The organism is Flavobacterium sp. YJ01 (genome assembly GCF_029320955.1).
Lineage (GTDB): Bacteria > Bacteroidota > Bacteroidia > Flavobacteriales > Flavobacteriaceae > Flavobacterium.
This window is the reverse complement of sequence record NZ_CP119757.1, coordinates 403,701-461,371: the sequence shown is the minus strand read 5'-3', so window position 1 is coordinate 461,371 and position 57,671 is coordinate 403,701. Positions and strand designations below refer to the sequence as shown.

Sequence of the window (57,671 nt, the reverse complement as noted above, 5' to 3'; positions counted from 1 at the left end):
CAATTCATGATTTAAACCTAAAAGTTTTTCAAGCGGACCTTTAATCAAAGTCAAAGGTGTTCTAATTTCGTGCGCTACATTCGTAAAAAAGTCAATTTTTGCCTGATAGATTTCTTTTTCTTTTTCATCATTTAAATGCTTGATTTTTCGGTTATTTTTAATCTGAGTTAGATTTTGAGAATAACGAATGATGTAGTAAAAACCAGCGCAGATTAATAAGAAATACAGCAAATACGCATAAGTACTGGCATAAAATGGCGGAAGAATTCGAATTTTCAGTTTCACTTCTTTACTCCATACGCCAAAACTATTCAGCGATTTTACTTTAAAAACATAATCTCCAGGCGCAAGTTCGGTAAAGAAAACTTTATTGTTTCTGCCCAAATAAACCCAGTCATTATTAACATTTTCTAATTGATACCAATATTCGGTCAATTCTGGAGCGGTAAAATTTAAAGATGCAAATTCGAGATTAAACGACGACTGGCTATTGTTTAATTCCAGTTCGTCAAGAAAAGAAATAGATTGTTCAATAGGCGAGTCGGTACTATTTACTTCAATATCCTTATTATTAATCTGAAGATTAGTAATATAAATAAAAGGCGTGTATTTGTTTTTGCTGAAATGTTTCGGATTAAAACTGATCATTCCGTTCAGATTTCCAAAATACATATCGCCGTTCTTGTCTTCAAAAGCCGAATTGTAATTAAACTGATCGCTTAATAACCCATTTGCTGTTGTAAAAATTTTAATCGTTTTATGATCTGGACCAAATTTTACTAAACCTTTAGAAGTTGTTAGCCAAAGATTTTTAGCATCGTCTTCTAAAATAGAATAGAAAACATTACTTGGCATTCCGTCGTTGGTTGTGATTTTTTTGAAAGCGTGTGTTTTGCGATCTACGAGATTTAAACCATTTTCTGTCGCAATCCACAAATTATTAGAACTATCTTCAAAAATGGTATTAATTGTATTGTTGCTAATACTTTTCGGATTTTTATAATCATAAATAAAAACTTCTTTTTTCTTTGTTTTCGGATTGTAAAATAAAAGTCCGTCGCGATAACTTCCTGCCCAGAGATTTCCGTCGCTATCTTCTTTAAAATTAGTGTAATGATACGTTTCTGGAAAGAATTTTAGAATCTCAAAATTATCAGCTTGTTCGTTATAACGATACAATCCTCTTGTGGTAACAACAATCAGATCTTTATTTTTCATTTCATAAAAAGAAAAAATAAAATTACTCTGAAGTCCGCTTCTTTGGTCATTTGCGCTGTAATGTTTCACAACCGCGCCCGAATTTCTGTCTAAAACATCCAAGCCATGCTCAAAAGTTCCAACCCAGATTTTGTCTTTTCTAGGAAGCAGAGCGTGAATATTATAGTAAGAAACGCCGCTTTTGCTTCCGTTTGGCAAATAAGAAGTAAATTTTTTCGTTTTCGGATTAAAACGATTTACGCCAGCATCTTCAGTTCCAATCCATAAATCACCTTGTTCGTCTTTATGAATTTCTCTGACAGCGCTTCCGCTAATGGAGTTTTGACCTTTCTGCGGAAAATATTTCTTAAACTGAGTATATTGTTTTTGATGATAATTGATTCCACCAAAATAAGTTCCAATCCAAATTCCGTCTTCTTTATCAATTGTAATAGAATAAGAGGCATTATCTGAAATGGCGTACGGATCATTGTAATTTTTGGTGAGATTAACAGCAGTTTTGGTTTTCAGGTTATAAACATAAACACCAGATTCGCTTGCAATCCAGAGTTCGTCATTTCCTCTTTTCTTAAACTGACGTACAAAAACAGGTTCTCTAACATCAAATTTCAATTCGCTAGTCAATTTTGTTTTTCGATTATAAACCAGAATTCCGTGATCTTGGGTTCCAATTGCAATATTTTCATTATCGATAACAAAAATGATGGTAATTCTAAAATTAGCTTTATTAGCTGGCGGATTTAAAGGAAAATTCTCGAAAGAAAGGTTTTCTTCAGAATAATGATAGATTTTATTGTATGAAGATGCCCAAATTTCGCCTTTTGGATCGCGCGCAATAGAAGTTGTAGGGAAATATTTATTGGTATTAAAAGTGGTTGTTTCTTTCTTTTTTGGTGCATACTTATACAAAATGTTGCCAGAAAGAAACCAAATGTTGCCTTTTTGGTCGTGATTGATGTCATTTATACGATCATTGATGGCTTCATTTAAAACAGTAAAACGATCTTGTTTTTTATCATAATGGTACAAACCTTTATCAGTTCCTACCCAAATAGTATCATCATATTCATGCATAGACTGAATATAATTGCTTCCTAAACTATGAATCGGATCACCATTGCTTCGGTAAGTTTTAAAACGATAGCCATCAAAACGGTTCAAACCATCTTTGGTGCCGAACCACATAAAGCCGTCATTATCTTGTATTGAGGTTAAAACTGTATTGTTAGAAAGTCCTTCTTCAACCTGAAAATGTTTGAAATAATAATCTTGAGCATTCGAAAAATTTATTGAAAAAATGCTAAGAATTAAAAAAAGAAAGAATTTACGCATAGTTGTCTTTTTTATGATAAAATTATGATTTCTCTAAATCGTGTCAATATTCTACAAAATGTTGCAAGTGTCGCATTTATTGATTGTTTTTATGCAATTTGAATCATTTGAAAGAGATATTGACACAAATGAAGCATTTTATTTTGAATAAAAAGCGTCTACTTTGAATTTTCAAATAAATGATATTGATAAAATTTTAAGGTTAAAAATATACTATCAATAAAATAAAGTTTGAAAAACCAAACCATTAATAATTTTGAAACAAAATGAACAATTTATTATTAGAAGAGAATATTAATTCTTTTTTTGTTCGCATTCCGGACGACTAAAAAATGAATATTCGTAAACCAAACCACAAAAGAAATAAAACTATCTAAAATGCAAATTTCAATGAAAACAAAGCTCACTCACTTTTTAACGAAGAGATATTACCTCTTAGTTTTCTTTAGTTTATTACTGCAGCCGGCTTTTGCCCAACAAATAGCCATAACGGGGAAAGTTACAGCCGCATCAGGAGAATCGATTCCTTTTGCCAACGTTTTAATAAAAGGAACACAAAATGGTACCGCTACCGATTTTGACGGAAGTTTTAAAATCGCCGCAGCAGGAAATCAGACATTAGTTTTTAGTTCGCAAGGCTACAAAACGACAGAAATTGCGATCAATAACCAAACTTCTATCAATGTTACTTTGCAAGAAGATGCAATGAAACTAGATGAGATAGTTGTTGTAGGTTATGGTACACAACAGAAAAAAGACCTTACGGGAGCTGTTTCTTTAGTAAAAGCAGAAGAAATCCAGAAACGTCAGGTTACTACGGTTGCCGACGGATTGCAAGGTTTAGTTACGGGTGTTAAAGTTCGCGGTGGCGGACGTCCTGGGCAAGAAGCAAGCGTGGAAATTCGTGGTCTTAAGAATCTGCAAAACACTAATCCATTGTATGTAATTGATGGTTTAGTAACTTCTGGAAACAGAGATTTTAACCCGAACGATATCGAATCTATTCAGGTTTTAAAAGATGCATCTGCAGCGGCAATCTACGGATCTAGAGCTGCAAATGGTGTAATTATCATTACAACTAAAAAAGGTAAAAAAGGACCGCTTCAGGTTGAAGTTTCTGCGAAAAGCAGTTTCCAAATTATGCCTCGCTACAATTTAATGGGAACTGAAGAGTTTGCCAAATTGAATAATATGGCGTATGATAACGCTGGATTTCAAAGACAAAATCTTAACATGGCTGTAGATACAGACTGGCAAGATGCTGTTTTTAAAACAGGTATGATGCAGGATTACAACGCAAGTTTTTCTGGCGGAAATGAAAATTCTACATTCTTTATGTCTGGTAATTATTTCGGAAATGAAGGTACTGTAATTGGAACTGATTTTGACAGAATTTCATTCCGTGTAAATTCAAGCGGAACAAAAGGAATTTTCAGTATCGGAGAAAACTTAGCGATAAGTAATTCGAAAACAGACGAAATGGCTGGAAACCCAATTATTGATGTTTATAGAATGACACCAACAATTCCGCTTTACGATCCTGCAAATCCAGGGGGATATGGATATGGAAAACAAGGTGTTGCTGATACTTTTGGTACAAACCCGCTAGCAATTTCAGATTTTGCAAATACGACAAATCAAAATTTTAGAATTAGAGGAAATATCTGGTCAGAATTAAAATTTGCACCATGGTTGAAATACCGTTTCAATTTTGGATACGAAACTAGTTTTGATTCTTATAAATTCTTAAGAAAAGTTGGAAACTGGACTTTGAATCAGCCAATTGATCCTTCTTTCACAGATCAAAACAAAGGAAGATCGGAAACGACATTGTTTGAAAACACATTGACTTTCAAAAAGGAATTTGGAAAACATGATGTAACAGTTTTAGTTGGTCAGACTTTTCAAAAAGACAGATACGACCAAATTTACGGACAAAAGAGAAATCTTCCTATTAATTCTGGAACAGGACAGTATTATGATGTTTTAAACCAAGGTAATTCGCCAGTAGTTGGAGGTTTTATTAATGAAGCTGCACTTGCGTCTTATTTAGGAAGAATTGAATACAATTATGATAACCGTTATTTATTGAATGCAGTTTTAAGACGTGACGGATCTTCAAGATTTAGCGATGCAAACAAATGGGGGAATTTCCCTTCTGTTTCTGCAGGATGGAGAGTAAGTAACGAGCCTTTCTTTAAATCTGAATTTATTAAAGACTTGAAATTGAGAGCAAGTTACGGTGAATTAGGTTCTGGAAACATTGGAAACTACGAATACAAAAGCTTCGTAAATAATTTTGGACAGATTGTTTTAGGTAAAGATCAAACGCTATATCCTTCTGCAACTCAAGTAAAATTATCAAATGAGCAATTACGTTGGGAAAAATTGAAACAAACCAACTTCGGAGTAGACTTTGGTGTTTTAAATAATGATTTACGTCTTACAGCAGATTATTTCATTGCTCGTACAGAAGATGTATTATTCGGTTTCCCAATTTTATTAACTACTGGAAATGACGGAGGAAATCCGATTTCTAATGCTGCAACTGTAGAAAATAAAGGTTTTGAATTAGAATTGGCTTACAGCAAAAAAATCAACGATTTCTCATTTAATGCTTCTGTGAATTTTACAAAAATCAACAACAAATTGGTTTCGCTAGGTAACGGTCAGAATGAAAATATTTCTGGAAATACGATAACAAGAGCTGGTATGCCAGTTGGTATGTGGTTTGTGTTGCAAACTGACGGATTATTCCAAAACCAGCAAGAAATTGACAATTACAAAAGCGCTGACGGAAAAGTGATTATGCCAAATGCTGTTCCTGGAGATATTCGTTTTAAAGACATTAATGGTGACGGACAAATTTCTAGTACAGATAAAACTATCACTGGAAGCCCATGGCCAGAATTTGAAATGGGTTTAAATGCTGGAGCAGAATACAAAGGTTTTGATTTTTCTATGAACTGGATTGCTTCTCACGGTGCTACAGTGTACAACGGATTTAGAAGTGTTGTAGATCGTTTTGATGACAATAGTAACTATAGAGCAGGTATTCAGCCTTGGACACCAGAAAATCCAAATACAGATTTTCCTAGAATTACAAAAGGATCAACTTTAAATTCAAGAGGAGACAGCGACCGTTTCTTAGAGAATGGAGATTTTATCAGACTTAAATATGTTGGGTTTGGTTACAATATTCCTCAAAGTGTGTTAGCAAAATCTGGTATTACAAGAGCTAGATTAACATTATCGGCACAAAACATTATCACAATTACTAAATATAAAGGCTTAGATCCTGAATTTACAAACGGTAATATTTTTGAGAGAGGTGTTGATAATGGTGCTTTCCCGAATCTTAAAACATATTCTTTTGGTGTTGAATTTGGCTTTTAATTTTAAAAAAATAGCGTAATGAAAAAAATAATAATAATAACCGCAGCTTTTTTAGGTCTTGTATTTACAGCTTGTGAAAACGAATTAGACTTAAATAGCCCAAATGATATAACGACCGACCAGTATTGGAAAACGGAAAGTGATGCGCAAGCAGGTGTTAACTCTATTTATGCCATGTTTTACAAAGATGGTCTTTGGGCAAGATGGATGTATTTCCGTTTAGATTTGACTTCTGATGAAGGTTATAGTGTGAGTCCGTGGACAGAATTAGCAGATTGGACAAGATTCAACTATATCAATTATAACTTTTGGGAAGGAAATTCAGTTACATGGAGAGATACTTACAAAGCCATTTTTAGATGTAACCAGGTTTTAGCAAATGTTCCGAATATCACATTCCAAAACGAAGATGATAAAAAGAAAATTATAGCTCAAGCTAAGTTTTTTAGAGCGTTAAATTACTATTATGCTGCTGTAATCTGGGAAGATATTCCGTTGGTTTTAGATCCATCTACACCAGCAGATTTACCAAAACAAGTAAAAGTAGCAGAAATCTGGGCTCAAGTTGAAAAAGATTTGAATGAGGCTTACGCCGATTTGCCAGCTAGCTGGTCACAGGATCAATTGGGAAGACCAGACAAAGGAGCAGCACAAGCTTTTCTAGCCAAAACATATATGCAGCAGCACAAATGGGCTGAAGCAAAAACGGCTTTAGAATATTTAATTTCTGGAGCAGGAGCAAAATATAGCTTGGTTTCTAACTACAGAGATAATTTTACAGATGTTAATGAAAATAACAGCGAATCTGTTTTTGAAATTCAATTTGGAGATCAAAGAAAAGGAGGAACTGGAGAAGATCAAAACGCGGCAGTTTCTAGTAACCGTTGTCAGTTTTTTGCACCAAGAGGAATTGGATGGTCAGATGGACAAGCGCGTTTTTGGTTGGTTAATGCTTTCAAGCAAGAAAAAAACAAAGACGGAAATCTTGATATTCGTTTAAGATGGACTTTATACTATCCTCAATTATTAGCCGATTTCGGTGATAAAACATACAACAGAAATTGGGAATGGAATAATGATGAGGCTTGGTTTAGAAAAGGAAGCCGTGATTATTACAGAGACAACGAAGATTATTACAGCCAAGTAAACTACAGATTAGTTCGTTACGGTGATATTTTATTGCGTTATGCTGAAGTTTTAAACGAGTTAGGAAATACTGCTCAGGCTTATCAATATGTTGATATGGTAAGAGCTCGTGTAAACATGAACACGTTGGCGGTTGCACATCCAGAAATTGGAAACAATCATGATTTATTCTTAGAGCGATTAAAAACAGAAAGAGTTTTAGAATTGTGCGGCGAAAGTGTTCGTTGGGAAGATTTAAAACGTTGGGGAGACTTAGATTCTCAGGCTTCTGTTGATAAAATTTCGCTTCGTGATCCTGATTTCAAAAACTTTAAAGTTGGTAAGAATCATAGAATGCCAATTCCGCAAGTGGATGTTGACAATAATCCAAATCTAGAACAAAACGCTGGATATTAAAACTGAATTTTTTGAGGGAATCAGATGTACTAGTCTGATTCCCTTATCATAAAGAACGATTGTTCATAATAACAAAATTGAAATGAAGAAAGTAAAATTGTGTCTGACATTTATGTTGGCAGGACTAGTATTGCTTAGCTGCAACAACAAAAAAAGTAATCCTGAAGAAAAGAAAGCAGAAACAGCTTCAGTTGAAAAAAGAGAAATCTGGACTAAAGAGCAGGCTAATGATTGGTATGCAAAACAGCCATGGTTAGTTGGAGCAAATTATTCTCCTAGCACAGCTATAAATCAATTAGAGATGTGGCAGGAAGATACTTTTGATCCGAAAAGAATTGATCAGGAATTGGGTTGGGCAGAAGGTCTTGGTATGAATGTAATGCGTGTATATCTGCACGATTTATTGCATGAGCAAGATCCAGAGGGATTTTACAAACGCATGGATACTTTTTTAGGAATTGCAGATAAACACCATATTAAAACGCTTTTTGTTTTGTTTGATTCTTGTTGGGATCCGTTTCCTGCTTTAGGAAAACAACGTGCTCCAAAACCACATACACACAATTCTGGATGGGTTCAAAGTCCAGGTCAAAAAGTGCTTCAGGATAAAAAACAATATCCTCGTTTAGAGAAATATGTAAAAGAAACGGTAGCAAAATTTAAAGACGATAACCGTATTTTAGGTTGGGATGTTTGGAATGAACCAGATAATATGACTGGACCATCTTATGAAAAAGTAGAAATCAAAAATAAAGTAGATTTGATTTTACCGCTTTTAAAAGACGTTTTTGTATGGGCAAGAGAAAGCAATCCTTCACAACCGTTAACTTCTGGAGTTTGGGTTGGAGATTGGAGCGATGAGGCTAAAATGAAGCCAATGCATAAAATGCAAATCGAACAATCTGATATTGTTACTTTCCACAATTATGACAAACCGCAAGATTTTGAAAGAGTTGTAAAACAATTACAACGTTATGGAAAACCATTAATCTGTACAGAATATATGGCAAGACCAAACGGAAGTACTTTTGAAGGATTTTTACCTCTTGCAAGAAAATATAATGTTGGTATGATCAACTGGGGATTTGTTGATGGAAAAACACAAACAAAATATGCTTGGGATAGTTGGACTAAAACCTATACTGCAGAACCAAAATTATGGTTTCACGATGTATTGCATACCGACGGAACTCCGTACATAAAAGCCGAAACAGATTTAATCAAAAAGATGACTTCTGAGGCGAATAAGAAAAATTAGATAATGTGTCAATTTGATAATTAGATAATTTTTTTGCCACAGATTAAAAGGATTGAAAAGGATTTTTTTCTAGTTGCAACATTAAAACATAGCCCAAGGTTTCAATCTTGGGAACACGGCGTGCGGAAATTCATTGCGTACCCAAGATTGAAACCTTGGGCTATGTTTGAAAAAAAATCATTTTAATCTGTGCAATCAGTGGCAAAGAAAAATTAGCGAAAATTAGTGGAATTTGTGGCGAAAAAACTTTTAGCAATATGAAAAAAAACACAATAAAAAAACTTCTTTTAGTAACGGCAATTCTGTTATGTTTTTCAGCAAAAGCGCAACAGCCAGATCCGCCTGGGCAAGTTACAGGAAATGAAAAACCTAAAAACGAAGCCTATCTTTTTGCGCATATGACGCATAATGATTACGGAAGATTGTATTATTCGGTAAGTTTAGATGGACTTCATTGGGAAAATTTAAACGGTGGAAAACGAGTTTTTGAAGAATATAAAGGACATCCTGATATCTGCAAAGGCCCAGACGGTAAATATTACATCGCAGGAAATACGGGCGATGATGCAAAAGCGATCAATATTTGGGTTTCGGATGATTTAATTACTTGGAAAAAACATTCTGATTATACGCCAGATTTAAAAAGTACACCAGATTATTCAAATGCTTTACAGCGAATTGGCGCTCCAAAATTGTATTACGATAAGGATTCTCAAAAGTTCATTATGACTTGGCACACGCCACATTTAGAAGGAATTAAAGGAGACGGAGAACGTTATTGGAGAAGTCAGAGAACGCTTTATGTTTTGTCTAAAGATTTAAAAACTTTCGAAGGACCACCAAATCGTTTATTCGATTGGGATATGGGAACAATCGATGTTTTCATTCGTAAAGTTGGCGATTCTTATTACGCCATTATTAAAGATGAAACCTATCCAACATTGTATTGGACAACTGGAAAAACAATCCGAATTGCCAAGTCAAAATCCCTTTTAGGACCTTATTCTTTGCCCCAGCAATCTATCAGTCCAAACTTTAGAGAAGCTCCAATGCTGATTCCTTCTCCAGATGATAAAATATGGTATATGTATTACGAACAATATCCAGGCGTTTCATACGGATTATCAATTGCAGATAACCTAAACGGACCTTGGTTTCAAGCCTCAGGCTACACTTTTTTCTCGGATTGGGACAAATACAGTCTTCCAGAAAAAGTGCGTCACGGCTGTATGATTACAATCTCTAAAAAAGAATACGACAGTTTAGTGAAGAAATTTGGTAAATAATGGTGAATTGTAAATTGTTAATTATTAATGATGGTTTTTGAGGAGAAGCTTGTCATAATTAACAATTTACCATTAACAATTCACAATTAAAAATATGGTTAGTTAAGTTAGTTTAGTTTAAGTAATTACCAGGCTTATGTGGATATGAGCCTGGTAATTCAATTTTGATTTAGAAAAACATCATGGCATTGATTTTAAAGAAGAAATGCCTAATAAATATAAAATATGAAAAGAAAAAGTATCCTTTTTTTAGCCTTGTTCTCAATGTTGGCAGTAAATGCACAATGGAAACCGCAAGGAGATAAAATCAAGACAAAATGGGCAGAACAAGTAGATTCTAAGAAACCGCTTCCAGAATATCCTCGTCCGATTATGGAACGCGGACAATGGAAAAACCTGAATGGTTTATGGAATTATAAAATTCAGGAATTCGGAAAAGCGGCGCCTTCAAAGTACGATGGGCAGATTTTAGTTCCGTTTGCTGTAGAATCAAGCCTTTCTGGAGTTATGAAAGAAGTTGGTTCAAAAAATGAACTTTGGTACGAAACCAATTTTTCAATTGAATCCGGCTGGAACGGGAAAAATATTTTGCTTCATTTTGGAGCGGTTGATTGGAAAACGGAAATTTTTATTAATGATATAAAAGTAGGTTCGCATACTGGCGGATATACACCTTTTTCATTTGATATTACGCCTTTCATTAAAAAAGGAAACACTCAAAAATTGGTTGTAAAAGTTTGGGATCCTTCAAACGACGGGCCTCAACCAAGAGGAAAACAAGTTAAAAATCCAGAAGGAATTTGGTATACGCCCGTTACTGGAATTTGGCAAACGGTTTGGATTGAGCCTGTAAATGCCAAAAATATTGCAGGTTTAAGAACAACACCAAACATCGATCAAAACACAATTAGTATTAAAGCCGATGTAAAAGGAGCAGATAGTGGAGATTTAGTTGAAGTTGCGGTTTTAGAAAACGGAAATGAAATTGCAAAAGAAAAAGCAGTTGCAGGAGAAAGCGCTGATATTGTTTTGAATGCGCCAAAATTATGGTCGCCAGAAAGTCCATTTTTGTATCAAACTAAAATTCGTTTAATCAGCAAAAACAAAGTGGTTGACGAAGTGAAAAGTTATTTTGCAATGCGTAAAATTTCATCAAAAAGAGATGAGAATGGCGTTATGAGAATGCAATTAAATAACAAAGATTATTTCCAATTTGGACCTTTGGATCAAGGTTGGTGGCCAGAAGGACTTTACACAGCGCCAACTGACGAAGCTTTAAAATATGATATTGTTAAAACTAAAGAATTAGGTTTTAATATGATTCGTAAACACGTAAAAGTAGAACCAGAACGTTGGTACACACATTGCGATCAATTAGGGATTTTAGTTTGGCAAGATATGCCAAGCGGTGACGATCAGCCAATTTGGCAAGACAAAAAGTATTTTGAAGGAACAGAATTACAACGTACTCCAAAATCTCAAGAAATCTACAAAAAAGAGTGGAAAGAAATTATGGATCACTTGTATTCTTATCCAAGTATCGTAGTTTGGGTTCCGTTCAATGAAGCTTGGGGACAGTTTAAAACTGTTGAAATTACAGAATGGACTAAAAATCACGATCCGAGTCGTTTGATTAATTCTTCAAGTGGAGGAAATCATTTTCAAACGGGTGATATTTTAGATTTACACAAATATCCAGCGCCAGAATTGTATTTGTATGATGCCAGAAGAGTTACTGTTTTAGGCGAATACGGCGGAATCGGTCTTCCTCTTGAAGGTCATTTATGGAGAGCAAACGACAATTGGGGCTACGTGAAATTTAAAAACGAAGCAGAAGTTACCGCTGAATATGTAAAATATGCTCAAATCCTTAAAAACTTAGTAAAAACGGGATTCTCAGCGGCTGTTTACACACAAACAACCGATGTTGAAGGAGAAGTAAACGGTTTCATGACGTATGACAGAAAAGTAGATAAAATGGATTTCAAAGCGGTGAATAAAATCAATACAGAAGTTATTAATGCTTTGAATCAGAAATAAGATTTTTTAAACACATAGAATCATAGTTTTTTGCTTGAAAAGGAAGTAAAAGAAACTAGTTTCTATACATAGTTGCTACAATCTTGTCATTCCGAGGAACGAGGAATCTTCACGAGTAACTCTAAAAAGATTGGCGATTCTCTATGCGGAGCTACTTACGAAGATTCCTCGTTCCTCGGAATGACAAAAAAAGGTGATTTACTTTGCGCTCTTCGGCTGATTGAATTGACAAAGCTGAGAAAAGACCTTAGCGAACTTTGCGAAAAACCTTAGTGTCTTTGCGTTAAAAAACCACGCCCAACAACAAAAAAAACAAAAATGAAAAAATACATCATCCTTTTGCTGCTCACGACAATAGGTTTTGCACAGCAAAAAACCTTCAAAAATCCAATTCTGCCTTCGGGTGCAGATCCATACAGCACGTATTACAAAGGGTATTATTATTACACCAATACACTCGGAAACAAATTGGTTTTATGGAAAACAAAAGACTTGTCTGATATTAAAAATGCCGAAAGCAAAGTCATTTGGACTCCACCTAAAAACACCAATTATTCAGCAGAAATCTGGGCGCCTGAATTTCATATCATAAACGGAAAATGGTATTGTTATTTTGCTGCAGATAATGGCGATAACAATAACCACAGAATGTATGTTTTAGAAAATAAATCATCAGATCCGTTTAAAGGGAATTTTGAATTTAAAGGAAAAATCGCTGCCAAAACCGATAAATGGGCAATTGACGGAAATGTATTTGAACACAAAAAACAGCTTTATATGATTTGGGCAGGTTGGGAAGGTGATACCAACGGTCAGCAAAATATTTACATTGCTAAAATGAAAAATCCATTAGAAATTGATGGTGATCGCGTTTTGCTTTCTTCGCCAACAAACGATTGGGAAACACACGGAGCTTTGCACGATGATGTAAATCCGCCGCAGGTAAATGTAAACGAAGGGCCTCAGTTTTTAGAAAATAACGGTAAAATTTTCATTGTGTTTTCAGCAAGTGGTTGTTGGACAGATTTCTATTCTTTAGGGCTATTGTCGTTTAATGGCGATGATAATTTATTAGATGCAAAAGCATGGAAAAAATCTCCTGAACCAATTTTTAAACAATCAGATAAAAACAAAGTTTACGCACCTGGCCATAATTCGTTTTTTAAATCGCCAGACGGAAAAGAAGATTGGATTTTATATCACGCCAATTCTAATCCGGGAGAAGGTTGCGGAAATAAAAGATCACCAAGAATGCAGAAAATTAATTGGGATGCTAATGGATTTCCAGTTTTAGGAGAACCAGTAAGTGAAGACGCGATATTAGCAATTCCATCAAAATAATATAAACATTTTAAAATTTATTAAATGAAAAATATTCAGATCGCTGCCGTTGTGATGCTTGCACTTTTTCAGTTTAGTTGCAAAGACAGTAAAAAGGAAGAAACTGTTTCTAAAGAAAATACGGAAATCAAAACAGATTCTGTAAAAACAGTTTTAGAAACTAAAAATTTTGACACGATTATCGATGGCAAAAAAGTGGCTTTATATTGGATCGAAAATAAAGGAATAAAAGCTGCTTTTACCAATTATGGAGGTCGATTAGTTGGACTTTGGGTTGCTGATAAAAATGGAAAACAAACCGATGTTGTAGTTGGAATGAACAGCGCAAAAGGTTTTAAAAATTCGACAGAACCTTATTTTGGAGCTACCATTGGAAGAGTTGGAAACAGAATAGGAAAAGGGAAATTTACTTTAGAAGGAAAGCAATATCAAGTTCCGTTAAACAATGGTAAAAATGCTTTGCATGGAGGCGTAAAAGGTTTTCAGGATGTGGTTTGGAATGCTGAAAAAACAGACGGAAAAACATTGGTTTTAACGTATGTTTCTCCAGATGGCGAACAAGGTTTTCCTGGCAATTTATCTGTAAAAGTAACCTATACACTTACAGATGATAATTCGATAAAAATGGAATATGAAGCAACAACAGATAAAACAACTGTGGTTAACTTAACAAATCATGCGTTTTTTAATTTGAATGGAGAAGGAAGCGGCACTATTTTAAACCATGAATTACAGATTTATGCAAACGAATTTACACCAGTTGATGAAGGTTTGATTCCGAGTGGAGAATTAAAAGCCGTAAAAAACACCCCTTTCGATTTTACTTCAAAACATACTATTGGAGAAAGAATTGAAACAAAAGACGAACAATTGAAATTTGGTAAAGGTTATGATCATAATTATGTCTTAAATGGTACCAAAAAAGATGGTTTTGTTCATGCTACAACAATAAAAGGCGATTCTTCAGGAATTACTTTAGATGTTTATACAGAAGAACCTGGTCTTCAGTTTTATAGTGGTAATTTTATGCAGAGTAAAAATACCTTTAAATCAGGTGCAAAAGACGGTTTTAGAACAGCATTTGCTTTAGAGACTCAGCATTTTCCAGATGCTCCAAATCAGCCAAAGTTCGCTCCGATTACTTTGAAGAAAGGAGAGAAGTATCATACGGTTTCTTTGTATAAATTTTCAGTTCAGAAGTAAATCATTTTTAAAGTATTTCAGTCTAAAATTTTAATAGGAAAGGAAAATTATAATTCAATTTCTAAAAGAAGAAAAGCACCGATTTAATACCTTTTTTTGGTGTTTTTCTTCTATAGGTTTTATCTATACTAAATATTTAAGTTGTTGATTTTTAGTTTTAAATAATTCATTAATTAAATTAAAAGATTAATATATAAATGAAAAACTATTTCAACCTTTTTCTGATCGTTTGGCTTCTTAATTTTTGTGAATCTAAAGCTCAAAATGTAAAAGAAACGACTTTTCAGAATCCAGTTTACAAAAGTGATTTTGCAGATCCAACTGTAATAAAAGCTGCCGATGGATTTTTTTATGCTTACGGAACAAATACAACAGTTTCAGGCAAGACAATTCATATTCAAATATTAAAATCTAAGGATCTTGTCGATTGGATTTTTGTTGGAGACGCACTTCCAACAGAACCAAAATGGGCAGATAAAGATTTTTGGGCACCGCATGTTTTGTATGATTCAAAATTGAAAACTTATTTTTTATATTATTCAGGAGAATCAGATTCAAAAGAAGGAAAATGTTTGGGCGTGGCAGTTTCTAAATCTCCGACCGGACCTTTTGTTGATAAAGGCGAACCTTTGCTTTGCGGAAGCGGTTTTATAAATATAGATCCAATGGCGTTTGATGATCCGAAAACGGGAAAGAAATTGCTGTATTGGGGTTCGGGTTTTGAAGGTTTAAAAGTGCAAGAACTTTCAGAAGATTGTTTGAGTTTTAAAACAGGAACTTCAATGAAAATATTGGTTAATCCAATCACGAATAATGATCCAGCCAATTACCAAAATTTAGTTGAAGGAAGTTGGGTTACTTATCACGATGGATTTTATTATTTGTATTATTCTGGAGATAATTGCTGCGGAGATAAAGCGCATTATGCCGTGATGATTGCGAGATCTAAAAATGCCGAAGGTCCTTTCGAGACTTTAGCGGAAGCAGAAAAAAAAGAAAATAGTGTCATTCTAAGTAAAAATAAAAAATGGATTGCGCCGGGACACAACTCTGTCGTAACCGATAATAAAGGCCAAGAATGGATTGTTTATCATGCAATTGATGCAGATAACCCAAAGGGAGGCAGAATTGTTTTAATTGATAAAATAATGTATAAAAATGGATGGCCAATTATAAACTCAGGTTCGCCTTCTTTAATAAAAATTTCAAAACCCATTGTAAAATGAAAAAAATAGTAAGCATAGCGGCTTTGTTTTGCGTTTTTGCAGCATGTTCGCAAGAAAAGAGTACAGATAAACCAAAAGAGTCAAAATCGAAAGCTATTTTACTGGCAGATCCGACGATTTTTTACAACAACGGACAATATTATTTGTACGGAACAACTACTGGAGATTTTCCAAACGGAGAAGGTTTTCAGGTTTATACTTCTTCAGATTTAAAAGCATGGAAAGGTCCTTCTGGTGCTCAAAACGGCTTGGCTCTAAAAAAAGGAGATACTTTTGGAGATAAAGGTTTTTGGGCGCCTCAGGTTCTTTCGTATAATAATAAATTTTATATGATTTATACTGCAAATGAAAATATTGCAGTTGCTGTTAGTGATAGTCCAATCGGGCCGTTTAAAAGCGAATCTAAAGAGCCGATTATCAAAACAGGAAATCAGATTGATCCCTTTATTTTTATCGATGAAGATGGCAAAAAATACCTTTATCACGTTCGTCTAACAAATGGAAACCGCATTTTTGTTGCCGAAATAAATGATGATCTAAAAAGTATTAAACCAGAAACTTTAACAGAATGTATTTCGGGAGTTTTGCCTTGGGAAAACACGCAAAATGTAAGCTGGCCAGTTACGGAAGGACCAACGGTTTTAAAACAAAATGGTTTGTATTACATGATTTATTCTGCAAACGATTTTAGAAATCCAGATTATGCGGTAGGTTATGCAACGGCTAAAAGTCCGCTTGGGCCTTGGGAAAAAGCTGCTGATAGTCCAATAATTAGTCGTAAAGATGTGGGAATTAATGGAGTTGGGCATGGCGACGTTTTTTATGATAAAAATGGAAAAATGAAATACGTATTGCATACACATTACAGTAATAATGGGGTTTCACCAAGAAAAGCGGCAATTATTGATATTGATTTTGAAGGAAATAAAATCAAAGCAAATGCGAAAAGTTTTAACTTGTTGCAGGAGTAAAAATGATTTTAGAGTTAATAACGGGAAAAGAGATGTTTGGACATCTCTTTTTTTTTTGTTTTAAAAAAGCAAATTAACACAGACATAATTTAAAATATTGTCTATGTGAAATCAGATTCGTAAATTGTTGCAAAATAAATGCAATGAATCAAAAAATAGAAGATTTAATTCCGCACAGAGCTCCGTTTTTATTTGTTGACGAAATTATATCTTACACCACAGAAACAATTATCGGATTGAAAACTTTTACTCAAGAAGACGCTTGGCTTCAAGGAAGTTTTCCTGATTTTAATTTCGTGCCTGGAACAATTTTAATAGAAGCAATGGCGCAATGCGGCGGAGCAGGAGTAAAGTTGTTGGGACTTGCCGATGGTGTTTTTGGTTTGGTAAGTCTAGATAATATTGAGTTTTTTGCTGGTGTTGAATTTGGAAAACTGATTAAATTTGTTGTGAAAAATATTCGTGTGAGCGAAAAATTAATCAAACAATCTGGAGAAGCTTTTTCTGATGATAAATTGATTGTAAAAGGAGAATGGTTGTGTGTTAAACTTCAGTAATTTTAAAACATAATAACTTGAGTACGATAGAATTCTTAACGCGTTTAGTTGTGGCTGCAATTGCTGGATTAATAATTGGTTTTGAGAGACAATGGCATCATAAAGAAACGGGATTAAAAACCAATACGCTCGTTGCAATTGGCGCGGCTGCTTTTGTTTTGCTTTCTATAAAAGTAGGAGAAACTGAGCCGAATATTGATGTTACGCGTATTACCGCTCAAGTGGTTATGGGAGTTGGTTTTCTAGGCGCGGGCGTTATTTTTAGAGAAGGAGATAATGTACACGGATTAAATTCTGCTGCCACAATATGGTGCAGCGCAGCGATCGGAAGTATCGCTACTTCGGGCTATTTTGCAGAAGCCATGATTTGCACATTTTTAGTTATTGGAATCAATACAGCTATTGAACCTATAGAAAATTGGCTTAAGAACAGAAAAGGCTAGTTATTTTGTTCGATTAAAGATAGCAACTAGTTTCTCCAAAGCGTCTTTAGAATGTAATTGTTCGCCATTTGCCAAAGTATCTTTTGTAGCTTCCGCAGCTCGTTCTAGCATTCGTTTTTCAAAGTGAGCAATTGCTGATTTTGTATCTTCAAATTGATTTTTAGTTAAAGATTCAGAAAGTTCCAAAGCGTCCCACATGGCAAGATTGGCGCCTTTTCCCGCAAACGGAGGCATTCTATGTGCTGCATCGCCAATCATCGTGAGATTATCTTGTGTTTCCCAAGTTTGATTTAATGGAAAATAATATTGTGGGCGTGGAATAAAATACAATTCCTTGCTCAATAGAAGTTCGTCCCATTTTGGACTCCATTCTTGGTAAACTTCTTTAAACCATTCGAAAACTTCTTGGTTGTTTTTAAAATCTAATTTGCTTTCTGAAATCCAGTTTTCTGGAATTTTACTGCTTAAAAGAAACATCAGCGAACCGTCTCCTTTTGTGCCGTACATAATTGTTTGTTCGTTTCCAAAAGCGAGAACTTTTCCGCCTTTAGAAAAATCAAAAAGATTAGGAACGTTTTCTTTTGCATTATAAATCGTTCCTTCCAACATTGTAATTCCAGAATAAATTGGCTTTTCGGCATTTAAATAGGATCGAACTTTGGAATTTGCTCCGTCTGCAGCAATTACTAAATCGGCATAAAAACTTTTTTGGTTTTTAAAATGCAATCTCCAGCCTTTATTTTCTTTTTCCATAGAAAGAAATTGGCTATTCCAAACAATAGTTTCGGGTAAAAGAGATTGAAGAAGAATATTCCGAAGTTCTGAACGATCAATTTCTGGACGTGGTTTTGAGATATCTTGAAGTGAATCTTTGCTTTCTTTAGATTTTAATTCTAAATTATTTTTCGAAATAGAATGCTCATCAAATTTCAATTCAAAATCTTTATTTACAATTCGGGCTTTACTCGCATTTGTGCGAACATTAGCGTAAAATTCGTTTAATAAATCGGCTTGTTTGATGGCTTTTAAACCTGAATCTTCATGTAAATCTAACGGAGAACCTTGAACTCGAACTTCTTTATTTTGATCTCTTTCGTAAACTTTTACATTTACGTTCTGCATTTGCAAAAGACGGGCAAGAGTTAAGCCGCCCATTCCGCCGCCGATAATGGCTATTTGTTTATTTTCTAAAAGCATAGTTTTATTTTTTTAATCTATGCGACAAAATTATTTTGAAGAAAGCGCCGATAATAGTATAAATCGGTCATTTTTGTTTTTAAACAATTCTTTCGGAAGAGAACCAGAAATTTTCTTTATTTCTTTAATGAAATGGGTTTGATCTGAAAAATTTTCTTCTGGAAACAATTTTCCTTTTGCAATATGTTCTAACGAAGCGCGAAAACGGAGAATAGAACAATATTCTTTTAATGAAAGTCCGAAATAGTGCTGGAAATAACGGTTTATTTGTCGGCTGCTCCAATTTGATTTTTCCGAAAATTTTTTTACTGTGAGTTCTCCGTTTGTTTCGTAAATGAGCTTGAAAAGTTTTTGTTTTCGAGTATCAATTTCTTTCACCAATAAAGATTGAATTTTTAAAGAAGCTTTTTTGCAGAACAATTCAAAATTTTCTAAGTCAGATTTATTGAAATTCCAGAAATCATTTTCTAGTATTTTTCCTGAGTTTAAAAGATCGGCAATACTTTCATGAAAAATATATTCAATAGCGGGAAGTTTAAAACTGATAACAAAAGTTACGCTATTGGCAGGAATTAATCCTTTTTCGTATTGTTTTGTGCCTAATCCTAAAAGTCTTATTTCAAAAGGGTTTTCAGGAGTTTGAATTAATGATAAATCGATTCTTCCGTCTGGCAGACCAATTGTTTCTAAATTTTCATCCGATTTATTTTTCATGCACCAAAAACTATCCACAAAATCAGAAAGATCTTGATTTGGTTCAACGGATTTGTATTCTAACTTTTCGTACATGTTAATAAAAAGAAATTTTGAAACACTTTCCAACGAATTTAAGCCGAAATTTTAAGAGTTGAATCATTTTAAAATAAATTTCGAATGCTTTCTAGTAGCTTTAAAAGCTGTCTTTATTTATGAGAAATTACGAAGTAAAAACTTAACATTGGGTAATGTGTTGTTTTTTAGTGTTTTATATGTGTTTTTTTGTTGAGATGAAAAACTTAACATTGGCGAATAGGTTTTTCAGTCTATCTTTGTTTATTATTTTTTGATGTTAATTTAATGATTTAATAACATTGAAAATTTGTAATTACTAAAATTAATTTAATCAATTTCTTAAAATTAACACAATAATGGCAGAAGAAGTGCTTACTAATGAAATCGATCAGGAGGTAAATGCAAATCCAGTTATCTCTACTGATGAAAATGAGCAAAATACAGCTCAAAACCAAGAAACGGAATCAGTTGCAACTACGGAATCTAAACCAAAAACGAGACGGACTCCTAAAAAAACAATTGAAAAAGAAGCTGTTGTTGTAGAAGAAGTTAAAGAGGAGGAAAAAACTGAAGAAGTTTCTGAGGAAACAGTTTCATCAGAAGAAGTTACTGAGGAAGAAAAAGAAGATAAATCTAAAAACGATAAGAAAAAGAAAAAGATGAAAGAAAAAGAGAAAAAACAGCTTGCTGAGAAAAAAGAAAAATTGAAAAAGAAAAAAGCTGTAGCTAAAAGAAAAGAAAAAGCAAAAGACGCTAAGAAAGAAAAAGCTAAAAAAGCAAAATTAAAAGCTAAAGCTAAAAAGAAAGCAAAAGCGAAAAAAGCGAAAGACAAAGCAAAAGCAAAGAAAATCGCTAAAAAGAAAGCTAAAAGAACTAAAGCAAAAAAGAATAAGAAAAAATAGTTGATTGTTAATGATTAATGATTAATTGTTAATTTTTAACGGTTAATTCTTAATTATAAATTGCAATTGATTGTCAGGCTGAGCGAAGTCGAAGCTCTGTCAAGTTCTTTACCAATAAATTTAAAGCCATATATTAAAAGAAGAAAGTTGATTTTAAAAATCATTTTAATCTTTTAATCTGTGGCTTTTTTTATGCATAAATTTTAAGGCATTCCCCATTAACAATTAACAATTAACAATTAACCATCAACCATTAACCATTAACCATTAACAATCAGCCTCTTTCTTTTTCTCTAAAGCCAATTTGTCAATTTTTTGAAGAAATTCGGGATCAAATTCAGAATAAGCTCTAAGTCGGTATTTTTCGTCTCTAATTTTCATAACTAAACGTATTTTTTGAACCATCAACCAAATTGGTTCGTAACGTTTATGTCCTAAAAGATATTGGATTTTGAGAATTGACATCTTTCTATGAGTCAATGTCATTAATTCAATGCATATCATCCAATAGCGTATTGGCAAGTTCGAGTTTTCCATTACGGTTCCAGATCGTAAGCTGATTCTGCTTCCGCATTTTCTGCATTGAAATTTTAAATCATTTTGCCTAAAAGAATGCTGGTCATGCCCACATTTCCTGCAAATGATGCCATTTTCTAAGCGCTTGTTTTTAAGTTCTTCAATACAAGTGGCTTCATCAGGATATTTTTCAAAATAGGCTCTTAGTTCCATTTAAACATTCATTTTTTACTTTCTAAATATATAAATTTTATATAAGTTTGAAACTCTTGTAAAAAAATAAAGAGAAACATTCACTATAGAATATTTCTCTTTACGGGGCAAAAAATACAGGTATTACAATTTTGTTGCGATTTCTTTCTTGTATTTATTCAAAATCGATTTTGTCATACCTAAATTAGCTCTAGTTGAATCTACTGCTAAATAAATAAAATACTGCTGATTGTCAGATACATCGATGATGTGCATTTGAGAACTTAGCGTAATCATAATGTTGTCTACAACTTGCCCGTGTAGATTTAGAGCCTTAATAGCATTCATTTTTGCTTTAACCACTTCAAGGTTATATGCCGATGCTAATTCAGGATCAAAATCTGCAACAACTGATTGTGAGTAATATGACATTCCGCTAGCGATTTCAGCTACAGATACAGCGATAAAACCTGGGACGTTTTTCTTTAGGTCTTCACCAAATTGAGTTAAAAAATCTGACATAATGTAGGATTTTAATGTGTTGTAATTAAGATTGAATTGTTTTGGATCGGACAAAATTAGTTATAACATATTATATAATTATCCGCTATTTGTACCTATTTTTAGCAAAACTGTTAAAAAATTAATCTTCCATTTTAATCGTTTTTTCTGATTTTATAGAATTGAAATTTATTAAGGTTTAAAAATGAAATATTTAAAACAAAAAAGCTTCTGAAGTCACATTATTTGCGATTTCAAAAGCTTTTTAACAAAGCTAGAAAATATTATTTTTTACTTTATTTCTGTGATAAACTCTTCTTGCGGAGTTCTTACTTTTTTCAAGTTAACCAACCAGTCGTTTGCTTCATCTCTGTAGCCAAGAGGTAAAACTAAAACACTTTTTAATCCTAGTTCGTTTAAACCTAATAATTTATCTACTTCTGTAGGAATAAAACCTTCCATTGGAGTTGTATCTACTTCCTGTTCTGCCGCCGCTGCAATTGCTAAACCAAACGAAATATAAGCTTGTTTTGCAGCGTGATTTGCGTGCCATTCTTGTCCAAGAGGTTCGTACATTCCCCAAAGTCTTGCTTTGTATTCGTCCATTGCGCTAGAAGGAATTCCTCTTTCGTTTGTAGTTCTGTCAAACACCGAAGAGATTTGTTCAATGCTATATCCGTCCCAAGCTGCCCAAATCAAAACGTGAGAAGCATCTGTAACTTGACTTTGGTCAAAACTTACCGCTCTAATTTTTTCTTTTAAATCCTGATTTGTAACAACGAAAACTTTATAAGGTTGTAATCCAGATGAAGAAGGAGCAAGTTTAGCAGCTTCAAGAATGTAGTCTACTTTTTCTTGCGGAACAGCTTGTCCGTTCATTTTTTTTGTAGCGTAACGCCACTTTAGTGCATCTATTAAGGCCATTTTTATTTAATTGATTAAAATTGTATTCAAATGTAAACACTTTAAGTGTATTTTTGTCATCTGATTACCAAAAGTAACTGTAACATCGAGGTAACTAGCAAAAAAATCATGATAAAAGAGCCTAAACACGATCCTAAAAAATGCACGCAACATATTATGGCAGTGCATGATGCTATGTATATTTTAAACGGAAGATGGAAAATCAGCATTATCGCTTCTTTATGTTTTAATACATTAAGATTTACCGATCTGCTTCGTGAAGTAGAAGGGATTTCTGGGAAAATGTTAAGCAGAGAATTAAAAAATCTCGAAGAAAATCAGCTGGTAACGCGAACTGTTCTGAATACACAGCCTATAACTGTAGAATATCAATTGACAGAATATGGACATACTTTAAAAGAAGTCATTGATTCTTTGGCAAAATGGGGATATAATCACCGAAAAAAGATTACAGGCAAAGAATAGACTCAGTTTTTGATTTCTGAAATTCTTTGTAAAAATCCTTGCGATGCTATTTTTTGTTCGGCTTCTTCTATAGCTTTCAAAAGATTGTTTTGATTGTCTGTGATTTCGTTTAATGCCTTTTTCATTACCTGCCAAACGGGCTGCATTTTTACAACCAATTCTTTTCCTTTTGGAGTTAGAATGATCAATCTTTTTCGCTCGTCATGTTTGTCTTTTTTAGAACTAATTAGTTTTTGCTTTTCTAATTCCTTTAATAGACTTATTGTTGATGGATGGCTATAACCAATTTCATTAGCAATTTCGACCACACTCAGCATTTCTTTTACATGCAAAGTGTAAATTACAGGAAACCATTTTGGTTCAAAATCAATATCAAAAGATTTGTAAATCAAGGCGCCGTCTTTGCGTAATTGCTCGCTAAGACGCTGTAATCTTGTTGATATGGCCAGAATGCCAATTTCGTCAATTATATTCATATCTTTTAGTTTAGCTTTAAATGGCAAAACACATTATCAGGTTTCATTAACGGAAAATCTTCTGGAAGTGCTTCTTTTGCAATTGTAACAAAATTATTTTTTTCGTAAAAGCGCAGAGCAGCTTGCAGAATAGTAACCGTTCCTAAATATAAGTTTTTAATTCCGTTTTCTTTGCTGTATGCGATTAATTGCTCTAATAATTGTTGCGCAATCTGAAACTCTTTTCCTCTGTATTCTTTCTTCACAAACATTTTTCTGATGGCTGCGGCTTCATCATTAAATTTTACCAAAGCAATTGTTCCAACTAATTTTCCTTCTATAAAAGCTCCTAAAAAAGTGCCTCCAGGTTTGAAATAAAAGTTTTCAATATCTAATAAATCGGGTTGATCTTCTAAAGTAACAGGAACGTTAAATTCCTTTTGCTGAATGTTTAGAATCAAATCTACAATTTCATTTTCGTATTTGTTTTGTATTGGCTGAATGTTCATTTTTATTTCAAAATTTAATATAGGTACAAAACTACGTAGTTGGCTACATATATACAAGAAAAAAACTGCTGAAGTTAGCAGTTTTAAATGTTTTTTATGATTTTAAACGACTTTCCTGTATAGAAATTATTCTTTAACTAATACAATTACAGCCTTATAACCTGTACCAACATTCCATTCACTGGCAGAAATTACAGTTCCTTTGTCATCAATAACTTTAAATTCGGCTGTATTCGGAGAAGCAAAACCTTCGTTTAAAGCTTCTATATCAATTTTGTTGATTCCTTTTACCAAATTAATCTTAACGCTTTTAAATTCACCATCCAAAGAAACTTCAGGCTCAATAACTTTGTCGTTTAAATATACTTTTACTTTATCACCGTCTACAAAAGCGGCATCACGATACATAACCGTAGAAGTAACCGCATTGGTATTGAAGTTTCCTAAAAATTGATTTCTTCTGTAATAGATTCCTTCAACATTAGATTCTTGTTTGTAAAGATTAGTGTCTTTAAAAAGTTCATCTGGATTAACCTGTAATGGCGCAGGTTTTTCTACAAGTGCAGGAGGATTTTCTTTTGGAGCTTCTTCTTTCGGCGGAATAACTTCTTTTTTATTCGCATTTTTTGCTGGGATACTTTTGAATTTACTGTTCAATTCTTGTGAAAATCCCTGTAATGAAAAAGTAGCAACGGCGATTATCAAAAATATTTTTTTCATGTTCTATAATATTAATCTTGAGGGGTATGATTTTTATAAGATTAGATGCATCATAATCTTTTATATATAAACATTTTATAAAACGAATTATTGCATTGTTATGAATTAATTGTCGAAAAATTAACTTCTCTTTTTATAAAAATTGAATGTTTTATTATGAATGTGGCTTATCTTTATAGATTATTGAAATTATACGAATAAGTTTTTTTTCTAATTATTTATTCGAAAAAAAAATTAACCAAATTATGAAATGGAAAAATGTTCTAACAGATTTATTTAAAGTTGATTATCCGATAATACAAGCGCCAATGTTAGGTGTTACAACTCCAGAAATGACTGCGGCTGCTTCTAATGCTGGCGCTTTAGGATCACTTGCGCTTGGAGATCTTCCAGCAGAAAAATGTATAGAATTAGTTAAGCAAACTAAAAAACTTACGGACAAGCCTTTTGCAGTAAATATTTTTGTGAATAAAATTGATGCAATTACACCAGAACTAGAAAATAAATATAATAAAACGAAAAAGCATTTAAGAGAAATTGCAGAGAGGAACGAAATTATAGCTGATTTTCCGGATATAAACGAAATTCAGCTAACAGATTATCATGATCAGATTGAGGCGATTATTCTCGAAAATTGTAAAATTGTAAGCTTTACTTTTGGTAATTTAGATGAAAAAAGTATTGCATTTTTAAAAGAAAACAATGTAATTCTTATTGGAACTTGCACCTCTGTTGAAGAAGCTTTAGTTTTGGAGAAAAGCGGAATTGATGTTATTTGCGTTCAAGGAATTGAAGCAGGAGGACATCGTGGAAGTTTTTTAGAAGAAACGATTCCGCAAATTGGAGGATTATCATTGCTTTCGCAAGTAGCAGATAATATAAATGTACCGATTATTTATGCTGGAGGAATTTATAATGCTAAAACTTTGCTGGCATCTAAAACTTTGGGAGCAAATGGTTTTCAGATTGGAAGCTTGTTTTTAGGAACGTTAGAAAGTGCTTTGATGGATTTTGAAAAACAGCGTCTTCGAAACTTAAAAGAAAATGAAATCGTTTTAACCAAAAGTTTTTCAGGCAGATACGCGCGCGGAATTAGAAATGCTTTTATAGAAGAAATTGAAAATTCAGAATATATTCTTCCTTATCCATATCAAAATAAATTAACTGCTGATTTGAGAAAAAGCTCTAAATCGCACAAAAATTCTGATTTTGTGAGCATTTGGGCAGGACAATCGATTAACGGTTATTCGGCTGTTTCAACAGGAATTGTTATTCAAAATTTAATTGAAGAAGTTGAAAATTTCAGTTTTCTAATTAAATAATTTTCAATTTAAAGTATTGTAAATCAATATTGTATATTTGTTTTTGTTTTAATGGAATTTGCTATGAGAAAATTTAGTTTGCTGTTTCTTCTTACTACAGCAATTGCTTTTGCACAGGAAAATAAAATAAATAATAATATTAGAAAATGGCTTGAAGACTATAATTCTTCTTTTGCTTCTGCTTTAATTAAAAACGATAAAGATATTCTTTTAAAATCTTATACAGATCAATCTGTATTAATGCCCGAACATAGTAGAGAAAGAGCGGGAAAAAAGATTATTAAGGATTTTTATGAGCAATGGTTATCGCAGGCAAAAGTAACCTCGTTCGAAAAAACAATTCTAGAAATACAAGATTTTGATGATTATGTTTTAGAAATCGGAAATTTCACAGAAAAACTTCAATTAAAAGACCTGAAACCTTATACTTATTCAGGAAAATATATGGTTTTGTGGACGAAAGAGACTAAGGATAAAATTATGACAATCGTGGCTGAAATTTGGGGAGCCAATAGTTATTTTGATGATCGATTTATTCCTGAAGTTGATGATAAACTTGTTCCTCAAACAAAAGCATATGTTTCATCAGATAAATTAATTAAAGAAGTAATACAAAGAAACAGTTCTATTAAGAATCTAGTTCAGAATAGATTAGGAGCAGAGCACGCTAAAATGTTTATGCCCGATGCAATGTATTTAACTTATTATACACCAATTCTCTCTGGTGAAAAAGAGATTACAGCTTATTTTCTAGAACACGAAAAACCTGGAACTTTAAAAATAGATCAAATTTCGATTCAGACTTCGGGAGTTATTGTTGCCAAAAAAGCAATTGTAGAATTTGGCTTTTATAATGTAGATTGGAGTGATGGCGATAAAACTGGTAATGTGAAAGGGAAAAGCATAAATGTTTGGAAAAGGAATAGTAGTGGTGAATTGATGATTTTTCGCCAAATGGTAAATCATGATTAATTGAAAAACCACCCTTTTGAGAGTGGTTTTTGTTTATTATTTTATTTAAGATTTTCATCAACTAAATTTCTGCAATACTCTTTTATTAAATCTCTAACAATTCTAAATTGTGTTTCAATTTGAGAGTCTGTTCCTGTCGCTTTTGCGGGATCGGGAAAATTGTAATGAAATTTTTTAGCTTTCGTAGGGAAGAAAGGACATCTCTCTTTTGCATTATCACAAACAGTAATCACAAAATCAAAATCAATATTTTGGTATTCCTCTATATTATTTGAGGTATGATTGGAAATGTCAATTTTATCTTCTTCCATTATCAAAATTGCTTTCGGGTTTACGCCATGTGTTTCTACGCCTGCGCTGTAAACTTCGGCTTTATTGCCGCCAAAATGGCGCATATAACCTTCTGCGATCTGACTTCTGCAGCTATTTCCTGTACAAAGTATTAATATTTTCTTTTTCATAGTTTAAACAAATAACCAAATCAGATTTATGATGCAAAATTTAGGTTCAAACCCAAAAATAAGCTGTAGCACAATTACAGATGTGGTTATAATAATTGGTTTTTTATATTTTATGATTTTAGCTTTCATCAACTTAACAACATCCTGAATTTGGCGAGCAAGAAGACGCTGTATCTGTCGATTCTCTTAAAATTATTTTCTGTTTTTCTACCGGAATTCCGCAAGAATCTTGTGCTAAACAAGCTGTTGTTTTGTTTTTAAGGACAAAGTTTTTACCATTAAAAGCTAAATCATATTTTCCGATGGTTTCGTTTTGATATTCGACTTCAATTTCTAAGTCTTTAATGCTTAATTTTTCCTCAGAAAGTGTAATAATGTTTAATAGTTTATTTGGTTTCAAACGATGTTCAAAATCATTTGCATTCCAAAGCTGGAAGTTTGCAACTTCTTCATTTCTAATGACTCCACCACAATCGATAAAGTTCTTTTTGATAATTCCAACTTCTGTAACGTGGAAATGTTCTGGAACAAAAGTTCCGTTTTCTAATTCAAATTCAACATTTTCTAATGTTGGTAAAATCTGTTTTACTTCTGATAATTTCATCTTTTTTTTTTATAATTTGTTTATTGCAATATTGCGATATAATAAGTCAAAAAAAATGTTTTAGCAACATTTTGATTTTGAAAGGTTTTGAGTAATATTTAAGAAATAAGCATTTAAGATTTCAATAGTTTTTTCATCAATACAATAACAAATCGAATTTCCAGATATGTTTCCTTTGATGATTCCTGCATTTTTAAGTTCTTTTAAATGCTGAGAAATTGTAGGTTGGGCAAGAGGAAGTTCATTTACAATATCGCCACAAATACATTCATTTACTTTTAATAAATATTCTAGAATCGCAATTCTAGCAGGATGTCCAAGAGCTTTTGCTATTGTTGCAATTTGATTTTGTGCATCTGTAAAATGTTCTGTTTTAGTTGCTCCCATTTTTTTATTATTTAATATTGCAATATTACGATATAAAATTAAACCAACCAAATTGTCCAAGAATTTATATCTGTTTTTTTTAGTTTAAAAATAATTAAGAATATTCTTGTAAATGAGGAGAAAGTTGCTATTTTTGATTACTATTTAAGGTGTTGAACATAAATGCTTTGAAGTTTTAATTTGCTAAGTAAACCAACCAAAAACTGTATGTCTAAACTCAAAAATTTTCTTTTCTTATTTCTGATTTCAGCTACTTTATTTTCGCAACAAATTACCATAAAATATGTTGGAAATAGTGAAGGTGTAATTAATCTAACTTCAGAATCAAGAACAAATATTTATGATCGAGCGGTTCTCAGTACAAAGAATAGAGAATTAATAATCGATAATGATTGTTCAATCTTTTGTAATGATATTTATAGAGGTACTTTTATTTACGCAGCACCAAACGATACTTTAGAATTTGATATTGACGCAAAAGGGCTGATACATTATTATTGCGCTTCAAATCCGATTCGTAAATCTGAATCTGAATTTTTAAACGCTTCTTTTGAAAAATATGGTTTTATTAAAAATCTTCCCAATTATAATCAATTGAAGATTATTATGGCATCGCAAAAGATAAATAATTACTTCGATAAAGATTATATAAAAGAAAAGGAGTTACTAGAAATGTATTATAAAGAGAATAAACTCTCAAAAGAATTCTACGATTATCTTTCTGCTACTTATTGGAGTTTAACTTTATATAATGAATTAGAAGAAAAAACTATAAATCCAAACACATTTAAGGCGATAGAAGAAAGTTTTGATCAAGCTGATAGATTGCTCGACGTAGATAAATACCGCGAACTTCTTCAAAACTATGTCCAAAAACAAATGAAAGTTTTGGGTTTGAAAAAAAGCCTTTCTGCCGAAATGGAATTTATTTCTAAAATCTTCTACAATCAGAATATTGTAGATTATTTATTGTATTCGACTATTTATTATCCGATAAGTACACGAGATCAGAAAGTTCCTTTTGATCCAAAAGCATTAGAAATATTTAGAAAATACTGCAAAAATCAGACTTTTGTAGCTAATGTTGAGAATGAATTAAAACCTGCCCAAACTCCTTTAGTTTTAAAAGAAATAATTAAAAAACACGAAGGAAAATTGGTTTTGATAGATTTTTGGGCTTCTTGGTGTATGCCTTGCAGAGAAGAATTTCCAGACGAAAAAAAATTAATGGATAAATATACCGATGTTGCTTTTGTATTTATTTCTATTGATAAAAGCGCAAACTCTTGGAAAAAAGCAATGGACGTTTACAAAGATATTTTAAACAAAGAAAATAGCGTTTTAATTGCAAAATCTGAAAAAGACGAGTTATTAAAACAAATAAATGTTACTACAATTCCGCGTTATGTTTTAATTGGAAAAGATGGAAAAATTATTCATAAAGATGCGCCAAGACCTTCTACGCCTGAAATTCAAACTTTGATTGAAAAGCATTTATAAACCTTACAGCGACTTATTCTTTTTAATAAGATTGTTGTAAAAAGAGTAAATTAAAATTTTAGAAGCCCCTAATCTGGTAAAGGGTTTTCAATTAAAAAGATCATTATATTTACTTTCAAAATTGTATATTATGAAAGCATTGGTAATTGGAGCTACAGGCGCAACAGGAAAAGAATTGGTCAATTTGCTTTTAGAAAGTAATGATTATGCTGAAGTTTCCATTTTTGTGAGACGTGCCACAGGAAAATCACATCCGAAATTGACCGAAAATGTGGTGAACTTTTCAGAAATAGATTCGTTTAAAAATCTAATTACAGGCGATGTACTTTTTTCTTGTTTAGGAACTACATTAAAAGATGCAGGTTCAAAAGACAATCAATGGAAAATTGATTTTGATATTCCGGCTCAATTTGCCGCTGCTGCAAAAGAAAATCATGTGAATTCTTTAGTTTTGGTTTCTTCGTATGGCGCTTCATCAAAAAGCAATGTTTTTTATTCTATGATGAAAGGAAAGCTAGAAGAAAATATCGAAAGGCTTCATTTTCCTCAATATATTATTTTCAGGCCCGGACCGCTTATTCGTGAAGGATCAGATCGTTGGGCAGAAAAAGTCTCGATAAAACTAATAAAAATGCTGAATGCAATTGGGCTTTTTCAAAATTTAAAACCTATTACAACTGCATTTCTAGCGAGTAAATTATTAAAAGCACCAAAAGAATTTTCAACTGGCAAAGTAATTCTTGAACTTAATAAAATTTTAAAGCTTTAAACTAAAATTCGTTTTTAAAAGATAGTAGACTCAGAACAACTTTGGTTTTTCTAAAAAGGTTTTAAAAATTGTGAATCAGATAAAAAGTTGATTTCATTTTATAGAACAAAAAACTTCCGAATTATACCTGAGAAAAGCATTACAATTCTGAATATCAAATACGTTTATGTCCTAAATAAGGCTTTTTTGTTCATTTTACCTTATCTTTGCGCACATTACCTACTTAAAAATGAGAGATTACCCCATTCCAGAAAATGAGCTGCAGCGTTTAGCGGCTTTAAAACGTTACAATATTCTTGATACACTTCCAGACAATGCTTTTGATGATGCCACAAAACTGGTTTCTTATATCTGTGGCGTTCCAATTGCACATATTTCTTTTATAGACGAGACAAGACAATGGTTTAAATCTGAGATTGGAGTGGGAGTTTCAGAAGTTCCCCGCGAAATCTCATTTTGCAACTACACGATTTTGGATACTAAAATGGTCGAAATTAATGACACTCATTTAAACGACACTTTTAAAGACGATCCTAATGTAACGGGAGGCTTCAATGTTCGTTTCTATGCAGGAGTGCCGCTTACAACTCCAGACGGATACAATATCGGAACTTTGTGCGCAGTAGATCATGTAGTAAAAGAACTTGATGATAATCAGCGAAATGCACTTTCTATTGTGGCAAAACACGTCATGGCGCAATTAGAGTTGGGAACAAAGAATTATGAATTATATACGCAAAGACAAATTGCGGAACGTGCAGTTTTGGCAAAAGATAATTTCTTAGCCAATATGAGTCACGAAATCAGAACGCCATTAAATGCGATTATTGGTTTTACAGATCTTTTGGCTCAAACAGATTTAGATGATGTTCAACAAGATTACATTGACAGCGTACAAGTTGCTGGAGAAAATCTACTTATTATTATCAATGATATTCTGGATCTTTCAAAAATAGAATCTGGAAATTTAACTATAGAATCGGAACCATTTAATCTAAAAAGAACTCTTAAGCATGTCTATAACTTATTGAAAGTTAAAGTTCATAAAGATGTTGAGTTTAATCTTTATTTAGATGCCGATATGCCTGATAATGTTATTGGCGATCAAGGAAGATTGAACCAAATATTGGTTAATTTGGTTGGTAATTCACTTAAATTTACCCAAGAAGGCGAAGTAACGGTTTCTGTAAAGAAAGTAGAGGAAAGTGATGATAAGTACAAACTTAGATTTTCTGTAAAAGATACTGGAATCGGAATACCTAAAAATAAACTTAAAACTATTTTTGAACGTTTTACGCAAGGTGAAGAAAGTACAACCAGAACGTTTGGTGGCACGGGACTTGGACTAAATATTGTAAAACAATTAGTAGAATTGCATAAAGGAGAAATTCACGTAAAAAGCGAACTCAATCGCGGCTCAGAATTTTTCTTTTTCCTAACTTATAAAAAAGCCGTCACTCCAAAAACAACAGTAAAATCGATATCTAAGAATGATCTTGGAAGTTTAAAAATTTTACTTTGTGAAGACAATGTTCTAAATCAGAAATTAGTAAAAAGTGTTATTGAAAATTTTGGTTTTGAATTGGATACGGCTTCAAATGGAGATGAAGGAATAGAACTTTTATCTCAAAATAAATATGATTTAGTTTTAATGGATCTTCAAATGCCAGTAAAAGATGGCTACCAAACTACAGATTATATTAGAAATGAGATGAATTCTTCGGTTCCAATCATCGCCATGACAGCACATTCTTTGGTTGGAGAACAAGAACGCTGTTATAAAGAAGGAATGAATGGTTACGTGCCAAAACCTTTTAAACAATCTGTGCTCTTAAAAGCAATAAAAGCAGCAATGACAGAAGATTTTACAATTGAAAAGAAAAGAAGAATAGATTTTTCTTTTTTGGATGAAATGGCTTGCGGAGACGAACAATTTAAAAAAGAAATGATTCATCTTTTCTTAGAAAAAATTCCGAATCAAGTAGCAGAATTAGAAGAAGCTTTTAAAAATAACAATCACGATAGTGTAAAAAAACTGGCTCATAATATGAAGTCAAGTTTAGATATTTTCATGTTGGAAGATCTTAGCAAATGTGCTTCGATAATTGAAGAAGAAGCTTCGATGAATCAGTTTTCTACAGAAATTCTAGATAAGATAAATTATTTAAGCTGTGGAATTGCTGAGGTCGTTAAAGTTTTAAAAGAACTATGATAAAAGAGAAATAAGCAATAGCTTTACAATTCTGACGTTATAATTAAATTTTTGCCCCAAGTTTAAAGTTTTAAAAAATGAGAATAATTTTAGCCGAAGATAATGACATCCTACGCAAATCATTATCTTTTTTCTTAGAATCTAAAGGATTTAGTGTTGACCAGTTTTCAGATGGCAAAGAAGCACTCGAAGCGATTGAAAACAACACTTACAATCTAATTCTTACCGATATTAATATGCCTGGCATTAGCGGAATGGAAATTACGCAATATGTTAGAGAAACACTCAAATCTGATATTCCAGTTATTATATTGACTTCTTCTGGTGTAGAACAAACAGAATTAGACTCGTTTGATATTGGAGCCAATGAGTTTATTGCGAAACCTGTTAGTCCGGCTGTGCTTTTAGTGAGAATTAATAAATTACTAAATACACGTGTTTAATGAAATCTATATATTATTTTATCTGCCTTTTATTTATTTCCTCCATTGCAATTGGTCAGGAAATCAATGTCGATGAAACTTTAACTGCCGTGAAACGAGAAGTTGAAAAAGGAAACTATGACAAAGCTTTATCTCTTATAGGACCTTTACGCGCCAAATATCCTCAAGATGAAGATATTCAAACCTATACAGGAAGAATTTACAGCTGGAAAAAAGATTATAAATCCGCAATAAAAATTTTGTCGCCTTTGACAGATCGAAGTAATCCGAATCCAGAAGCGCTTCAAGCTATAATCAATGTTTATTTCTGGTCGGAGAATTATGAAAAATGTAATTTCTATTGCGATAAATATTTAGCTATAGATCCGAAATCTGTAGAAATCTTAAAAATTAAAGCAACTTGTCTAGAAAAACTAAATCGCGATCAGGAAGCTTTAGAATTGATAGAAAAAGCCTCTTTTGCAGATAATAGCACACAAGCATTTAAAGGAATAAGAACATTAATTGGGCGTAAGGCAAAAAATGCAGTATCGGTTTCTTATCTGAATATTTCTACTTCAGATCCTGGTCAATCTCCGTTTCATTATGGTTATGCGGAGTATTCGCATAAATTCAGCAAATCTGCTATTGTTGGAAGAGCAAACATCGGAAATGTGAGCAATGAAACACAAATGCTTTTTGAAACCGATTTCTATCAGACCTTTTCTAATAAAAGCTACTTGTATGCAAATGCTGGAGTTTCAACAGGAGAAACGATTTTCCCAGTAGCAAAAGCAGGTTTGGAATATTATTTTAAACCCTATAAAAAATTTGAATATTCACTCGGAGCAAGATTTATGCATTTTGATTCTGATGATATCACTTTGGTAACGGGGCAACTTTCTTATAATCCAGGAATTTACTCTTTTGCTTACAGACCGTATTACGATACTTCAAACGAATTATTTTCTCATGTTTTAAGTATTCAAAGAACAAATGAAGAAAAAGAACGAATTATTAGATTAGAACTTCAATACGGAAATGTTCCTTATTTATATCTGTACAACAATTTTACACAACCTTTAAAAGCATATAGAATCGGAATTCAATACCAACATCGTTTTGGCGATTCGTTTTTTGTGCGACCGATTTTTTTGTATGAAGACGAAGAATATATTCCTGGACAATATCGAAATAGGTTTAATGTACAGTTAATTGTAACGAAACGTTTTTAATATGGAAAACCTTTGGGAACTATATAAAAGCGGCGAGTGGGAGATACCTTTCCTCACATTTTCAATCTATTTGTTTGTATCGGCTTCCTTTATCTTTTATTTGATAATTGTTGCAAGTAGAAATCGAAACATTAAAAGAGAAAAACTAAGAGTCGAATACAATGTTTTAATTGAAAAAGTAATGTCTTCTGTAATTTTTGAAGATGTACTTTATTCGCAAATAAAGAAAGATAAAAATTTCATGGTGCTTTTTGACACTAATTTTTTTAGAGAAGTTTTGACAGAAACGCTTATCAATCTTCATAAAAATTACGAGGGTGTTTATGCACAAAAGCTAGAACAATTTTATAAAGATTCAGGTTTGATAAAGGATTCATTTAAAAAACTGAAAAGCTTTAATTGGGAAGTAAAATGCAAAGGAATCACCGAATTGGCCGAGTTTAATATCAATGAAGCTTTTGATCAGATTATTGCTTGCGCTAAAGCTCGAAACAAAACTTTAAAAATTACTGCTATAAACGCCGGAATTAAATTAGAAGGAACTAAAGGAATTACGCATTTAACAGAGCATGCCGATATTATTGACGAATGGACGCAGGTAAATATAATAAACGCCTTTAAAAAACATGATATCGGCGATACAAAAGGCGTCGAACTTTTGCTAGAATCGCAGAATACTACAGTTGTTTCTTTAGGTTTAAAATTGATAAAAGAATTGAAACTGACACAAAAAGTTCCTTTTGTTGCAGAATTAAGTACAAAAGCTCCAAATACGATTATAAAATACGAAGCACAAAGTGTTTTACAAGCTTTAACAGTATAAGTAGACAAGAATGACTTTTTTTAATACAGACATCACATGGTTTTTAGATATATACATACTTCTCATATTGGGGTATGCTATATTAATTATGTCTTCTTATCTAATATTAGCATATCTCTCGCAAAAAGAATTAAGAGGTTATTTAAAGAAAAATAGCTTTGTAGATTATGAAGTGCTTTTAACCAGCGAATTTGCGCCAAAACTTTCACTAATTGCGCCAGCATATAATGAAGGTTTGACTATTCAAGAGAATGTAAAATCTTTACTTTCATTAAATTATAATAATTATCAAGTTATTGTGGTAAACGACGGAAGTAAAGATAATTCGATGGAAATCTTAATAAAAACATATGATCTTGTTTTGACAGATTTAGATATTCATCCTAAAATTGAAACCAAGAAAATGAAAGGAATTTATGCATCTAGAAATGCGGCTTTTAAAAAATTAATAGTTGTAGACAAAGAAAACGGAGGTAAAGCAGATGCATTGAATGTTGGATTAAACATTGCACAGAATCCGTATGTAGTTTGCATTGATGTTGATTGTATTCTGGATAAAGATTCACTTTTAAAACTAGCAAAACCGTTTTTAGAATCTCAAGGAAAAAGAATTATTGCCACTGGAGGCGTCGTGCGAATTGCAAATCAATGTGTGATAAAAAATGGCCGTTTGGTTGAGGTAAATATTCCTGATGTAATGTTGCCAAGAATTCAGGTTTTAGAGTATTTGAGAGCTTTTCTTTTAGGAAGAATGGCGTGGGGGAGATTAGACGGACTTTTATTAATTAGTGGCGCTTTTGGTGCTTTCGACAAAGAAATTGCGGTTTTATCAGGAGGATATAGCACAAAAACAGTTGGTGAAGATATGGAACTGATTGTGAGAATGCGTCGTTATATGCTTGAAAATAAATTGCCTTATGCTGTAAGTTATATTCCAGATCCGCTTTGTTGGACAGAAGCTCCAGAAGATTTTACGATATTTAAAAAACAAAGAAGCCGCTGGATGAGAGGAACAATTGAAACGTTGAGTTTTCACAAGAAAATGTTCCTTAATCCAAAATACAAACTTTTAGGAATGCTGAGTGTTCCGTATTGGACATTGTTCGAATTTCTAGCGCCAGGTATTGAATTTATTGGACTTGTAATAACCGTAATTTTTATAATTTTCGGATTATTAAATTGGCATTTCTTTTTTCTTCTGTTGCTATTTGTCTATTCTTTTGCCGTTTTCTTTTCGGTTATTGCTTTATTTAGCGAAGAAAGAACGTATCACAAATATCCAAAACAAGCAGATTTTTTTAAGCTTTTAATGGCCGCATTTATTGAGCCAATCTATTTTCATCCGCTTACAGTTTACTCAGCTTTAATTGGTTATAAAGAAAAAATTATGGGAACTAAAGGTTGGGGCGAAATGACGAGAAAAGGATTTACTAAGAAATAAAATAGAATTATAGATTAAATTCTTTTAGGAGAAAGCGCCAATAATAACATACCAAGACCCATTCCAACAATTAATCCTCGAGATAAATCAGATATATTTACAAAATGAGGAATAATAAGTGAAGCTGCAATAATAAAAATTCCAACGGATAGCAGCATTAGAGATTTGGAGGTTATTTTTTCCATTTTTAATAATTTAAGGTGGATAGTTTTGAGCTTTATTTTATAAATATATTAAAAAAAAATGAAAAAAGCCAAATCAAATTTGATTTAGCTTTTTTTTAAGTATTTGAAAATCTTTTTTTTAGTCCAAATCTGTTCTCAATATAGCGCCTGTACTAGCATTTGTTACCAATGCTCTATATTGCAAAAGCCATTTAGAATTTAACGTTTTTTTCACTGGTTTAAAAGCTGCTTTTCGTTTGGCTATTTCTTCATCAGTTAAATTTACAGACAAAATATATTGATCAACATCAATATGAATTTCGTCGCCATCTTGAACCAAACCAATCATTCCGCCTTCTGCAGCTTCTGGAGAAACATGTCCAATTGAAGCACCTCTAGTTGCACCGCTGAATCGTCCGTCGGTAATTAAAGCAACCGAACTTCCTAACCCCATTCCCATAATTAAACTGGTTGGAGAAAGCATTTCCTGCATTCCCGGACCGCCTTTTGGACCTTCATAACGGATTACGACTACATTGCCAGCTTTTACTTTTCCCATCATAATTCCGGCAATGGCTTCGGCTTGACCGTCAAAACAAACGGCACTTCCTGTAAAAACGCGATCTCCAGTTAAGCCTGCCGTTTTAATTACAGCCCCTTGTTCGGCAAGATTTCCATACAAAATCGCCAGACCACCAACTTTACTATACGGATTATCAATAGTATGAATGATGGTTGTGTCTTTGATTTCTGCATTGGCAATTTTCTCTAATAAACTTTCTCCACCAATAGTCAGATTATCAATTAAAACGCCAGAACCTCTTTTGTTTATTTCTTTCATTACCGCATTAACACCGCCAGCTCTGTTAATATCTTCCATATGAACGGTGCTTAAACTTGGTGAAATTTTAGCAATATGCGCAACATTGCCAGAAATGGTATTAATGTCTTGCAGCTTAAAAGCAACATTTGCTTCATTTGCAATGGCAAGCATGTGTAAAACAGTATTTGTGCTTCCGCCCATTGCCATATCAACTGCAAAAGCATTACGAATTGCATTTTCATTCAAGATATTTTTCAGTTTGAATTTTTCTATCGCGTGCTTATCTTTTGCAATATCGCAGATTCTTTTCGCCGCCTGACGATACAATTGTTCACGTTCTGGAGTTTGCGCCAAAATGGTTCCGTTTCCGGGAAGAGCAATTCCCATTGCTTCCATCAGAGTATTCATAGAATTTGCGGTAAACATTCCAGAACAGCTTCCGCCGCTTGGACAGGCGTTGCATTCAATATCGTATAATTCTTCGTCTGTTATTTTTCCTGCTTCGTGTTTTCCAACCGCCTCAAATGCAGAAGCTAGATCAATGGCAGTTCCGTTTTTTGTGTATCCTTTAGACATTGGACCGCCGCTTACAAAAATAGTCGGAACATCAACGCGTAAAGCACCCATAATCATACCTGGAACAATTTTATCGCAGTTCGGAATGGCAATCATCGCGTCTAGTTTATGAGCATTCATAACGCTTTCGATAGAATTGGCAATAATTTCTCGGCTAGGAAGCGAATACAGCATTCCATCATGTCCCATTGCAATTCCATCGTCGATTCCGATAGTATTAAATTCAAACGGAACGCATCCATTGGCACGAATTTCTTCTTTGATAATCTCTGATACTTTGTTCAGGAAAAAATGTCCCGGAATAATTTCAATAAATGAATTAGCAACACCAATAAAAGGTTTGTTGAAATCTTCGTTTTTTAAGCCAGTTGCACGCAATAGCGATCTGTGAGGCGTTCTCTGAACGCCTTTTTTTACTTCATCACTTCTCATGATAAAAATGTTTTTAAATGTTGTGTTTTTGTTTTTTGCAGTATGTTAGATCTGCGATTTTATTCTGCTTAATGTTTCAGGAGAAATATTAAGATAGGAAGCAAGATTAGCATTAGATAATCTTTGAATGAGTTCAGGATTATTTTTAAGCAAACTTCTGTAGCGTTCAGCTGCATTTTGCGTTAGTAAACTGCTGAGTTTAGAAGTGATAACTGTTAAACCGTATTCTAAAATATAAATATACATTTTGTCCCATTGCGGAATAGTCTTGCGAAGTCTAAAAAAATCTTCATAAGAAATAGCCAAAAGCTCGGAAGTTTCAACGGCTTCAATATATTCGACGCTTGGTTCTCTTGAAATAAAGCTAACAATTGAAGTTAGAAATGTACCTTCAAAAGCCATAAAACGAGTTGCAATGGCATGATCTTCTGTGCTGTAGTAAAGTCTTAAACAGCCTTTGTTTATAAAAAATATTTTGTCTGCAATTGCTCCGCTTTTAAGCAATTGTTCATTTTTTTTTGCTTGCACTAATTTAAAGCAGGAAAGAATGGAGTTCAATTCCTCATTCTCCAATTGTAATTTGCTTTGAATTAAAGCTTCAAGTTCACTCATCATCTCTCAAAAATTAATCATTTTCAAAATTAAAGTTAATCGATGAAAAAAACATTGACGAATGTCAAAATCGTTTAAGAATCAATATAAATAACTTTGCGTCTTAAAGACTTTGCGAGATTCCATTCTAAGAGTTTTTAATTCTTACTTTCGAAAATTGCTCGCAAAGTCGCTAAGAAGCAAAGTTTATAAAAAGTTTTATTTGGTAATGCTTTATTCGTATTTAAGATATTTTAAAACATCCACTTTTGTAGCTTGATAAGCTCTTGAAATAACTACTGACAAAGTTAAAAAAAGTAAAACAGTAAATCCTGTTAGGAATGGATAGATGGAAATTCCAATTCTATAGGCAAAATTCTCAAGCCATTTATTAAGTAAATAATACGCTGGAAATAAAGCAATAACAAATCCGATAATACTAAAAACGATATATTGTTTGCAAAGTTCTTTTAGTAAAACATTTGTTTCTGCGCCGAGTGTCTTGCGAATTGCAATCTCTTTCATTCTTCTTTCAATAGAATAAGAAGCTAAAGCAAATAATCCGATAAGGGCAATTACGATAACAAAAATATTTAGCAAACTAAAAAGGTTTTTTTGCTTTACGTAATTTTGATAAGATCGCGCATATTCTTTATCAACAAAATCAAACGAAAAAGGATAATTTGAATCTACTTTTTTTGACCAAACATTTTCTATATCAGCAATTGTTTGCGGCATTGTTTTCGGATCTGCTTTTATATAAATGTTGTTTAAAAGATTACTAAACCATGGCACGCTTTTAAAATGAAAAATAGTAATAGGAGGAATAGGTTCGCCTGGATTTCCAACATTAAAATCTTTAACAACTCCAACAATAATTGCTTCTTTACTGTCCCAATTTATCTTTTTACCTATCGGATCTTTTTCGTTGAGCAATTTTAAGGCAGTTTCATTAATCAGCATCGAATTAATAGTGTCTTGCGAGTATTCTGGACTTAAAAAACGTCCTTTTGCTAATTTTACATTCATCATTTCAAGCACACCAAAATCGACAGGAACATTATTTCCGTCTATATTTATATCTTTATGATGATACGAAATCACAGATTTTGCGCCATATCCAAGAACAAATCCGCCGCCTGCAACTTGCTGTACACCCTTAACACGAAGTAATTCATTTTTTATTTGTTCGTATTTCTTCATTCGGTCATTATTGGATACCTTTTCGCCATAAATATTTCTATAAGAGACATTTAAAATTTGGTCTCCTTTAAAACCCAATTCCCGTGAACTCATATGGTTAATTTGCTGATGTACAATATAAGATCCGATAATAAAGAAAGAAGCAACAGCAAATTGAAAGATCAGCATTCCGTTTCTAAGCCAAACTCCGCTTTTGCTACGCGCAAAATTTCCTCTTAAAACCTTTAGAACTTCAAAATTTGATACATAAACAGCTGGAAATATTCCTGCAGCAATTACAATGATTATAAATATGGCAATTAGCTGAAGATAGAATTGAGTACTTTGCATCACCAATGTTTTTTCTAAAAAGACATTATAATAAGGCAGCGAAAGTTCTACTATGACAAGCGAAATTAAAATTGCAATAATTGCAATAATTGCGGTTTCAAATATAAATTGCTGTATAATATTGATTTTAGAAGCTCCGATAATTTTTCTAACTCCAATTTCTTTAGCGCGTTTTACAGCATTTGCTGTTGCAGAATTAATATAATTTACAATTGATAACGTGAGAATTAATATCGACAATCCTACAACAATCAATAAAAGCTGATAATTTCCGTTAGATTCGATTAATCCACCAGTTTTGGTGTGCAACCGAATTGTTCCTAAAGCTTCTAAATGAGGTTTTACTTCGCCAAATTTCTTTATGTACTCTTCTGGTTTCATGCCTTGACTTTCAGCACGTGGCAAAGTCATGTTGTCGTAATAAACTTTAGAAAGACTGTTCGTAACTGAATTTGCCTGCATTGGATTTTTTAATTTCAATAAAAGAATATATTGAAAATTTCCCCATTGCTGAATGCCATTTTTTATGCGTAAATCCATAAAATTTACGACACAAGAAGGATTAAAAATAGATTTTTTGTCTAGTTTGTAAACGCCTCTCACAACTACAACCTGATTTTGTAAAATTATCTTTTTGCCAAAAGCACGTTCATTTCCAAAAAGTTGTTGCGCCAAATCTTGAGATAAACAAATACTGTTTCCGTCAATAAGGCCTTTTTGTGAATTGCCTTCAACAAATTGATACGGAAAATAATCAAAGAAGTTTTTTTGAGCCACCAACACATTTTCAGACTGAACTTTTTTGTCATTATAAGTAATGATTTCATTATCATAATTACCATTTACATAGCAAAAAGACGCTACTTCTGGAGAAGCTTCTTTTATAGCCGCTCCAATTGGCGCAGAACTAGAAGCCCAATAAGTTGTCGGATCCATTTGGTTGGCTACTAAAAAGACATTTTCTTTATTAGGATTCCATTGATCGTAACTTTTTTCATCATTCCAGTACAGAATCGCAAAAATTAATCCCGCAATTCCAATACTCAAGCCTAGAACATTCAATGCTGTAAAAAGCTTGTTATTCTTAATTTGATATATAAATATATTGATCCAATTTTTCAGCATAACCCTAATTGTTTGCGTTTACTAAAACATCCACATTTCTATGATTCATCTTTTCAGAAAGAATCATTCCGTCTTTCATTAAAATAGTTTTTTGCGAAAAAGAAGCATCGTAATCAGAGTGTGTTACCATTAGAATTGTCGAACCGCTGGCATGAAGATCGGTTAAGAGTTCCATAACTTCATTTCCGCTTTTGCTGTCTAGATTTCCAGTTGGTTCATCGGCCAGAATAATTTTCGGATTATTGATTAAAGCTCTCGCAACGGCAACACGCTGTTGTTGTCCGCCCGAAAGTTGCTGCGGAAAATGTTTCAATCTGTGTGCAATTCCAAGTATTTTGGCAATCTCATTTACTCGAGATTTTCTTTCGGCAGAAGGAACATTGCTGTAAATTAAAGGCAATTCGATATTATCAAAAACCGACAATTCATCAATTAGATTGAAGTTCTGGAAAATGAATCCGATGTTTTCTTTTCGTGCCTGAGATTTTGCTTTTTCTTTTAAACCTATCATTTCTTGTCCAAGAAGTTCATAACTTCCGTCTGACGCGCTGTCTAGAAGTCCGATAATGTTTAATAAAGTAGATTTTCCGCTTCCGGATGGCCCCATGATAGACACAAAATCGCCTTGATTAATCGTTAGTGAAATTTCACTTAATGCTCTTGTTTCCAATTCCTCAGTTCTAAATACTTTTGAAAGTTTTTTGATGGTAATCATAAATTGATTGTTTTAGTTTTTGATTGATTTTTCTTTTAAAATTTTATGTCTTCGGAAATGACAGAAACAAGTCTGAAAATTAAGATAAATTATTTTCAAATTATCGCTATTTATTTTGTTATTTGTACCTCCGAAAGGCTTTAATAATTAATGATTTACCAGTTATAAAGTGATTTTCATGCCAAGAAATTAAACCTTATAACTTATTTGTTTTTAGGTGATTATATTTTAATAAAAATCTAAACTGTCCACAAATGGACACCTTTCGTCCAAAACTGAACAACAATGAAAAAGACCAACGCATCTATTTTAATTATTGACGATCAAGAAGACATTCTTTTTGCATCAAAAGTGTACCTCAAAAAGTATTTTGAGAACATTTATACGCTCAATAATCCCAAAAATATTGTCGAATTATTATCGAAAAATGCGATCGATGTTGTTTTGTTGGACATGAATTACAGAATTGGTTTTGAAGATGGGAGAGAGGGGTTATATTTATTGAAAGAAATAAAAACGCTTTCGCCTAAAACCGTTGTGATTTTAATGACAGCTTTTGGAAAAGTAGAAACAGCCGTTGAAGGATTAAAATCGGGTGCTTTTGATTATATTTTGAAACCTTGGGAAAACAAAAAACTTTTAGAATCGGTAAAACAAGCGGTTGATAAATCTAGAAAAGATCAAAAAAATAAAAAAGAAGAGTTAGAAATTAAAAATGACTTTTTTTTAGGAAATTCAGAAATTATAAACAAAGCTTATTCATTAGCAGATAAAGTTGCCAAAACCGATGCTAATGTTTTGATTTTAGGAGAAAATGGAACAGGAAAATTTGTTCTTGCGCATCATATTCATTTACAGTCCGAAAGAAAAAATCAGCCGTTTATTGCGGTTGATTTGGGTTCTTTAAATTCGAATATTTTCGAAAGTGAATTGTTTGGTTATGCAAAGGGTGCTTTTACAGATGCAAAATTAGATACGCCAGGACGTTTTGAAATGGCGCAAAACGGAACCATTTTTTTGGATGAAATAGGAAATGTGCCGCTTCATTTACAATCGAAATTATTACAAGTTATTCAAACCAAAACCGTAACAAGATTGGGCGAAACAAAATCGAGGCCTTTGAATGTTAGAATTATTACGGCAACCAATTTGAATTTAAAATTAGAAGTTGCCGACAAAAACTTCCGTGAAGACTTGTATTATCGCATTAATACGATGGAAATTATTTTGCCTCCGTTGAGAGAACGAAACGAAGACAAAATTCCGCTTGCCGAATATCTTTTGGATAAAATGATTGAAAAATACGCACGTGATGAGATTAAATTTGACAAAAAAGTGCTCGAGCAAATCGAAAAACACGCTTGGAACGGAAATATCCGTGAAATGGAAAACAAAATAGAACGCGCTGTTATTCTTTGCGAAAACAATATTATTACGGTTTCTGATTTAGATCTCGAAATTATTACGCCTTACGAAGAAAATATGGACGATATTCAGCTTTCTGCGGTAGAAAAAATTACGGTTGAAAAAGCACTCTTAAAAAATAACAATAATATCAGTAAAACCGCGACAGAGCTAGGTTTATCAAGAGGCTCTTTATACCGACGTTTAGAAAAATACAATATCAATATCAGTTAATATGTTTAAAACGGCACAAACTTATAAACTCATTTTCGTGCGATTAATTTTGATTGTTATCGGAATTGAATTGTCTATTTTTTTCTTTAAAATTGATCTGTTTTTTACTGGAATATTTGGGCTATGCATGGTTTTTCTGCTAGTTCGCGAAATGTATTTTTATGTTCAAAACATGGTTTTGCTTTACAATAAAACCATTTCTTCGATTTTGCAGAATGATTTTACGTCAGATTTTTCTAAACATAAAAGCGATACAAATTATGGCGATTTATTTCAATTGTATGAAACATTGAAAGACAATCGAAATGAACAGATTTCTAGAGATATTATTTATCGTTCGATCTTGAATAACATTGAAACAGCAGTTATTATTCTGCAAAAGCAAGAAGACGATTGGAGTATTTTTTTGATGAATGATTATTTTTCGACTCATTTTAATGTTCCCAAAGTTTCTAAATGGAAATACCTTAAAAATCAGATGCCATCGTTGTGCGAAATTCTCGAAAAAGATAATTTTCAAGAAATAAAAACTTCATTAGAAATAAGTGTAAACGAACAAAGTAGACAAACTTTTGTTTTGCAAGCTTCTCGAACTGAGATTTTTGAACAAGATTATTTTATCGTTTTGCTAGATTCAATTCAGAATGTTGTTGAAAAAAAAGAAAAAGATGCTTGGATAAATTTGATGAAAGTTATTTCGCATGAACTTTTAAATTCTATTACGCCAATTCGTTCTATTTGTCAAAATTTAGAAGATTTAGTAGAGCAAGATTCTCTTTCTTCAGAAGATTTGGAAGATATAAAAAATAGCGTGCAGACAATGTTGAGAAGAAGCGATCATTTGCAGAAATTTGTAGAAGGTTATCGAAAATTAGCAATGCTTCCATCTCCCAAAAAAGAATCTATAATGTTGCAGGATTTAATTGAGAACTGTGTTCAGGTCATGAATCCGTTGTTTAAAAAAGAAAATATAGAGGTCATTAATAATGCAAAAGCGAAATATCCAATCCATGTAGATCAACAACAAATTGAACAAGTGTTGATTAACTTAATGACAAATTCTATAAATGCATTAGAAAATGTAATTTCTAAACAAATCATAATTGCGGCTGGAGCCAAAGACAATAGAATTTTCATAAAGATTTCAGACAACGGAAAAGGAATAGAAAAAGAAATTGAAGACAAAATATTTCTTCCGTTTTTTACCACCAGAAATGAAGGTGCGGGGATAGGCTTGACTTTATCGAAGAATATTGTGGAAGCTCACGGCGGTTATATTCTTTATAATACTAAAGAGGAAAAAACAACTTTTGAAATCTGTCTGATTGAAGAGTATTAAAAATGTTTAAAAAGGGATTTTAAATGCTCAGTTTTTTTTTTAAATTTGTGAATAAGGAGTTGATAATTGACTCTTATAAATAAAGAAAAAATCAATAATGAGTACAAATTCAACTTCTTCAATAGCTTCTAATTTTCTTAGTGATTTAAAAACGCAAACTTCAGATTCTCATAAGAAATTAGAAGAACTTCCAGTTTCAATGTCAATAATGTCACCCGACATGAAAATCGAAGATTATACCTATTATTTAAGTTTAATGCACGATGTTCATAATGATACAGAAGGCTTAATTTTTCCCTTTTTTTCTGATTTAATTGATGATTTAGAACAAAGAAGAAAGAAACATCTGATAGAAAATGATCTATTATTTTTAAATTCGAATAAAACCAATAATGAAAAAGTTTTTCAAACAGAAGGAATTTCAACTCCTTTTGCATTGGGAATTTTATATGTTGTTGAAGGTTCAACACTTGGCGGAAGATTTATTTTAAAAAATGTTTCAAAATTACCAGAGCTTTCTGTAGAAAATGGTGTTTCGTATTTTAACGGTTATGGCGATAAAACAGGAAGTTTCTGGAAATCTTTCCTGAATTTTCTAGCAGAATACGAACAGGAGCATAATTGCGGAGAGGAAATTATAGAAGGAGCAATATTTGCTTTTGATAACATTTACAAGCATTTTGATCGAAGATAGGCAAATGAAGATTAAGGATATAGTTAATCGCGATCTTGTTAACTTAACCAATTGCGAACATGAACCCATACATATTCCAGGTAAAATACAGCCACATGGCTTTTTACTTGGTATTACACTTAAATGGAAAATAGATTTCTGTTCAGAAAATGTTGCCTCTTATTTTGGTGTTTCTCACAGTGAGATGTTAGGAAAAGATTTTTCTGCAGTTTTTGGAATTACTGCCGAAGAAGAAATTTTAGCTTATACTAACGGAGATGAATTTAGAGATGCTTTTCCTCTGGAAATTGAATTATTAGGCAAATTTTTTCAAATAAACATTCATAAAAGCGACGGGATTTATGTTCTGGAAGCAGAATTGCTTTTTGTTGATAGGGAAAAATTGGCTGATGCTTATAAACAAACGATTCAGTTTGTAAGTCAGATGAATAAAACTACTTCGCTTAAAGATTTGTGCGCACTTGTAGCACAGGGAACGCGAGAAATTACGGGTTATGATCGTGTAATGATTTATCGTTTTGATGAACAATACAACGGAGAAGTGTTTGCAGAAGATTGCCGAGAAGATCTAGAACCTTTTTTAGGCTTACACTATCCGCACACCGATATTCCTGCGCAAGCCAGAGAATTATATATCAAAAATCTGTTGAGATTGATTGTTGATATTGATTATGTGCCTGTTCCCATTTATACAGTTGATGATAGGGAAGGAAAAAATCTTGATTTAAGCCTTTCTATTTTAAGAAGTACATCGCCGATTCACGTAGAATATCTAAAAAATATTGGAGTTGGCGCAACATTGACTATTTCGCTTATTCATCATGGAAAATTATGGGGATTAATTGCTTGCCATCATTATTCAGAGAAAAATATTTCTCCTGAAATTAGATTGGCGGCAAAACTTCAAGGACAGTTTATTACTTCTCAAATCGATATCAGACAATCTAATGATGAATATATTAGTGCTCAGAAAACGAATTTGGCATTAGAACAATTGACAAGTCTGGAACTTCCTGTTTTAAAAGAATCGATAGAAAAAATTGTGCAGGCTCGACAATTGTTAGAAATTGCAAATGCTTCTGGCGTATCGATTATTACGAGAAATAAAATTTATAAAAATGGTCTAACGCCTTCTGATGAACAAATTATTAGTTTAATCAGACAGCTTAAAGGTAATGATATTACTGATTTTTTCTCTACCAATAAAATTAGTGAGCATTTTCCTGAATTTGATGAAAACTCCAATTTTGCTGGAATTATTTACCAACCATTGGGTAACAATGGACATGTTGTATGGTTTAGACCAGAAACGATTTCGGAAATTAAATGGGGCGGCGATCCAGAAAAAAGAATTTTAAAAGACAGTACGGGACTACATCCTGGCAACTCATTTAATATCTATAAACAAATTGTAAAGAACCAAAGCAGCAACTGGAAACAGTACGAAATTAATGCTACGGTTCAATATACTCATACTTTACATAATCAACTTATTTTGATTATGTTGAGTGAGGAAGAAGAAAAATATCGTAATCAAAGCGAAATCTTAAAAGAAACGAATTCTGAACTAGAAAACATCAACTGGATCAGTACGCATGATTTACAGGAACCTTTGCGTAAAATTCAGCTTATTACTTCTAAAATGTTATCAGAAATTGATGTTATTTCGACAGAATCCATTTCAAATTCATTAGAAAGAGTTTCAAAATCTGCCAATAGAATGAGCGGATTATTGGAAGATATTCTAAAATATACTCGCATCAAAAATACAAGAGATACTTTGCAAGAAGTAAATCTGAATGAAATTCTAGAATCGACAATCAAAGAAATGAATGAAGTAATTCTAGAAAACAATGCTGTAATTGAATCTGAAAAGTTACCAGAAGTTCATGCTATTGGTTTTTTAATGAGACAATTATTTGTCAATATTATTCAGAATTCGCTAAAATATTCCTCTCAAGAAAGAACGACAAAAATTACAATTACAGCTTCTCAAGAGCCTGTAATTATTCATGATTTGTTTAAAGTATATTGCCATTGGGTTCGTTTTTCGGATAACGGAATTGGTTTTGAGTCAGAGTATAACGAATCTATATTTAAGATTTTTACCAGACTTCATACACAAGAACAATATACGGGATCAGGCATAGGTCTTGCATTATGTAAAAAAATCATGCAAGCCGTTGGCGGTGATATTAGAGCAGAAGGAAAACCAGGTGAAGGTACTGATATTATAATATATTTTCCTTGCGATCCTGAGGATACGCTTTTGCCATTGTAAGATATATTAATTTTAAACACATAGAAACATAGATTTTTTCTTTTACAAAGAGTTAATCGAAAGAAACTAGTTTATAACACATAGTCAACTATGTTTGTTTAAACAAGTGAAACGCCTTTACTTATAATAGTGAGCTATGTTTCTATGCGTTGAATAAATTTTCGCTTATTGATTTAATCATATTTAATCTGCTAAAATCTGTTTAAATCTGCGTGAAATAATAATATCTAATTTTTATCAGCGACAATTTTGATTTTAGTCTTTTTAAAATTGACTTCAGAAATAATTGTGGCTGAAAAGATTAAAGTTCCACCCAAAAGCAAACGCCAAGAAAGATTTTCTCCTAAAATAAAAAAAGCTCCGATAGCGCCAAAAACGGGTTCAAATAAATAGATTACGGCAACGCGTTCTGCAGATAAATAACGTTGCGAAATATTAGAAACCGTATACATAAAAGCGGTAGAAAACAAAGCACAGTAAACAACGCCAAGCCAAAATGTATCACTTTTTGGAAACCATTCTGCATGTTGATCTGTAAATGCCAGACAAAAAGTAAACAAAGCACAAAATGAAAACATTGGAACAATTGAATACAAAAGATTCTTTGATATGGAATGTTTTTCAACCGAAATTAAATAAACAGCAAAAGCAAATGCGCCGGCAATGGTAAGCAAATCGCCAAAATTTATCGTGAATTTTTCTTGTACAGCGATAATAAATAAACCAGTTAAAGCTGTCAAAGCCGCAATCCAGATTTTCAGAGGTGTTGTGGTTTTATAAAAAGCCAATTTTATCAACGGAATAATAATCACAGTTAATCCCGCAATAAAAGAACATTGTGAAGCTGTTGTGTATGTTAGAGCAACAGTCTGCAATTGAATACCTAAAAACATCGGAACAGCAAGAATAAAACCAGTTTTGATAGCTTCAAGATTCGTGTTTTTAACGTATTTCCAAAAAACGATACTCAAAACTATTACCGCCAGAAAGAAACGATAAAACAAAAAAGTGTTAGGCGAATAATTCCCAATCGCCATTTTGGTAATTGAATAGGAGATACCCCAGAAAGCAGTGCCAAGAATTAGCAAAAGCAGTAAAAGTTGTCTTTTTTTCATTAAAATTTAGGTGTTTTTTTAGATTAAAAATCCTCCCAATCTTGTCATTCCTCGGAATGACAAACTGCGGGTTTATATTTAACTGTTAGCTAGACTTATAAAACTTTTTTCATCATTAAATCCGTTTGTTCATCATCGCCCAATCTAAAAATATGTGTTGCAAATTGTGCAAAACCATTTTTAGTGTAAAAACTAACGGCTCTAAAATTCTTTTCCCAAACACCTAGCCAGATATAAGAAGCTTGTAGTTTTTTGGCAGTTTGTTCCGCTTGAGCGTAAAGTGCTTGCGCGACTTTTTTTCCGTGAAATTCCTTGGCAACATAAATACGTTCAATTTCCAAAGCATTCAAATCTTCTTTTTCAGTTTGCGCATCGCCAGTATTTAATTTTAGATAACCAACTACTTTTTCTTCTAAAACAGCCAAATAAAAATAAGAATTCGGATTGTTTAGTTCTGAAGTTAATTTATCAGTAGCAAAACTTTCATTCAAATATTTATTCATATTTTCTTCGCTATTCACTTCTGCAAATGTTTCAGAAAAAGTTTGTCTTCCAATTAATTGAAGCGCGTTTAAATCTTTTACCGTTGCTTTTTTTATTTCTAATGAATTCATTTTTTTATTCTTTAATGCATTAAAAGCTATTTTTTGTTCTTAATAAATGCGTAAATTGCATCAATGGATTTACAGCAAATTAAATATTTTTTAGCGTTGTCACGCGAACTTCATTTCTGGAACACAGCCGGAAAAATGAATATTACGCAATCTGCACTAAGTCGCCAGATTCAGTCTTTAGAAAATCAGCTTGGCATTCAGTTGTTTGAACGAAACAAACGAAATGTCAAACTTACCGCTGCGGGACAATTTCTAAAAGAAAAATGGGAAGTCGAGCTCAATAAACTCGAATTTATTCATCAATCTGCCCGCCAGATTCAGTTAGGTGAAAGCGGTACTATTACCATTTCTCATCCTGATTCTATTTCGGCTTCTATTATGCCTGAGATTTTATCTCGTATTTCTGATGCTTATCCAAAACTTAAAATCAAATTGGTTCAAGTTCTTTATGAGAATCAGCAGGATTTTCTACGCAATTATAAAATTGATTTAGCAATCACGAGAGATATCAATAACGCAAAAGACATTGAATCTCAAAAAATCCATACAGATCACTTAGCGATTGTTGTTCCCGAAGATCATTCGTATCAAACTCCCGAAGATTTAACGAAAGAAACGCTTGCCTCTCAAAAGTTTATTTTGCCTACTAATGACGAAGGAAGTAGTTACAGCGACCTTATTAGACGATTATTCAATTCTTTAGAGAACGCTCCAGAAGTATATCTTCATTCTGAATTTGGTTCGGCGATAATTGCTTTGGTTCGAAAAGGACTCGGAATTGCGATTTTACCTGATTCGTATCTTTTTCATGAAATTCCAGGAATCCGATTTATTAAACTTCCGTTGGAAACCGATTTGTATATCAATTGGCGAACAGAAGATCATAATCCTGTTTTAGCTAATGTTTTAAAATTGATTATTCCTTAAATTTTAGGCACGAAGCATTCCAATGTGAGGAATTCCATCTTCATCATAAACTTCACCTTGTTCTGCAAATCCTAAAGATTGATAGAATTTGGATAAATGATATTGCGCACTAATGCGAATAGGACCTTTTCCAAACTTTTCTTCGCAACCTGCAATAGAAGCTTCCATTAATTTTACTCCCAAACCTAATCCGCGATGCGCTCTTGAAATTACAACTCTTCCTATTGAAATTTCGTCATAAGATACTCCGATAGGAAGTAAACGTGTTACTCCCGCTAATTCGTTATCGACATGAAATAAAACATGAAAACCTTTTTGGTCTTTATTATCCAAATCTAAATATGGACAGTTTTGTTCTACAACAAAAACGTCACTTCTTAACCGAAGCATATTATATAATTCGTGATTGGTTAATTCCTCAAAAGATTTAATGGTATGGCTAAATGTCATTCTAATTTTATGCTTTAATTTTCAACAAAGATAAAAGAGAGAATAATGTTTTAAAATGCTATTTTTTTATCATGTGATGCTAAAAATGCATTAATCTTTAAGTGATAAATTGTGTTAAGTAGTGATTTCAAGTTTATATCCTTTGCTGCGCACAACAACAATATTGACGTGTGGATCAACTTCTAATTTTTTTCTAAGTTTTGATATGAACATATCTAGACTGCGACCGACAATGACACCTTCATCTTCCCAAATCTCTTTTTGAAGGCGATTTCTTTGTATCGTATTGTTAGGAGAAAGTGCAAAAATATGCAGTAATCGCGATTCGGTTGCAGTTAATTCTATTGTTTTATCGTTTATTATTAGATTTCGATTTTTTACATCAAACTTTATTCTGCCTAATTCCAGCAAATCACTTTCCAGATTTTTAGGTAAATGTTTTTGTGACTGAACCGGTCTAAAAAAAATAAAAGCTAAAACAGCAAAAAGTGGCAGACTTCCCAAAAGATATTTATTATCGAAAACACTTATTTGTAATGGTTTGAATTTGATATTTATGATGTAATTTGCTTTGGGTTGTATTCTTTTTCGACAAGGTACAGCATCATTTTTTTTGTTTTTCGCTATTGTGTATCCATAAATTACACTAGAATTTTGAGAATTCAAAACAGTCACAACATAATCTGACGCTCGAGGATCTTGAGACAAAAAACGACGGATAATATTAACTAAAGTGTCGGGTTGAAAAGTAAAACTCTTTTCAAACTGGATTTCGTATTCATTTTTGGCAATATTTTTTATGGGAAGAACTCTAGATGTGCTATCTCCTGATTGTAAAAGTAATTCATGTCCGATGCTGCGGAGCAAAATTTCCCTTTTGGCAATATCAAAAGAATTATTGTCAGTTTCGTTGAAAGCAAAACAGATTACAGCAATAAACACAACTGCGATCACTCCAAATAGATATTTGTATTTCTTCTGCAAGATATTTTGGCTATAAAGCATATTGTCAATAGTTTATTTACAAAGTTTACAATTTTATTTACAATTCAAATCCCTTCAATCGAAAAATATGAAAGTAATTTTGCGGTAACAACTTTCTAAAAAAATAAAAAAATGAAGCAATACCCAACACTTTACATTTTGTTCCTCATGTTTGTTTTTTTTACTTCTTGTAAAGATTCCAACCAGACAAGCAATCCGAATCAAGTTAGCAAACCAGAAAAAGATACAGTTTCGCTCTATGGACCGACTGGAATGGTTAGAAATATAAGACAAGATAAAAAAGGGAATATTCTGATTGCTGCTTTCAAAGGCGTTTTTAGATACGATGGAAAAACGTTTACCAATCTAACGAGCAAGATAAAATCGCCCACTTTTTGGGATGTTTTGGAAGATCGAAAAGGAAATCTTTGGTTCGCTTCTAAAGATTCTGGTATTTATTATTACAATAAAAAAAGCTTCCAGCACTTTACAACCAAGAATGGACTTGCCAGTAATTTCGTTGGATCTATTTATGAAGATAAATCAGGAAATATTTGGTTTGCTACTGGCGGTGGCGCAAGCCGTTTCGATGGAAAATCTTTTCGAAATTTTACAACAAAAGATGGACTTTCAAGTAATGCTGTTACTTCGATTATGGAAGATAAAACGGGAAAATTATGGTTTGGAACCAGAGAAGAGCCTTGCTATTATGATGGAAAGAAATTTACGGTTTTCAAAAAAATAAACGGTAAGTCTTTTTACAACGTTTGGTCTATAATCGAAGATAAAAATGGCAATATTTGGTTTGGAGGTTCTATACTCAAAGACAGAAAAGGCGAGAGAGGTGATACTTTGGTTCTTGAATTTGGTCTTTGGCGTTATGATGGCATTAATTATACAAAGGTATCAGACAAAGGAACTTCGATTATATTACAAGATAAAAAGGGAAATATTTGGACAACGGGTGCATTAAAAGTCAACGGAAATTGGGTGTTTTCACGTTACGATAAAGAATCTTTATATGATAAAAATCCAAATGTTACTGAAATATTTGCACAAAACGGATTGGGAATGCTTTGCGGTATTTTGGAAGCTAAAGATGGAAGTATTTGGTTTGGATCTATGAATGGAGTCTATCGTTATGATGGAAAGACACTTACAGATTTTTAAAATTTTTAAGTTTCAAGTTTCAGGTTTCAGGTTTCAGGTTAAGTTGAGCAACCTGAAACCTGAAACCTGAAACAAAAAATATATTTTAATGCGAAACCGCCTTTAAACCAACAATAGAACCAACTAAAGTTGCCAAAAAGAACAATCTCCAGAAAGCTGCTGGTTCTTTAAAAACAAAAATACCGACTAAAACTGTTCCAACGGCACCAATTCCAGTCCATACCGCATAAGCTGTTCCTAGAGGAAGTGTTTCTGTGGCTTTCATTAATAAAAGCATACTTACGGTTAGCGAAATAAAGAATCCAATATACCAGTAATACATTTCAGTTCCAGTTGTTGCTTTTGCTTTTCCAAGACATGAGGCAAAGGCTACTTCAAATAAGCCAGCGATGATTAAAATAATCCAGTTCATATAGTTAAAATTTTGTGGTGCAAAGTTCTTTTATCGAATTCGGAAAAAATTTAACAAATGATAAAAAATCTATTTATTTTAATTCTGCCCGAATTCTGCTTAAACTCACTTGTGTAATTCCTAAATAAGATGCAATATGACCTAATTGAACTCTTTTTATGATTTCCGGATGATCTTTCATCAATTCCAAATAACGTTCTGAAGCATTTTTGAATTGTCTGGAAATCAAACGTTCTTCAGTTTTAATCAATTCTTTTTCGGCAAATTTCCTTCCCCAATTGGCAATATGGACATCTTCTTTAAATAGGTTTCTAAGATTATCTGTTTTTAGTTCGTATAATTCACAATCTTCAAGAAGTTCTATATTTTCATAACCAGGTTGGTCTTCTACGTAACTTTTCATCGAAATAATGGTTTCGCCTTCTTTTCCAAACCAAAAAGTCACTTCATTGTCTCTTTCTACAAAAGCCCTTACCAATCCTTTCTTTATAAAATAAATATTCGATTCTATTTTATTGGCTTTTAATAAAATATGCCCTTTCGGGAAAGCAATTTCCGAAACATTATTTTGCAAATCCAATTTGGATTGCTCAGGAAGTAAATGTATTTGGTCTAGAATATTCGAAATATCCATTTCTAATTTTTCAATAAAGATAGTTTTTGTTAAGACGAACAGAAAATTTCATTCAAAAAAAAATCCCATTTCTGCTGAAATGGGATTTAAAATCACCTCTGAGATGAGCTATAAAACAGAGGCAATTTTGACCAATATATAAAAACTAATTAATTCCTCCGCCTAAAGCTTTGTATAGCAATACTTGTGAATTAGCATTGCGTAGCTGAATATCTACAAAATCAAGTTCTGCTTGCAGTTTGTTTTTTTGCGCATTAATGATTTCCAAATAATTAGCATAACCGCTTAAATACAAATCATTAGAAACATTTACAGCAATTTCAAGATGATCAATTTCTTTCAGTTTATATTTTAAAACATCTTCATAAGCTTCATTTCTGTGCAATAATGCGCTCAATTCGTTAAAAGCCGTTGTTACACTATTTTGATATTGAAGAAAGGAAATTTCTTGTCTTCTGTTCGAAACATAAAATTCCTGTTTGATCTGACCTTTGTTGAAAACAGGAGCTGTTAACCCGCCTAAAATCTGCCAAGCAAAAGAACCAGCATCAAAAAAAGTGTTGAATGAAAACGAATTGAAACCTGCATAACCTCCCAGATTTACAGTCGGAAAAAAGGCCGCTCGAGCCGATTTTGCATCTGCGTTGCTTGCCAATAATTCAAAATAAGCTTCAGAAACGTCAGGTCTTTTATGAATGATAGAATCCACACTTATTTTTTGGTTTAAAACCTCTAAATGACCAGCTAAGAAATCGCTGCTTCTGTCTATTTTTCCTCCGTATTCACCTAAAAGTGTTAGCAAAGCTTTTTCAGTTTGATCGATGCTTAATTTCAATTCTGAAGCTTCGGCATGTATATTATTGTTTTGCGCATTAAATTGCTGCACAGCTAATTCCGTTGCTTTTCCGACAGATCTTTGTGCCGAAACAATATCAAGTGCTCTTTCTTGCGTTTTTAAGTTGTCATCATAAATTGTAGCTTGTTTGTCTAAAGCGATAAGTTTGAAATACAAATCGGCAACATCGCCCAAAAGACGTGTTTGCAATAAACGCATTCCTTGTTGTGAAGCAAAAAATCGCTGTTGCGCCGCTTTTTTACGATTGCTTAGTTTTCCCCAGATGTCTGCTTCCCAAGAAACTTTTCCGCCCAAAAATAGGTTAGGAGTAAGATCTTCGTTAATTCTTTGTTTTTCGCTAATATTCTGCGAAAAATTGGTATCGTAATTACCAACGCCATCCATCGTATACTTTCCGTAATGCGTTCCAGAAGCATCTGCAACCAAATCTAAAGAGGGAAGAAGCGCTAATTTTGCGACTTTTAAATGCGAATTGGCAATCAGGATTCTTTCCTGCATGATTAAATAATCAGGATTTTTAGCAATCGCTTTTTTTAGTAATTCCTCTAATTTTGGATCTTTAAAAAAAGTTTCTGTTTTTAATGGAATAAAATCATTGTTTACAGCTTCTTTTCTTTTTGCATCAAAATTTTCTGGAAGTTTCGCGGCGTCTAGTTTTGTACTGACTTTTGGTGCAGAACAAGCTGTCAAAAGTGAAATTGCGATTATTACTACGGCACTTTTGGTTGTCCTTAGAAAAGGCATATTTGCATTTTTATATTGATTTAATATCTCTTTCATTGTTTTAGTTTATTTTGTTCAATCTATCGTTTAGTTTTTTAACACATAGTCCCGATAGCTATCGGGATTCTTTCTCAAAAAAAGAGAATTGAAAGAAACTAGTTTCTAACACATAGCTATGTGTGTTAATGCTAGTGAAACGCCTTTCAACGCCTTCAAAATCCTATGATTCTATGTGTTTAAAAAAAATTAAGATTTACTCACTCGTTTTTCCAATTTTGCAAACAGTATATAAAGTCCCGGAATAATCAAAAGACCAAACACGGTTCCGATTAACATTCCTCCCGCAGCTGCTGTTCCGATTGAGCGGTTACCAATTGCACCCGCACCAGAAGCAATACACAGTGGAATCAATCCTGAAATAAAAGCAAACGAAGTCATCAAAATTGGACGGAAACGAAGTCTGGCTCCTTCAATCGCGGCTTCGACAATATCACGTCCGAGTTTGTTTTGCGCCATAGCAAACTCTACAATCAAAATGGCATTTTTGGCGAGCAGACCAATCAGCATGACGAGTGCTACTTGAGCATAAATATTATTGTCCAGTCCAACCATTACAAGTGCAATGTAAGAACCAAAAACTCCAACAGGAAGGCTTAATAAAACTGGGAAAGGAAGCAATAAACTTTCGTATTGCGCTGCCAATAGTAAGTATACGAAAAGTATACAAAGCGCAAAAATGTATATGGTTTGGTTTCCTGATAA

Annotated in this window: 52 protein-coding genes and 1 pseudogene (2 of these 53 cut by a window edge); 28 read left to right on the top strand and 25 right to left on the bottom strand. The window is 32.8% G+C overall.

Translation table 11 applies throughout. The features are described 5' to 3' along the window. A protein-coding gene (locus P0R33_RS02110; RefSeq protein ID WP_276173991.1) for a two-component regulator propeller domain-containing protein crosses the window boundary here: on the bottom strand, positions 1 to 2,550 show its 5' portion. 1,401 nt of this gene lie to the left of the window's left edge; only the first 2,550 of its 3,951 coding nucleotides appear in the window; it begins with the start codon at positions 2,548 to 2,550; the stop codon falls past the left edge of the window. Positions 2,551 to 2,940: 390 nt separating this feature from the next. Between P0R33_RS02110 and P0R33_RS02105 the strand changes: the two genes are divergently transcribed. The 11 genes from P0R33_RS02105 (at position 2,941) to P0R33_RS02055 (ending at position 17,813) form a co-directional block, all read left to right on the top strand. Continuing rightward, positions 2,941 to 5,946: a TonB-dependent receptor gene (locus P0R33_RS02105; protein WP_276173990.1), complete on the top strand. Its 3,006-nt coding sequence runs from the start codon at positions 2,941 to 2,943 to the stop codon at positions 5,944 to 5,946. Positions 5,947 to 5,964: 18 nt separating this feature from the next. After that, positions 5,965 to 7,488 carry a RagB/SusD family nutrient uptake outer membrane protein gene (locus P0R33_RS02100; RefSeq protein WP_276173989.1) on the top strand — a complete coding sequence of 508 codons (1,524 nt, stop codon included), beginning with the start codon at positions 5,965 to 5,967 and terminating at the stop codon, positions 7,486 to 7,488. An 82-nt stretch (positions 7,489 to 7,570) separates the two neighbouring features. After that, positions 7,571 to 8,746, top strand: coding sequence for a cellulase family glycosylhydrolase (locus tag P0R33_RS02095; protein ID WP_276173988.1), 1,176 nt, complete (start codon positions 7,571 to 7,573; stop codon positions 8,744 to 8,746). Between the two features lie 257 nt (positions 8,747 to 9,003). Further along, entirely contained in the window at positions 9,004 to 10,032 is a 1,029-nt protein-coding gene (locus P0R33_RS02090) for a glycoside hydrolase family 43 protein (RefSeq protein ID WP_276173987.1), read from the top strand. 225 nt (positions 10,033 to 10,257) lie between these two features. Beyond that, positions 10,258 to 12,072, top strand: a complete 1,815-nt coding sequence (locus P0R33_RS02085; RefSeq protein ID WP_276173986.1) for a sugar-binding domain-containing protein — start codon at positions 10,258 to 10,260, stop codon at positions 12,070 to 12,072. A gap of 318 nt (positions 12,073 to 12,390) precedes the next feature. Then, entirely contained in the window at positions 12,391 to 13,413 is a 1,023-nt protein-coding gene (locus P0R33_RS02080) for a glycoside hydrolase family 43 protein (RefSeq protein WP_276173985.1), read from the top strand. A gap of 24 nt (positions 13,414 to 13,437) precedes the next feature. Then, on the top strand, positions 13,438 to 14,616 hold the full coding sequence (locus P0R33_RS02075; RefSeq protein WP_276173984.1) for an aldose epimerase family protein: 1,179 nt from the start codon (positions 13,438 to 13,440) through the stop codon (positions 14,614 to 14,616). 197 nt (positions 14,617 to 14,813) lie between these two features. After that, entirely contained in the window at positions 14,814 to 15,842 is a 1,029-nt protein-coding gene (locus P0R33_RS02070; protein WP_276173983.1) for a glycoside hydrolase family 43 protein, read from the top strand. Next, entirely contained in the window at positions 15,839 to 16,813 is a 975-nt protein-coding gene (locus tag P0R33_RS02065) for a glycoside hydrolase family 43 protein (protein WP_276173982.1), read from the top strand. Before P0R33_RS02070 ends, P0R33_RS02065 begins: the two co-directional genes overlap by 4 nt. A gap of 143 nt (positions 16,814 to 16,956) precedes the next feature. After that, positions 16,957 to 17,370 (top strand): 3-hydroxyacyl-ACP dehydratase FabZ family protein, encoded by a 414-nt coding sequence (locus P0R33_RS02060; RefSeq protein ID WP_276173981.1) that lies wholly within the window; start codon positions 16,957 to 16,959, stop codon positions 17,368 to 17,370. A 17-nt stretch (positions 17,371 to 17,387) separates the two neighbouring features. Then, a complete protein-coding gene (locus P0R33_RS02055; RefSeq protein ID WP_276173980.1) occupies positions 17,388 to 17,813 on the top strand; it encodes an MgtC/SapB family protein in 426 nt (141 codons plus the stop codon). Here P0R33_RS02055 and P0R33_RS02050 read toward each other — a convergent pair whose 3' ends face one another. Continuing rightward, complete coding sequence (locus P0R33_RS02050) at positions 17,814 to 19,010, bottom strand: NAD(P)/FAD-dependent oxidoreductase (protein ID WP_276173979.1); 1,197 nt, start codon at positions 19,008 to 19,010, stop codon at positions 17,814 to 17,816. 30 nt (positions 19,011 to 19,040) lie between these two features. Next, on the bottom strand, positions 19,041 to 19,799 hold the full coding sequence (locus tag P0R33_RS02045; RefSeq protein ID WP_276173978.1) for an AraC family transcriptional regulator: 759 nt from the start codon (positions 19,797 to 19,799) through the stop codon (positions 19,041 to 19,043). A 338-nt stretch (positions 19,800 to 20,137) separates the two neighbouring features. On the opposite strand from P0R33_RS02045, the gene P0R33_RS02040 reads away from it, so the two are divergent. Next, positions 20,138 to 20,683: a hypothetical protein gene (locus P0R33_RS02040; RefSeq protein ID WP_276173977.1), complete on the top strand. Its 546-nt coding sequence runs from the start codon at positions 20,138 to 20,140 to the stop codon at positions 20,681 to 20,683. Between the two features lie 273 nt (positions 20,684 to 20,956). Here the strand turns inward: P0R33_RS02040 and P0R33_RS02035 are convergent. The 3 genes and pseudogenes from P0R33_RS02035 to P0R33_RS02025 form a co-directional block, all read right to left on the bottom strand. Next, positions 20,957 to 21,412, bottom strand: a pseudogene (locus P0R33_RS02035) (transposase); the annotation flags it as partial. 123 nt (positions 21,413 to 21,535) lie between these two features. Then, the gene (locus P0R33_RS02030; protein WP_276173976.1) at positions 21,536 to 21,913 is read right to left on the bottom strand and encodes a hypothetical protein; all 378 of its coding nucleotides are present in this window, start codon (positions 21,911 to 21,913) and stop codon (positions 21,536 to 21,538) included. Positions 21,914 to 22,183: 270 nt separating this feature from the next. After that, positions 22,184 to 22,816 (bottom strand): nitroreductase family protein, encoded by a 633-nt coding sequence (locus P0R33_RS02025; protein WP_276173975.1) that lies wholly within the window; start codon positions 22,814 to 22,816, stop codon positions 22,184 to 22,186. Between the two features lie 108 nt (positions 22,817 to 22,924). On the opposite strand from P0R33_RS02025, the gene P0R33_RS02020 reads away from it, so the two are divergent. Then, a complete protein-coding gene (locus tag P0R33_RS02020) occupies positions 22,925 to 23,281 on the top strand; it encodes a helix-turn-helix domain-containing protein (RefSeq protein WP_221433457.1) in 357 nt (118 codons plus the stop codon). A gap of 2 nt (positions 23,282 to 23,283) precedes the next feature. Here the strand turns inward: P0R33_RS02020 and P0R33_RS02015 are convergent, their stop codons facing one another. From P0R33_RS02015 to P0R33_RS02005, 3 genes are all read right to left on the bottom strand, one after another. Next, positions 23,284 to 23,757 carry a MarR family transcriptional regulator gene (locus P0R33_RS02015; protein WP_276173974.1) on the bottom strand — a complete coding sequence of 158 codons (474 nt, stop codon included), beginning with the start codon at positions 23,755 to 23,757 and terminating at the stop codon, positions 23,284 to 23,286. A gap of 5 nt (positions 23,758 to 23,762) precedes the next feature. Further along, on the bottom strand, positions 23,763 to 24,245 hold the full coding sequence (locus P0R33_RS02010; RefSeq protein WP_276173973.1) for a GNAT family N-acetyltransferase: 483 nt from the start codon (positions 24,243 to 24,245) through the stop codon (positions 23,763 to 23,765). Positions 24,246 to 24,371: 126 nt separating this feature from the next. Then, positions 24,372 to 24,965 carry a hypothetical protein gene (locus P0R33_RS02005; RefSeq protein ID WP_276173972.1) on the bottom strand — a complete coding sequence of 198 codons (594 nt, stop codon included), beginning with the start codon at positions 24,963 to 24,965 and terminating at the stop codon, positions 24,372 to 24,374. A gap of 245 nt (positions 24,966 to 25,210) precedes the next feature. Between P0R33_RS02005 and P0R33_RS02000 the strand changes: the two genes are divergently transcribed. Together P0R33_RS02000 and P0R33_RS01995 are read left to right on the top strand one after the other, a co-directional pair. Next, positions 25,211 to 26,287: a nitronate monooxygenase family protein gene (locus tag P0R33_RS02000; protein WP_276173971.1), complete on the top strand. Its 1,077-nt coding sequence runs from the start codon at positions 25,211 to 25,213 to the stop codon at positions 26,285 to 26,287. Between the two features lie 63 nt (positions 26,288 to 26,350). Further along, positions 26,351 to 27,259, top strand: coding sequence for a hypothetical protein (locus tag P0R33_RS01995; RefSeq protein ID WP_276173970.1), 909 nt, complete (start codon positions 26,351 to 26,353; stop codon positions 27,257 to 27,259). Positions 27,260 to 27,300: 41 nt separating this feature from the next. Here the strand turns inward: P0R33_RS01995 and P0R33_RS01990 are convergent, their stop codons facing one another. From P0R33_RS01990 to P0R33_RS01980, 3 genes are all read right to left on the bottom strand, one after another. Then, positions 27,301 to 27,720 carry an arsenate reductase ArsC gene (locus P0R33_RS01990; protein WP_276173969.1) on the bottom strand — a complete coding sequence of 140 codons (420 nt, stop codon included), beginning with the start codon at positions 27,718 to 27,720 and terminating at the stop codon, positions 27,301 to 27,303. 133 nt (positions 27,721 to 27,853) lie between these two features. Then, positions 27,854 to 28,324, bottom strand: a complete 471-nt coding sequence (locus P0R33_RS01985; RefSeq protein ID WP_276173968.1) for a DUF6428 family protein — start codon at positions 28,322 to 28,324, stop codon at positions 27,854 to 27,856. Positions 28,325 to 28,384: 60 nt separating this feature from the next. After that, positions 28,385 to 28,711 carry a metalloregulator ArsR/SmtB family transcription factor gene (locus P0R33_RS01980; protein WP_276173967.1) on the bottom strand — a complete coding sequence of 109 codons (327 nt, stop codon included), beginning with the start codon at positions 28,709 to 28,711 and terminating at the stop codon, positions 28,385 to 28,387. A 207-nt stretch (positions 28,712 to 28,918) separates the two neighbouring features. Between P0R33_RS01980 and P0R33_RS01975 the strand changes: the two genes are divergently transcribed. The 7 genes from P0R33_RS01975 (at position 28,919) to P0R33_RS01945 (ending at position 37,113) form a co-directional block, all read left to right on the top strand. After that, complete coding sequence (locus P0R33_RS01975; RefSeq protein WP_276173966.1) at positions 28,919 to 30,211, top strand: TlpA disulfide reductase family protein; 1,293 nt, start codon at positions 28,919 to 28,921, stop codon at positions 30,209 to 30,211. A 130-nt stretch (positions 30,212 to 30,341) separates the two neighbouring features. Beyond that, the gene (locus P0R33_RS01970; protein ID WP_276173965.1) at positions 30,342 to 30,980 is read left to right on the top strand and encodes an NAD(P)H-binding protein; all 639 of its coding nucleotides are present in this window, start codon (positions 30,342 to 30,344) and stop codon (positions 30,978 to 30,980) included. A gap of 229 nt (positions 30,981 to 31,209) precedes the next feature. Next, the gene (locus P0R33_RS01965; protein ID WP_276173964.1) at positions 31,210 to 33,192 is read left to right on the top strand and encodes a GAF domain-containing hybrid sensor histidine kinase/response regulator; all 1,983 of its coding nucleotides are present in this window, start codon (positions 31,210 to 31,212) and stop codon (positions 33,190 to 33,192) included. Positions 33,193 to 33,269: 77 nt separating this feature from the next. Continuing rightward, positions 33,270 to 33,635: a response regulator transcription factor gene (locus tag P0R33_RS01960; protein ID WP_276173963.1), complete on the top strand. Its 366-nt coding sequence runs from the start codon at positions 33,270 to 33,272 to the stop codon at positions 33,633 to 33,635. Next, positions 33,635 to 34,849, top strand: a complete 1,215-nt coding sequence (locus P0R33_RS01955) for a YaiO family outer membrane beta-barrel protein (protein ID WP_276173962.1) — start codon at positions 33,635 to 33,637, stop codon at positions 34,847 to 34,849. Before P0R33_RS01960 ends, P0R33_RS01955 begins: the two co-directional genes overlap by 1 nt. A gap of 1 nt (position 34,850) precedes the next feature. Continuing rightward, positions 34,851 to 35,672 (top strand): hypothetical protein, encoded by an 822-nt coding sequence (locus tag P0R33_RS01950; protein ID WP_276173961.1) that lies wholly within the window; start codon positions 34,851 to 34,853, stop codon positions 35,670 to 35,672. A gap of 88 nt (positions 35,673 to 35,760) precedes the next feature. Beyond that, positions 35,761 to 37,113 carry a glycosyltransferase family 2 protein gene (locus P0R33_RS01945; RefSeq protein WP_276173960.1) on the top strand — a complete coding sequence of 451 codons (1,353 nt, stop codon included), beginning with the start codon at positions 35,761 to 35,763 and terminating at the stop codon, positions 37,111 to 37,113. A gap of 14 nt (positions 37,114 to 37,127) precedes the next feature. Here P0R33_RS01945 and P0R33_RS01940 read toward each other — a convergent pair whose 3' ends face one another. The 5 genes from P0R33_RS01940 to P0R33_RS01920 form a co-directional block, all read right to left on the bottom strand. Then, the gene (locus P0R33_RS01940) at positions 37,128 to 37,298 is read right to left on the bottom strand and encodes a hypothetical protein (protein WP_276173959.1); all 171 of its coding nucleotides are present in this window, start codon (positions 37,296 to 37,298) and stop codon (positions 37,128 to 37,130) included. A 118-nt stretch (positions 37,299 to 37,416) separates the two neighbouring features. Then, positions 37,417 to 39,108 (bottom strand): dihydroxy-acid dehydratase, encoded by a 1,692-nt coding sequence (gene ilvD / locus P0R33_RS01935; RefSeq protein ID WP_276173958.1) that lies wholly within the window; start codon positions 39,106 to 39,108, stop codon positions 37,417 to 37,419. A 45-nt stretch (positions 39,109 to 39,153) separates the two neighbouring features. After that, the gene (locus tag P0R33_RS01930) at positions 39,154 to 39,723 is read right to left on the bottom strand and encodes a Crp/Fnr family transcriptional regulator (protein WP_276173957.1); all 570 of its coding nucleotides are present in this window, start codon (positions 39,721 to 39,723) and stop codon (positions 39,154 to 39,156) included. Between the two features lie 210 nt (positions 39,724 to 39,933). Then, a complete protein-coding gene (locus P0R33_RS01925) occupies positions 39,934 to 42,357 on the bottom strand; it encodes an ABC transporter permease (protein ID WP_276173955.1) in 2,424 nt (807 codons plus the stop codon). Between the two features lie 4 nt (positions 42,358 to 42,361). Further along, positions 42,362 to 43,072 (bottom strand): ABC transporter ATP-binding protein, encoded by a 711-nt coding sequence (locus P0R33_RS01920; protein ID WP_276173953.1) that lies wholly within the window; start codon positions 43,070 to 43,072, stop codon positions 42,362 to 42,364. 285 nt (positions 43,073 to 43,357) lie between these two features. Between P0R33_RS01920 and P0R33_RS01915 the strand changes: the two genes are divergently transcribed. The 4 genes from P0R33_RS01915 to P0R33_RS01900 all read left to right on the top strand — a co-directional run bounded on the left by P0R33_RS01915 (position 43,358) and on the right by P0R33_RS01900 (position 49,024). Further along, the gene (locus P0R33_RS01915; RefSeq protein ID WP_276173951.1) at positions 43,358 to 44,710 is read left to right on the top strand and encodes a sigma-54 dependent transcriptional regulator; all 1,353 of its coding nucleotides are present in this window, start codon (positions 43,358 to 43,360) and stop codon (positions 44,708 to 44,710) included. Between the two features lies 1 nt (position 44,711). After that, positions 44,712 to 46,049, top strand: coding sequence for a HAMP domain-containing sensor histidine kinase (locus P0R33_RS01910; protein WP_276173949.1), 1,338 nt, complete (start codon positions 44,712 to 44,714; stop codon positions 46,047 to 46,049). A gap of 97 nt (positions 46,050 to 46,146) precedes the next feature. Beyond that, complete coding sequence (locus P0R33_RS01905) at positions 46,147 to 46,743, top strand: biliverdin-producing heme oxygenase (protein ID WP_276173947.1); 597 nt, start codon at positions 46,147 to 46,149, stop codon at positions 46,741 to 46,743. Between the two features lie 4 nt (positions 46,744 to 46,747). Beyond that, on the top strand, positions 46,748 to 49,024 hold the full coding sequence (locus P0R33_RS01900) for an ATP-binding protein (protein WP_276173945.1): 2,277 nt from the start codon (positions 46,748 to 46,750) through the stop codon (positions 49,022 to 49,024). A 227-nt stretch (positions 49,025 to 49,251) separates the two neighbouring features. Here P0R33_RS01900 and P0R33_RS01895 read toward each other — a convergent pair whose 3' ends face one another. Together P0R33_RS01895 and P0R33_RS01890 are read right to left on the bottom strand one after the other, a co-directional pair. Continuing rightward, positions 49,252 to 50,139, bottom strand: coding sequence for a DMT family transporter (locus P0R33_RS01895; protein ID WP_276173943.1), 888 nt, complete (start codon positions 50,137 to 50,139; stop codon positions 49,252 to 49,254). 95 nt (positions 50,140 to 50,234) lie between these two features. Further along, the gene (locus P0R33_RS01890) at positions 50,235 to 50,753 is read right to left on the bottom strand and encodes a GNAT family N-acetyltransferase (RefSeq protein WP_276173941.1); all 519 of its coding nucleotides are present in this window, start codon (positions 50,751 to 50,753) and stop codon (positions 50,235 to 50,237) included. A gap of 63 nt (positions 50,754 to 50,816) precedes the next feature. On the opposite strand from P0R33_RS01890, the gene P0R33_RS01885 reads away from it, so the two are divergent. Further along, positions 50,817 to 51,680 (top strand): LysR family transcriptional regulator, encoded by an 864-nt coding sequence (locus P0R33_RS01885; protein ID WP_276173939.1) that lies wholly within the window; start codon positions 50,817 to 50,819, stop codon positions 51,678 to 51,680. 3 nt (positions 51,681 to 51,683) lie between these two features. On the opposite strand, the gene P0R33_RS01880 is transcribed toward P0R33_RS01885, so the two are convergent. Together P0R33_RS01880 and P0R33_RS01875 are read right to left on the bottom strand one after the other, a co-directional pair. Further along, complete coding sequence (locus P0R33_RS01880) at positions 51,684 to 52,130, bottom strand: GNAT family N-acetyltransferase (protein WP_276173937.1); 447 nt, start codon at positions 52,128 to 52,130, stop codon at positions 51,684 to 51,686. A 114-nt stretch (positions 52,131 to 52,244) separates the two neighbouring features. Next, the gene (locus P0R33_RS01875; RefSeq protein ID WP_276173935.1) at positions 52,245 to 53,114 is read right to left on the bottom strand and encodes a winged helix-turn-helix domain-containing protein; all 870 of its coding nucleotides are present in this window, start codon (positions 53,112 to 53,114) and stop codon (positions 52,245 to 52,247) included. A 132-nt stretch (positions 53,115 to 53,246) separates the two neighbouring features. Between P0R33_RS01875 and P0R33_RS01870 the strand changes: the two genes are divergently transcribed. Further along, positions 53,247 to 54,284 carry a two-component regulator propeller domain-containing protein gene (locus P0R33_RS01870; protein WP_276173933.1) on the top strand — a complete coding sequence of 346 codons (1,038 nt, stop codon included), beginning with the start codon at positions 53,247 to 53,249 and terminating at the stop codon, positions 54,282 to 54,284. Positions 54,285 to 54,369: 85 nt separating this feature from the next. Here the strand turns inward: P0R33_RS01870 and P0R33_RS01865 are convergent, their stop codons facing one another. From P0R33_RS01865 to P0R33_RS01850, 4 genes are all read right to left on the bottom strand, one after another. Continuing rightward, complete coding sequence (locus tag P0R33_RS01865) at positions 54,370 to 54,696, bottom strand: multidrug efflux SMR transporter (RefSeq protein ID WP_026728926.1); 327 nt, start codon at positions 54,694 to 54,696, stop codon at positions 54,370 to 54,372. A 73-nt stretch (positions 54,697 to 54,769) separates the two neighbouring features. After that, positions 54,770 to 55,330, bottom strand: a complete 561-nt coding sequence (locus P0R33_RS01860) for a Crp/Fnr family transcriptional regulator (RefSeq protein ID WP_276173931.1) — start codon at positions 55,328 to 55,330, stop codon at positions 54,770 to 54,772. A 145-nt stretch (positions 55,331 to 55,475) separates the two neighbouring features. Beyond that, positions 55,476 to 56,966, bottom strand: a complete 1,491-nt coding sequence (locus P0R33_RS01855) for a TolC family protein (protein WP_276173929.1) — start codon at positions 56,964 to 56,966, stop codon at positions 55,476 to 55,478. 189 nt (positions 56,967 to 57,155) lie between these two features. Beyond that, positions 57,156 to 57,671, bottom strand: partial view of an efflux RND transporter permease subunit gene (locus P0R33_RS01850; RefSeq protein WP_276173927.1) — the 3' end only. 2,601 nt of this gene lie beyond the right edge of the window; only the last 516 of its 3,117 coding nucleotides appear in the window; the start codon falls outside the window, past its right edge; its stop codon occupies positions 57,156 to 57,158.

Excerpts from the sequence above, each read along its gene's own strand:
- P0R33_RS01865 (WP_026728926.1), bottom strand. The coding sequence starts at position 54,696 with ATGAACTGGATTATTTTAATCATCGCTGGCTTATTTGAAGTAGCCTTT.
- P0R33_RS02040 (WP_276173977.1), top strand. The coding sequence starts at position 20,138 with ATGGCAGAAGAAGTGCTTACTAATGAAATCGATCAGGAGGTAAATGCA.
- P0R33_RS01945 (WP_276173960.1), top strand. The coding sequence starts at position 35,761 with ATGTCTTCTTATCTAATATTAGCATATCTCTCGCAAAAAGAATTAAGA.
- P0R33_RS02105 (WP_276173990.1), top strand. The coding sequence starts at position 2,941 with ATGAAAACAAAGCTCACTCACTTTTTAACGAAGAGATATTACCTCTTA.
- P0R33_RS01985 (WP_276173968.1), bottom strand. The coding sequence starts at position 28,324 with ATGAAATTATCAGAAGTAAAACAGATTTTACCAACATTAGAAAATGTT.
- P0R33_RS02060 (WP_276173981.1), top strand. The coding sequence starts at position 16,957 with ATGAATCAAAAAATAGAAGATTTAATTCCGCACAGAGCTCCGTTTTTA.
- P0R33_RS01870 (WP_276173933.1), top strand. The coding sequence starts at position 53,247 with ATGAAGCAATACCCAACACTTTACATTTTGTTCCTCATGTTTGTTTTT.
- P0R33_RS02070 (WP_276173983.1), top strand. The coding sequence starts at position 14,814 with ATGAAAAACTATTTCAACCTTTTTCTGATCGTTTGGCTTCTTAATTTT.
- P0R33_RS01905 (WP_276173947.1), top strand. The coding sequence starts at position 46,147 with ATGAGTACAAATTCAACTTCTTCAATAGCTTCTAATTTTCTTAGTGAT.
- P0R33_RS01990 (WP_276173969.1), bottom strand. The coding sequence starts at position 27,720 with ATGAAAAAGAAAATATTAATACTTTGTACAGGAAATAGCTGCAGAAGT.
- P0R33_RS02090 (WP_276173987.1), top strand. The coding sequence starts at position 9,004 with ATGAAAAAAAACACAATAAAAAAACTTCTTTTAGTAACGGCAATTCTG.
- P0R33_RS01950 (WP_276173961.1), top strand. The coding sequence starts at position 34,851 with ATGGAAAACCTTTGGGAACTATATAAAAGCGGCGAGTGGGAGATACCT.
- P0R33_RS01940 (WP_276173959.1), bottom strand. The coding sequence starts at position 37,298 with ATGGAAAAAATAACCTCCAAATCTCTAATGCTGCTATCCGTTGGAATT.
- P0R33_RS01895 (WP_276173943.1), bottom strand. The coding sequence starts at position 50,139 with ATGAAAAAAAGACAACTTTTACTGCTTTTGCTAATTCTTGGCACTGCT.
- P0R33_RS01925 (WP_276173955.1), bottom strand. The coding sequence starts at position 42,357 with ATGCTGAAAAATTGGATCAATATATTTATATATCAAATTAAGAATAAC.
- P0R33_RS01885 (WP_276173939.1), top strand. The coding sequence starts at position 50,817 with ATGGATTTACAGCAAATTAAATATTTTTTAGCGTTGTCACGCGAACTT.
- P0R33_RS02085 (WP_276173986.1), top strand. The coding sequence starts at position 10,258 with ATGAAAAGAAAAAGTATCCTTTTTTTAGCCTTGTTCTCAATGTTGGCA.
- P0R33_RS02045 (WP_276173978.1), bottom strand. The coding sequence starts at position 19,799 with ATGTACGAAAAGTTAGAATACAAATCCGTTGAACCAAATCAAGATCTT.
- P0R33_RS01960 (WP_276173963.1), top strand. The coding sequence starts at position 33,270 with ATGAGAATAATTTTAGCCGAAGATAATGACATCCTACGCAAATCATTA.
- P0R33_RS02080 (WP_276173985.1), top strand. The coding sequence starts at position 12,391 with ATGAAAAAATACATCATCCTTTTGCTGCTCACGACAATAGGTTTTGCA.
- P0R33_RS02000 (WP_276173971.1), top strand. The coding sequence starts at position 25,211 with ATGAAATGGAAAAATGTTCTAACAGATTTATTTAAAGTTGATTATCCG.
- P0R33_RS02020 (WP_221433457.1), top strand. The coding sequence starts at position 22,925 with ATGATAAAAGAGCCTAAACACGATCCTAAAAAATGCACGCAACATATT.
- P0R33_RS01980 (WP_276173967.1), bottom strand. The coding sequence starts at position 28,711 with ATGGGAGCAACTAAAACAGAACATTTTACAGATGCACAAAATCAAATT.
- P0R33_RS01920 (WP_276173953.1), bottom strand. The coding sequence starts at position 43,072 with ATGATTACCATCAAAAAACTTTCAAAAGTATTTAGAACTGAGGAATTG.
- P0R33_RS01975 (WP_276173966.1), top strand. The coding sequence starts at position 28,919 with ATGTCTAAACTCAAAAATTTTCTTTTCTTATTTCTGATTTCAGCTACT.
- P0R33_RS01965 (WP_276173964.1), top strand. The coding sequence starts at position 31,210 with ATGAGAGATTACCCCATTCCAGAAAATGAGCTGCAGCGTTTAGCGGCT.
- P0R33_RS02065 (WP_276173982.1), top strand. The coding sequence starts at position 15,839 with ATGAAAAAAATAGTAAGCATAGCGGCTTTGTTTTGCGTTTTTGCAGCA.
- P0R33_RS01970 (WP_276173965.1), top strand. The coding sequence starts at position 30,342 with ATGAAAGCATTGGTAATTGGAGCTACAGGCGCAACAGGAAAAGAATTG.
- P0R33_RS01910 (WP_276173949.1), top strand. The coding sequence starts at position 44,712 with ATGTTTAAAACGGCACAAACTTATAAACTCATTTTCGTGCGATTAATT.
- P0R33_RS02095 (WP_276173988.1), top strand. The coding sequence starts at position 7,571 with ATGAAGAAAGTAAAATTGTGTCTGACATTTATGTTGGCAGGACTAGTA.
- P0R33_RS01930 (WP_276173957.1), bottom strand. The coding sequence starts at position 39,723 with ATGATGAGTGAACTTGAAGCTTTAATTCAAAGCAAATTACAATTGGAG.
- P0R33_RS01855 (WP_276173929.1), bottom strand. The coding sequence starts at position 56,966 with ATGAAAGAGATATTAAATCAATATAAAAATGCAAATATGCCTTTTCTA.
- P0R33_RS02100 (WP_276173989.1), top strand. The coding sequence starts at position 5,965 with ATGAAAAAAATAATAATAATAACCGCAGCTTTTTTAGGTCTTGTATTT.
- P0R33_RS01860 (WP_276173931.1), bottom strand. The coding sequence starts at position 55,330 with ATGGATATTTCGAATATTCTAGACCAAATACATTTACTTCCTGAGCAA.
- P0R33_RS02005 (WP_276173972.1), bottom strand. The coding sequence starts at position 24,965 with ATGAAAAAAATATTTTTGATAATCGCCGTTGCTACTTTTTCATTACAG.
- P0R33_RS01890 (WP_276173941.1), bottom strand. The coding sequence starts at position 50,753 with ATGAATTCATTAGAAATAAAAAAAGCAACGGTAAAAGATTTAAACGCG.
- P0R33_RS02050 (WP_276173979.1), bottom strand. The coding sequence starts at position 19,010 with ATGCTTTTAGAAAATAAACAAATAGCCATTATCGGCGGCGGAATGGGC.
- P0R33_RS02025 (WP_276173975.1), bottom strand. The coding sequence starts at position 22,816 with ATGGCCTTAATAGATGCACTAAAGTGGCGTTACGCTACAAAAAAAATG.
- P0R33_RS01915 (WP_276173951.1), top strand. The coding sequence starts at position 43,358 with ATGAAAAAGACCAACGCATCTATTTTAATTATTGACGATCAAGAAGAC.
- P0R33_RS02030 (WP_276173976.1), bottom strand. The coding sequence starts at position 21,913 with ATGTCAGATTTTTTAACTCAATTTGGTGAAGACCTAAAGAAAAACGTC.
- P0R33_RS01955 (WP_276173962.1), top strand. The coding sequence starts at position 33,635 with ATGAAATCTATATATTATTTTATCTGCCTTTTATTTATTTCCTCCATT.
- ilvD (WP_276173958.1), bottom strand. The coding sequence starts at position 39,108 with ATGAGAAGTGATGAAGTAAAAAAAGGCGTTCAGAGAACGCCTCACAGA.
- P0R33_RS01880 (WP_276173937.1), bottom strand. The coding sequence starts at position 52,130 with ATGACATTTAGCCATACCATTAAATCTTTTGAGGAATTAACCAATCAC.
- P0R33_RS01995 (WP_276173970.1), top strand. The coding sequence starts at position 26,351 with ATGAGAAAATTTAGTTTGCTGTTTCTTCTTACTACAGCAATTGCTTTT.
- P0R33_RS02010 (WP_276173973.1), bottom strand. The coding sequence starts at position 24,245 with ATGAACATTCAGCCAATACAAAACAAATACGAAAATGAAATTGTAGAT.
- P0R33_RS02015 (WP_276173974.1), bottom strand. The coding sequence starts at position 23,757 with ATGAATATAATTGACGAAATTGGCATTCTGGCCATATCAACAAGATTA.
- P0R33_RS01900 (WP_276173945.1), top strand. The coding sequence starts at position 46,748 with ATGAAGATTAAGGATATAGTTAATCGCGATCTTGTTAACTTAACCAAT.
- P0R33_RS02075 (WP_276173984.1), top strand. The coding sequence starts at position 13,438 with ATGAAAAATATTCAGATCGCTGCCGTTGTGATGCTTGCACTTTTTCAG.